Below are 56,593 nucleotides of genomic sequence, written 5' to 3' on the forward strand. Positions count from 1 at the left end.
TCGCCCAAGCGCCTGTGGGTGATGCGCAAGGCGGTGTTCGGCATCGGCCTGGCCCAGGTGCTGCTCACCGCGCTGGTGATCGGCGTGCTGGCGCACCTGGCCTTCGAGCTGCCGCTGAACACCTCGGTGGTGCTCGGCGGCGGCCTGGCGCTGTCGTCCACCGCCTTCGGCCTGCAGATCCTCGCCGAGCGCAAGGAGCTGGCCAGCCCCCACGGCCGCCTGGCCTTCGCCATCCTGCTGTTCCAGGACATCGCCGCCATCCCGCTGATCGCCGCCGTGTCGTTGCTCGGCGCGCGGGCCGACGAGGCCGCGCCGGGCGGCGACTGGCGCCACTTCCTCGAAGTGGTGGGGAGCATCGCCGTGGTGGTGGTCGGCGGGCGCTACCTGCTGCGCCCGGTGTTCCGCACGGTGGCGCGCACCGGCATGGCCGACCTGTCCACCGCCACCGCGCTGCTGGTGGTCGTCGGCACCGCCTGGCTGATGGAGCTGGCCGGGGTGTCCATGGGCCTGGGCGCCTTCCTCGCCGGCCTGCTGCTGGCCGACTCGGAGTACCGCCACGAGCTGGAGTCGCAGATCGAGCCGTTCAAGGGCCTGCTGCTGGGGCTGTTCTTCATCAGCGTGGGGATGAGCGCCGACCTCGGCCTGCTGTTGCATTCGCCGCTGCTGGTGCTGGGCCTGACGCTGCTGCTGATCGGCCTGAAGCTGCCGCTGCTGTACCTGCTCGGGCGCCTCACCGGCGGCCTCGACGGCCACTCGGCGCTGCGCCTGGGCATCGTCCTGGCGGCCGGCGGCGAATTCGCCTTCGTGGTGTTCAAGCTGGCCCGCGCCGAAGGGCTGCTGGACGCCAACCTGCACAGCCTGCTGGTGCTCTGCATCACCCTGTCGATGGCGGTGACGCCGCTGCTGGTGCTGCTGGCCGCGCGCCTGATGAAGCCCGAGCCCGTGCCGGTGCGCGAGGCGCCGGAGGAGTACAAGCGCATCGAGGGCGACGCGCCGCGGGTGGTGATCGCCGGCATGGGCCGCATGGGCCAGGTGGTCGCGCGGATCATGCGCGCCCAGCGCGTGCCCTTCATCGCCCTGGACACCTCGGTGGACACCATCGAGCTGAGCCGCAGCTATGGCAGCATCCCGATCTTCTACGGCGACCCGCTGCGCCCGGAAATCCTCCGCGCGGCCCAGGTGGACAAGGCCGAGTTCTTCGTCGTCGCCACCGACGACCCGCAGACCAACATCGACACCGCGCGCCTGGTGCGCAAGCTCTATCCGCACGTGAAGATCATCGCCCGCGCGCGCAACCGCCAGCACGTCTACCACCTGCTCGACGCCGGGGCCAGCCCGGTGCGCGAGCTGTTCCACTCCAGCCTGGAGATGAGCCGGCGGGTGCTGGTGGAAATGGGCCTTTCCGAGGAGCAGGCGCTGGCGCGCATCCGCCGCTTCCGCCGCCACGACGAGGAAGTGCTGATGGCCCAGTACAAGGTCTACGACGACGCCTCGGCGGTGATCCAGACCGCCCGCGAGGCGCGCCAGGAACTGGAGACGCTGTTCGAGGGCGACCAGTTGGAAGACCGCGGCGTGGGCAAGCCCTGAGCGGGCCGGCCGCGCTTCAGCCGCGGATGCGGCGGCGCGGCGGTTCGTCGATGCGGATGGGCTCGCCGGGCGAGCGCAGGGTGAGCACGCCGATGGCGGCCAGCAGCAGGGTCACGGCCAGGCCGATGGCCGCCAGCGCGACGTAGAGCAGCAGCTCCGCCAGGGAACCGATGATGAGCAGAAAATCCAGCGCGGCCTGCATGGTGCGTTCCTCCTCCTTCAGCCTCGTGGTCAGCGGGGCGTTCCGGGGAGTGCACGCTCAGGCCGCCTCGCGGCCCCGGGGTTCGCGGGGCCATGGGCTATGCTCGCGTCCGCGCGCGGCGAAGGGAATTGAATCCGCCTGCTGGTGACTATCGACGCTATCGATGCCCCGGCGGCAGCGGCGCCAGCAGTTGCATGGGGCGCACCGGCGTACCGTCGCTCCAGTTGCCCATGGACAGCTGCGCGCGGGTGCCGCCCAGGGCCCAGTCGCGGTTGCGGCCGGCGAAGGCGGCGTCGCACAGCGCATCGAACAGCTTCCACGGGCCGTACCAGTCCAGGGCGTCGGTATCCAGGGCGTTGTGGTTCGTCGACGCGCGGTCTTCGGCCTGGCGCCGTTGCTGGCGCTCCTGTACCCGTTGCAGCAGCCAGTTGCCGGAGTCCGAGGGCGGGTAGCGCGGGTCGAAGCGCGGCGCGGTGGGCGCCGCATGGTTGGCCAGCAGCGGCGGGCTGCCGTGGCGGTCGCTGCGCAGTAGCAGGAGGTTCTTGTCGGCGCCGTCGACCTGGGTGCTCTCGCTGTAGATGCGCCGGGCGTCGTCGCAACCCACGCGCTCGTCCTCGTCGCCGCACAGGGCCAGCAGCAGAGTGCCCGGCGGGATGCCGGACAGCGGCTCCAGCGGCACCTGGCGCCAGCGCGGGCCCTGGCTGCGCCCCGGCTCCACGGCGAACAGGGCGCGTGGCCGGGGCAGGCCCAGGCGCTGGTAGCCGGCGGCCAGGCCGCTGGCGATCAGGCCGCCGGCGGAATGCCCGACATAGGCCAGGCGCTGCAGGTCGGCGCGTACCCCGAGCCGCCCGGACTGCAGTTCGGCGATGCCCTGGCGCACCGCCTCGGCGGCATTGGGCAGGAACTCGCCGGCCGGCGTCTTCAGGTTCTGCTGGTAGCGCGGGTAGAGGACGATGGCGCCACGCCGCACGATGTGCTCGATCCAGGCGCGGTAGAGGTCCGGCTGCATCACGCTCCAGCCATGGACGAAGACCACCAGCGGGGCCTGCGCCGGCACTGGCGCGGCGGGGGTGAACAGCCAGTATTCGCTGCCCTGTTCGCCGCCGCGCCATTGGCGCAGGTCGGCGTGGGCCAGGCGCGAGCCGCCGGGGCCGTCCAGCGGCTGCGGCGGCGGGGCCGCGGGGCCGGCCTGGGCACCGCGGGCCAGGAGGCCGCAGAGCAGCAGGGTGGCGAGCCGGCACGGGCGTTCGGCCATGGGTCTGCCTCTTGCCAGGGAGTTTTCCTCAGCCTAGCCGGCGTGGCTCAGCGCGGGTAGAGCGGTGGCAGGCTGTTGCCCTCGGCCGTCGCCGCGCCGCCGCCTTCCGCGGCGGGCAGGGTGCGGATCGCCCGCCAGAGGTCCTCGCCTTCCCAGTTGTGGCCACCCTCGCTGTCGCTGTAGAGCGCGCCGTTGAGGCCGTCCATGGCGTCGGACAGCGGCACGAAGCGCGCCGCCATGTCGGCCAGGGTTTCCGGCTGCTGGCGCGCCCAGGCGTCGAGGGCCTGGCGGGTGGCGTGGGGGTCGTTGGCCTGGCAGCAGCGGCGCAGTTCGTCGAGCAGGGTGCGGGCGCTGGGCGCGTTGGCCGCGGCGCGGACGATGGCCGGCTGGCGCCGGGCGCGCCACCAGAGGCCGAAGCCGAGCAGGCTGGTCAGGGCCAGCAGCAGGGTCGCCAGCTGCCACGGCCAGAGGCGCTGGCCGTCGGGGCTCACGGCGCCTTCCAGCGGCGCCGGGGGCGGGGCCGCCAGCTGCGGGTTGGCGCCGACGTCCAGGCTGCGGCCGGCCAGGGTGGTGTGCTCCAGGCGGTCTTCCTGGGTGTTCCACCAGGTGATCTCGATGTCCGGCAGGCTCAACTGGCCGGCCTGCTCCGGGATCAGGGCCTGGCGTTCCTCGCGGCTGCCGATCACCCCCTGGTCGCCCTGTTCCTCGGCCAGCTGCGGCTGGTCGGGGTAGTGCCGCAGCCCGGCCGGCAGGGCCTGGGGCAGCGGCGGCAGCTGGGCGCTGGAGAGGCCTTCGACGCGCAGCATCAGGTTGCGCGTCAGGGCTTCGCCGGCCTTGGCCTGCTCCGGCTGCGGCGCCCAGCTTTCGCTGAGGGCGACGGCGCGGGCCGGCAGCCAGGGCGCGTCGGCCGGGTAGTCGGCGGGCTTGGGTTTCACTTCCAGGGGAATTTCCGGGGAGCTCACCCGCAGGCGCTTGCCAGGCAGCACGCCGAAGGTGTCGCCGGGGCTGTTGCGCGCCACCCGGGTGGCGCTGAAGTTCAGCGCCGGGATGGTCAGCTCGCCGCTGTGCTGCGGGAAGATCGCGAAGCGCACCTCGATGACGCCGTGGCGCACGCCGTTGATTTCCTTCTCGTAGGTGCGCGGCTGGCCGAGCTGCTCGACCTTGGCGTCGTCGATCTGCAGCGGGCTGAGGCTGCTGTCGTCGTACAGCGACACCGAGTGGTAGATGCGCAGGGTGAGGATGGCCTGGGCCTGCACGTAGACCGTTTCGTGGTCGAGGCTGGCGTCGATGAACACCGGCGAGAGTTTCTGCTGCTCGTCCGCGTCCTCGGCCTTGAGCACCTGCAGGGCGATCGGCTGGGTCTGCCCGTTGCCCATGCGCAGCGCCGGTATCTGCAGGGCGCCGCTGCGGGTGGGGCGCAGGGTGATGATCCAGCGCGTGGTGGCCTGGGCCTGGCCGTCGAGGGTGGTCAGGCGGTTGACCTGGCGGGTGCCGAGGATTTCGAAAGCGTCGCCCAGGGGCGTGAGGTCCGGCTTGCCGAACTGCGTGGGGTCGTCGGACTCCAGCGTCAGGTCCAGGCTCTCGCCCTCGGTCAGGCGCGCGCGGTCGACGCTGGCGGTGAAGCTGGCCTGCGCCTGGAATGCGAGCAGGCTGAGCAGGATCAGGCAGATCATCCGTTTCATGGCAGGTTTTCCTGGCGCTGCTGCTGTTGGTACCAGAACTTGCGGCGCAGCAGTTCGGAGGGTTCGTCGGGAATCTGCCGCAGCCACTGTTCCAGGGCCTGGCGGCTTTCGTCGCTGAGTTTCCCTTCGTCCGCCGTGGGGGCGGGGAGTTCCGTCGAATCGGCGGGCGGCTCGTCGTCCGGGTCGGTGGCCTGCAGGCGCTCGGCGCTGGCCTGCTGGCGGTTCTGCAGGGCCGCGGAGGGGCGCGTCGGCCGTTCTTCCAGGTTCTGCTGCTCCGAGGGCTTGGCCGCTGCCGTCGGCGCCGGCTCGGTTTCGCCGCTTCGGCTGGCCTGGGAGGCATTGGGGCGCTGTTGGGCGGCGTCCTGCTCGCGCTGGCGCAGCAGGTCCTCCAGCAGCGCCTTGTTGCGCAGGGCCTGTTGCAGGCCGGGCTGCAGTTCCAGCGCCCGCTCGTAGGCGTCGATGGCCGCCTCGTACTGCTCGGCGCGGGCCAGGGCGTTGCCGCGGTTGTAGTGGTCGGCGGCGCTGTCGCCCAGGGCGAAGGCGCGGGCCGCGCCGTCGTAGTCGCCGGCCTGGTAGAGGGCCAGGCCGCGCCAGCGGAAGTCGGCGAAGCGCCGGGCGGCGTCGGCCGGGCGCTGCTCGGCGAGCAGACGCTGGCCCTGCTGGTCGGGGCGCAGCCAGAGGTCGGCGAACTCGAAGGCCATGGCCGGTTGCGGCGCGCCCAGCCACAGCGGCAGCAATAGCGGCAGGCTGAACAGCCAGCCGCGGCGCCCGGCGCAGGCGGCCAGCAAGAGCAGCGGCAGGAGCAGCCAGTAACCCTGGTCGGCCCAGCGCTGCAGGCGCAGCACGGCGTCGTTGCCGGCGGCTTCCAGGCCGCGGTTGGCGTCCAGCAGGCCGAGGGCCCTGAGGTCGCGGTCGCTGGCGCCCAGGCGCTGGTAGCCGGCGTCGAGGCTGGCGGCGAACTGGCGCAGCCCGGCCTCGTCGAGGCGCGGCAGGAGGATGCCGCCCTGGTCGTCCTTCAGGTAGGTGCCGTCTTCCTGGGGGATGGGCGCGCCGCCGGCAGTGCCCACGGCGAGGATGGCGAAGTCCCGGCCGTGGCCGTGCAGGGCCTGGCGGATGCCCTGCTGTTCGCTTTCCTCCAGCCCGCCGGTGAGCAGCAGCAGGCGCCCGTTGCCCTGGGCGCCCTGGTCGAGCAGGCGGCGCGCCTGCTGTACGGCAAGGTCGGCGCGCTGCCCCGGCTCGGGCATGATCGACGGTTTGAGCGCATCGAGCAGGTTGCGCGCGGTGAACAGGTCGTTGGACAGCGGCACCAGGGTGTGGGCGCTGCCGGCGTAGACGACGATGGCGGTCTGCGCGTCGGGGCGCGCGCGCAGCAGGTCGAGGAGCTTGCGCCGGGCCTGTTCCAGGCGGCTGGGCGGCAGGTCGCCGGCGAGCATCCGCGGCGTCAGTTCGAGGATCACCACCAGCGGGTCGCTGCGCTGCATGGCCGGCTGCTCGACGCGCTCCCAGCTCGGCCCGAGCAGCGCCAGCACCGCCAGCAGCCAGGCCAGGCCCAGGTACAGCCAGGGGCGGCGGTCGGGGCGGCCGCTGCCGCCCTGCAGCAGCCAGGGGTGGAAGGCCGCCGGCAGCAGCAGTTGCCAGCGCCCGGCGCGGCGCTGGCGGTGCAGCAGCTTCCACAGCAGCCAGGCGAGCAGCGGCAACAGCAGCAGCCAGCCTGGGTAGAGCAGGTGCGGCCAGAGGCTCATGGGCGCCTCCACGGCCAGCGCCAGTGCTGCGCCGGCCAGAGTTCCGCGGCCACCAGCAGCAGGCTCAGCAGCAGCGCGGCGGCCAGCGGCCAATGGTAGAGGGCCAGGGCCGGGCGCGCCTGGGTGGGCTTCTGCGTCACCGGTTCGAGGCTGTCCAGGGTGCTGGAGACGGCCTCCAGCTCGGCGCCGTTGCGGGCGCGGAAGTATTCGCCGCCGGTGAGGCCGGCGATCGCCTTCAGGGTGGCTTCGTCCAGGTCCAGGCCGGGGTTGAGGCCGAGCATGCCGAGCACGCCGCCGGGCTGCGGGTCGGCGCCGATGCCGATGGTGTAGATCTTCACGCTTTCCTCGGCGGCCAGGCGCGCGGCGGTCAGCGGCGGGATCTCGCCGGCGGTGTTGGCGCCGTCGGTGATCAGTACCAGCACGCGGCTTTGCGCCGGGCGCTGGCGCAGGCGCTTGACGGCAAGGCCGATGGCGTCGCCCAGGGCGGTATCCTTGCCGGCGATGCCGATCAGCGCCTCGTCCAGCCAGACGCGCACGGTGTGGCGGTCGAAGGTCAGCGGCGCCTGCAGGTAGGCCTTGCTGCCGAACAGGATGAGGCCGACGCGGTCGCCGCGGCGCGCCTCGATGAAGTCGCCGAAGAGTTTCTGCACCAGGTTCAGGCGGCTGATCTCGCTGCCCTGCCAGGTGAGGTCGGCGGTGTCCATGGAGCCGGAGACGTCCACCGCCAGTAGCAGGTCGCGGCCGCTGGCGGGGATCGGCAGCGGCTCGCCGACCCACTGCGGGCGCGCCGCCGCCAGCAGCAACAGCAGCCAGAGCAGCACGAAGGGCGCCTGCAGGCGCCAGGCCGGCAGTTGCGCGCGGGCGCGGCGGCCGGCCAGGCCTTCGAGTTCGGCGAGGAAGCCGACCTTCAGCGCCGCCTCGCCGCTGTCGGCCGGCGGCAGCAGCACGCGCAGCAGCCAGGGCAGCGGGGCGAGCAGGAAGACCCAGGGCCAGGCGAACTCAAACATGCTTGCGCACCCAGGTTTCCACGGCGGCGGCGAGGCCGTCGATGGCCTTGTCGTCGAGCTTGCATTCGGCGCGGTAGCCGCCTTCCACGAGGATCATCCAGCGCGTCAGGCCGGCGGCCGGGCAGCGGTTGTCGAGGAACGCCAGCCAGGCGCGGCCGCTCAGGGTGTGGCAGCTGTCGTCCGGCCAGCGCGCCCGCGACAGGCGCTTGAGCAGGGCGTTCTGCGCCTGCAGCCAGGGGCCGGCGGGGGCGCCGTCGTAGGGCCGCGGCAGGCGCGCCAGTTCTTCCAGGGCGGCGAGGCGGATAGGGTCCAGCGGCGCTTCCGCCGGAACTGGCGCGCGGCGTCGCGGCAGCAGGCGGTGGCGCCAGCGCCATAGCGCCCAGGCCAGCGGCGGCAGCAGCGCGGCCAGCAGCCACCAGCCCGGCGCCGGCGGCCACCAGGGCACGGCGGCCGGCTGGATCAGCGGTTCCAGGGCGTCGAGGGGATTCACGAGCGCAGCCTCGCGGTGGGCTGTTCGAGGTGGTCGAGCAACTGTTCGACCAGGTCCAGCTGGGTGCTCAGCGGCAGCAGCGGCACGCCCAGGCGCTGGCTGACCCGCGCCCAGCGCTCGCGGCGCGCCTCGCCCAGGGCGCGGTAGGCCAGGCGCTGTTCGTCGACGTGGGTGTCCACTTCGAGCAGGGCCTGGCCTTCGGCGAAGCGCATCAGCCCTGCGGCCGGCAGGGCGTGGTCGAGCGGGTCGGACACCGGCAGCAGGACCAGGTCGGTGTGCCGCGCCAGCAGGCCCAGTTGCTGCTCGGCCAGGTCGCCCTGGGGCGAGTGGGCGAGGGCGCGTTCGTCGCAGACGATCATCACCAGGCTGCCCGGCCGCAGCACCTCGCGGGCGCGGCGCAGGGCCAGGCCGAAACCGTCGCCGGAGGGCGCTGCGGCGCCGTCGGCGAGCAGCGCGTGGTTGGCGCGGACGATCAGGTTGAGCAACTGCAGCTGGCTCTGCTTGCTGCGCCGCGGCTTGATCTCGTGGGTGTCGTGGTCGCTCAGCACCAGGCCGCCGATGCGGTCGTTGTGGGCCAGCGCGGCCCAGCCGAGCAGGGCGGCGGCGCGCGCGGCCAGCACTGACTTCAAACACAGGCCGGAGCCGAAGAAGGTCCGCCGGCTCTGCTCGACGAGGACGAACACCGGGCGTTCGCGCTCCTCGTGGAACAGCTTGGTGTGCGGCTCGCGGGTGCGAGCGGTGACGCGCCAGTCGATGGTGCGCACGTCGTCGCCGGGCTGGTACACGCGCACTTGGTCGAAGTCCACGCCGCGCCCGCGCAGGCGCGAGTGGTGCAGGCCGATCAGCGGGCTGCGCCGGGCCGGGGTGGAGAACAGCTGCACCTCGCGCAGGCGATGGCGCATGTCGATCAGCTCTTGCAGGCTGACCGTCACGCCGTTGCTGGCGGTGTCCGGCATCAGGCCACGGCGACCACGTCGAGGATGCGCTGGACCACGCGGTCCTGGTCGATCCCCGCGGCTTCCGCCTCGAAGGAGAGGATCAGGCGGTGGCGCAGCACGTCGAACAGCACCGCCTGGATATCCTCGGGGCTGACGAAGTCGCGCCCGCCCAGCCAGGCGTGGGCCCGTGCGCAGCGGTCCAGGGCGATGGAGCCGCGCGGGCTGGCGCCGTAGGCGATCCACTCGGCCAGCTCGGGATCGAACTTGGCCGCGGTGCGGGTGGCCATGACCAACTGCACCAGGTATTCCTCCACCGCGTCGGCCATGTACAGGCCGAGGATTTCCTTGCGCGCGGCGAAGATCGCTTCCTGGGTCACCTGGCGTTCCGGCCGCGTCTCGCCGTTGAGCGCCTCGCCACGGGCCTGCTGGAGGATGCGGCGCTCCACCGAGGCTTCCGGGTAGCCGATCTTCACGTGCATCAGGAAGCGGTCGAGCTGGGCCTCGGGCAGCGGGTAGGTGCCTTCCTGCTCGATGGGGTTCTGGGTGGCCATCACCAGGAACAGCGGCGGCAGGTCGTAGGTGCTGCGGCCGATGCTGACCTGGCGCTCGGCCATGGCTTCCAGCAGCGCCGACTGTACCTTGGCCGGGGCGCGGTTGATCTCGTCGGCCAGCACCAGGTGGTGGAAGATCGGCCCCTGCTGGAAGCAGAAGGTGCCGTTTTCCGGGCGGTAGATCTCGGTGCCGGTGATGTCCGCCGGGAGCAGGTCGGGGGTGAACTGGATGCGATGGAACTCGGCCTCCAGGCCTTCGGCGAGGTCCTTGATGGCCTTGGTCTTGGCCAGCCCGGGTGCGCCTTCCACCAGCAGGTGGCCGTCGGCGAGCAGGGCGATGAGCAGGCGCTCGACGAGCTTTTCCTGGCCGAGGATCTGGCTGGAGAGGAAATGTCGCAACGCGAGGAGCGACTCACGGTGTTCCATCGAATGCGGGTTCCTGGAATGGGGAAGGCGGCGTGCCGGGGCCGCCGGGGGCATTACTTTACTGCATCGGCGCAGGCGCGTGCAGGGTGGCGTGGAGCCGCCGCGCGGCTCCACGCTTCCACGGGCCGACGAGGAGGCTTCCCACGGGACAAGGACGCGTTTCCGAAGCGCACTGCCACTAATTTGGGAAGCTCCTCATGGACAACGTGGAGTAGATGGACATGGAACGCAATGCTCTGCATTTCCCGGCCGTCCTGGCCGGTCTGCTGTTCTTCGCTCACCCGCACGCCGCGGCCGCGCCGCTGAGCCTGGACCCCGGTTCCGGCAATGCCGGCCTGGGTTCCGCCGGCAACGGCGTGCCCGTGGTCAACATCGCCAGCCCCAACGCCAATGGCCTGTCGCACAACAAGTTCGGCCAGTTCAACGTCGGCCGCGAAGGCCTGATCCTCAACAACTCGCCGGGCGGGGCGCAGTCGCAGCTGGGCGGTGCCATCGCCGGCAATCCCAACCTGGGCAAGGGCGCGGCGCGCAAGATCCTCGGCGAGGTCACCGGCGGCAGCCCCTCGCAGCTGCGGGGCGCCATCGAGATCGCCGGGCCGGGCGCGCACTTCATCCTCGCCAACCCCCACGGGGTGACCTGCAACGGCTGCGGCTTCATCAACATGCCGCGGGCCACCCTGACCACCGGCAAGCCGATATTCGATGGCAACCGCCTGGCGGGCTACGACGTCGACGGCGGGCACATCGGCATCGAAGGCGCCGGGCTCGACGCCCGCGAGGTGGGGCGCTTCGAGCTGATCACCCGCAGCGCCACGCTCAACGCCGCGCTGCATGCGCGGCAGCTCGACGTGGTGGCCGGGCGCAACCGCGTGGATGGCGAAAGCCTGGCGGCCAGTGCCAAGGCCGACGATGGCCGCCCGCGGCCGCGCCTGGCCATCGACAGCTCGGCGCTGGGCGGGATGTACGCCAACGCCATCCGCCTGGTCGGCACCGAGCAGGGCGTGGGCGTGAAGCTGGCCGGGGAACTGGCCGCCAGCGCCGGCGACATCCGCATCGACGCCAATGGCCGCCTGGAGTTGGCGCGTCTGCAGAGCGCCGGCGGCGTGCACCTGCAGGCCGGGGACATGCAGCTGACGGGGCCGGTCAGCGCCGGGGGCGACACCGAGCTGTGGGCCTCCGGGAGCCTGACCAACCAGGGCCGCCTGGACAGCGCCGGCCGCCTGTTCATGCGCCTGGGCGGTGGCCTGGTCAACCAGGGCGGCGAGCTGCGCGCCCAGAGCATGGACCTCAGCCTGGCCGGGGCGCTGGACAACAGCCGGGGGCTGATCGAAAGCCGCGGCGGCCTGCGCCTGTACGCCGCGTCCCTGAGCAACGGCCAGGGGCGCATCCGCGCCCGTGGCTGGGAGGGCGGCACCGACATCGGCATCAGCGGCGTGCTGGACAACCGCAACGGCAGCCTGGAGACCTACGCCCGCGACCTCGACCTGCGCAGCGGCAGCCTGCTCAACGACAACGGCTGGGTCTGGCACGGCGGCAACGGCCGCTTCGGCATCGACCTGGCGCAGCTGGGCCTGGCCGGTGGCCGCTTCGTCACCCGTTCCGTGCTGCACATCAAGCGCGATCACTGGCTGAACAACAGCAGCCTGCAGGCCCGCGAGCTGATCCTGGAGGTGGGTGAGCTGGAGCAGGGCGCCAGTGGGCGCCTGAACGGCATCCTCGACGTGCGCGGCAGCGGCCACAACTGGCGCAATGCCGGGCTGATCACCAGCGAGTCCGGGCTGTCGCTGGAGCTGAGCGGGCGCTACAGCGGCAGCGGCCGGTTGCTCAGCCAGGATGGCCTGAGGATCAGTGCCGACTCTCTGGAGCTGGAGCGTGGTGGCAGCTTGATAAGTGGGATGTATGCCCAGCTCGATATCCGCAACGCATTCGTCAACCACGGCACTCTTCTGGCCTATGACGAGATCTGGCTGAATGCTGGGCGGTTGGTCAACTATGGTGTGCTGGGCAGTGGTTCCGAGCTTTATCTGGACGTGGGGAGCCTGGAGGATGAGGGGGATATCTTCAGCAACGGCGATGTCGAGTCGCATATTCCCTGGAAGTGGACGCTCTAGGCCGGTGCTGCGAGCCTGATGCTGTTTGCTTGAGAAAGAGTGCCGTTTCTCTCCATGGGAGAAACGGCATTTTTTCATCTGGGATGGGGCTGTGGCTTCGCTTGCGAATCCTGATCCCTCGCTCCGATCCTCACCCTCGTCATTCCCGCGAACGCGGGACGCGGCTCCATCGCGAACAGCGCTTGCGCTGGCCCGAAGGGGAATAACCCAGAGACTTCTTTGGGGTTGTGCTTGGTGTAGCGCGCCGCTCCGAGTGCTCGGATGTCTCTCGTTTCGCCCCCTCGGGCGAGTCCCTTTTGTCAAACGGTGGAAGGCCACCCCTGCAAAAAGGAACCAAAAAGGCTTGCCCCGCATACGGGCCCGACAGAGTCGGGCTACCCTCACGAACTCCCCCGCCACGGAGGCCCACCCCGAGGGTACATCCCTGTAGCCCGCGGGGCTCTCGCGACATCCATGTCGCATGACCTCCTGAGCGCGGGTTTCGCTCGGCCTTCTGAAGGGGCGTTCCGGTGCGCTCGGATATTCTTCTGGAAGTCCCAAGAGCAAACGTGCTTTTGCTTTTGCTTTTCGTAGGAGCGAGCTTGCTCGCGAACCCCGTGAACTGACCGGCAACATCTGCGCACTGGTTCCACTCCGCCCTCTCCCCAACCCTCTCCCTTCAGGGAGAGGGTTGGGGAGAGGGTGCTCTCGAACCCAGCACCTAAAGCTCTCGGGAAATCCGTAGGGCGGATAACGCCTCCGGCGTTATCCGCCGAATCGCGGACAGAGTCCGCTCCTACGGTTCCAGAAAGCACGGGCGTAGGAGCGGACTCCGTCCGCGATTGGATTCACCGGCTACGCCGGACACCCCGGTGGCACGAACGGCCCCCTCTCCCGCTTGCGGGAGAGGGTTGGGGAGAGGGCGCTCTTGAACCCAGCACCCGAAGTTCTCTGGAAATCCGTAGGGCGCATAACGCCTCCGGCGTTATCCGCCGAATCGCGGACAGAGTCCGCTCCTACGGTTCCAGAAAGCACGGGTGTAGGAGCGGACTCCGTCCGCGATTGGATTCACCGGCTACGCCGGACACCCCGGTGGCACGAACAGCCCCCTCTCCCGCTGCGGGAGAGGGTTGGGGTGACGGGCCCCCGGAAAGGGACGCTTAGCCCTTGCCCGAATGAACCGCATCAGGCCCCCCGAACCGGGCCTCCCCCAGTGGCTCGGCGGCCGCGCCGGGGATCGGCGTCAGGCAGCGCAGCGGGCTGTTGCCGTTGCGCACCTGGCGCATCTTCGGCGCGCCGCCGAGCACCACCGCCAGGTAATAGACCCAGGCCAGCGGGCGGGGCATGCCGGCATTGCGCAGCATCCGCAGGAACAGGCGGTCGGCGCTGGCCTTGTCCAGCGGCGAGACGTTGAGGAACTGGTAGAGCGCGTCGTGCACCAGGCTGGCATGGTGCGCCACCGGCCAGAACACCTGCCTGCGGCGGATTTCGCCGTCGCGGATGCAGGCCACGTCTTCCAGGTGCTCCCACCAGTCCGGGGTGCCGAAGATCGCCAGCCAGTAGAAAGGCACCTTCGGCGAGCAACCATCCCAGGCGTAGGTGCGCGGTCGGTCGAAGTGGTAGCGCACCTCGCCGCGGGCCAGGTCGACCTCGCTGTGCCCAGGATTGACGATGATGCGCCCGTCGTGGATCACCAGCCACTCGCTATAGAAGAAACGGCCGCGGGCCTCTTCGCAGAACACCGTCAGCGGGAAGTCGATGTAGTTGACCCAGGGGCCGGGCCTGTCGCGGCTGCAGAAGCCCCAGCGCTCCACCGAGGCTGCCCGCGCGGCACGCACGCGCCGCAGGCGCTCGCGGCGGCCGACCAGTTGCGGCAGCAGCACGCCCAGGTACACCGGCAGCGCGCCGGCCAGCAGGTACTGCAGCAACAGCGGCTGCAGCAGCCAGGCCAGGCCCAGCAGGAGCAGGCCGAGCAGGGTGACCAGCAGGTTGGCGAGGTGGCGCAGCAGCGGGCGCTGCAACGGGGGAACGGCTTGCATGGCATCCTCCGTGATGTCTGGAAGATGCCATTTTGCCACTGTTGCTGGCTGGCTTCAGTCGACCTGTAGCCATTGCGCCAGCAGCTGCCGGTGCGCCGCCAGCGCCGCGGGTTGCACGCTGGGCCGCAGGCGCAGCTCGGCGCCCGGCAGGCATTGCGCCAGGCGCGCCAGGGCCCTGGGGCTGAGGGCGCCCAGGCGCGGGTAGCCGCCGATGGTCTGGCGGTCGTTGAGCAGCACGATCGGCTGGCCGTCCGGCGGCACCTGCACGGCGCCCAGGGGGATGCCCTCGGAGATCATCGGCCGGCCCAGGTACTGCAGCGCCGGGCCGAGCAGGCGCATGCCCATGCGGTCGGCGCGCTGGTCGAGGGTCCAGGTGGCGTCGAAGGCGTCGAACAGGCTCTGCCCGGCGAAGTCGCCGGCCTGGGCGCCGAGCACCAGTTCCAGTTCCGCCGGGCCGTCGTAGCGCGGCTGCTGGTGGGCCTGCATATGGCGCTGCGGGGGCGTTCCGCCGGCGGCGCGCAGCTCGTCGCCGGCCATCAGCGGCTTGCCCTGGCCGTCGAGGCCGCCGAGCCCTTCGCGGACGACGGTGGCGCAGCTGCCCAGCATCGCCTCGCCGAGGAAACCGCCGGGCGCCGCCAGGTAGGCGCGCACGCCGCTGCGTGGCTGGATGAAGGCCAGGCGTTGGCCGCTGCGCAGTTCGAAGGCCTGCCAGGGCGCCAGCGGCTGGCCGTCGATCTCCGCCGCCAGGTCCGCGCCGGCCAGGGCCAGGCGTACGTCGGCACGGGCGCGCAGGGTCACGCCGCCCAGGGGAATCTCCAGCACCGCCGCGTCCAGGCGGTTGCCCAGCAGCCAGTTGGCCCAGGCCTGGGCTTCCCAGTCCAGGGCGCCGCCCTGGGTCACGCCCAGGTGGCGCACGCCGAAGCGGCCGCCGTCCTGCAACTGGGCCAGCGGGGTGCTCTTTTCCACGTGGAGGATTTTCATGCCTGGCCCTCCTCGACGGGCATGGGCGTGTCGTCGCCGCCCAGGCGGATGAATTCGGCGTGGTCGATGGCTTCGAAGCGCACCCGGTCGCCGGGCTGCAGCAGGCTGTAGCCGTCGCGCCCGCGGTCGAACAGGCGCGCCGGGGTACGTCCCAGCAGGTTCCAGCCGCCAGGGGAGGCTAGCGGGTAGGCGGCGGTCTGGCGCTCGGCGATGCCGACGCTGCCGGCGGCGACGCGCTGCCGCGGGGTGGCCAGGCGTGGGGTGGCCAGGGCCGGTTCGACCAGGCCCATGAAGGCGAAGCCCGGGGCGAAGCCGAGGGCGAACACCTGGTAGGCGCGGCCGCTGTGGCGGCGGATCACCTCGGCCTCGCCCAGCCCGCTGTGCCGCGCCAGGCGCGCCAGGTCGGGGCCGACGCTGGGGTCGTACCACACCGGCAGGACCTGCTCGCGGCTGTTCTCGCCGGCCAGCGGCTGCAGGCCGTCGAGGGCGGCGAACAGGCGCTCGCGGATCGCCAACGGCTCCAGCCGCAGCGGGTCGAAGCGCAGCATCAGGGTGGTATAGGAAGGCACCAGCTCCAGCAGCTCGTCGCCGAAGACCGCGCGCAGGCGCTGCGCGGCGGCCAGCAGCCAGGGCATGTTGGCTTCGTCGATGGCGTCGAACAGGCGCAACATGTAGCTGTCCAGGGCGACCACTTCCAAGCGCGCTCTCATGCCGGCACCAGGGCGTCCAGGGCCACGCGCAGCTGGCGCACGGCCTCCACCGAACCGGGGTTGTCGCCGTGCACGCAGATGCTGTCGGCGCGCAGGCGCAGCGCGCTGCCGTCGCTGGCGCCGAGCGCCTCGCCGCGGGCCAGGGTCAGCGCCTGGGCGATCACCTGGCGGCTGTCGTGGTGCACCGCGCCGGGCAACTGGCGCGAGACCAGGTGGCCTTCGGGGGTGTAGGCACGGTCGGCGAAGGTCTCGAACCACAGGCGCAGGCCGAACTCGGCGGCCATGGCCAGGGCACCGTGGTTGTCGCGGGTGGACAGCAGCATCAGCGGCAGCCCGCGGTCGTAGGCCGCGACCGCGCGCATCACCGCGCGCAGTTGCTCGGGCTTGCGCATCATGTCGTTGTACAGCGCGCCATGCGGCTTGACGTAGCTCACCCGCGCGCCCTGGGCGCGGCAGATGCCGTCGAGGGCGCCGATCTGGTAGTGCAGCATGTCCTCGATCTCCTGCGCGCTGCATTCCAGCGAGCGGCGGCCGAAGCCGAGCAGGTCCGGGTAGCCGGGGTGGGCGCCGATGCGCACGTCGTGTGCCAGCGCCAGGGCCACGGTACGGCGCATGCTGCCGGGGTCGCCGGCGTGGTAGCCGCAGGCGACGTTGGCACAGTCGATGTACGGCATGACCTCGGCGTCCAGGCCCATTTTCCAGGCGCCGAAGCTTTCGCCGATGTCGCAGTTGAGCAGGGGGAGGTGCATGGTCGTCCTCGAAGGTCGTTGCGGTTCAGGGTTCCAGCTGCTTGCCGCGGGTTTCCGGCAGGCTCAGGGCGGCGAGGATGACCACGCCGTAGGACACCGCGGCGAAGCCGCCGATGCCCAGGCCCAGCGGCACGTGCTGGCTGATCATGCCGATGAGCATGGGGAAGAGCGCGGCGATGGCGCGCCCGGCGTTGTAGCAGAAGCCCTGGCCCGAGCCGCGGATGCGGGTGGGGAAGAGTTCGGTGAGGAAGGCGCCCATGCCGCTGAAGATGCCCGAGGCGAAGAAGCCCAGGGGGAAGCCCAGCCAGAGCATGGCCGCGTTGGCGATCGGCAGCTGGGTGTAGAGCAGCACCACGATGAACGAGCCGACCGCGAACAGGATGAAGTTCTTCTTGCGCCCCAGCAGGTCGGTGAGGAAGGCGCTGATCACGTAGCCGACGTAGGAGCCGAGGATGACCATGGCCAGGTAGCCGCCGGTGCCGAGCACGCTGAGATGGCGTTCGGTCTTCAGGTAGGTCGGCAGCCAGGAGGTGATGGCGTAGTAGCCGCCCAGGGCGCCGGTGGTGAGCAGAGAGGCGCGCAGGGTGATGCTGAGCATGCCGGGGGCGAAGATTTCGTGGAAGCTGGTCTTTTCGTTGCTTTCCAGGGCCTTGGCGCGCTGGTAGACCTCCGGCTCCTTGACCAGGCGACGGACGAACAGCACGAACAGCGCCGGCAGCAGGCCGAGGAGGAACAGCGCGCGCCAGGCGTACTCGGGCGGCAGCACGCTGAACAGCAGGGCATAGAGCAGGGCGGTGAGGCCCCAGCCCAGCGCCCAGCCGGACTGCACCAGGCCCACCGCCTTGCCGCGGTCGCGGGCGCGGATCACCTCGCCGATCAGCACCGCGCCGGCGGTCCACTCGCCGCCGAAGCCGAAGCCCATCAGGGTGCGCGCGATCAGCAACTGCTCGTAGTTCTGCGCCAGCCCGCAAAGGAAGGTGAAGAAGGCGAACCACAGCACCGTCAACTGCAGGGTGAGGACGCGGCCGATGCGGTCGGAGAGGATGCCGGCAACCCAGCCGCCGGCGGCGGAGGCCAGCAGGGTGAGGGTGTGGATCAGGCCCGCCTCGCCGGTGCTGATGCCCCACAGGGCGATCAGCGTGGGAATGACGAAGCTGAGCATCTGGGTATCCATGCCGTCCAGGCCGTAGCCGATCTTGCAGCTCCAGAAGGTCCGTCGTTCCTGCTTGTCCAGTTCACGGTACCAGCCGAAATAGCTCCCGCTGCCCACGTCGAGGGGGACGGCCGGGCTCGCCTGCTTTTCCATGGGGGATCTCCGCTCTTGCGTTCTTGGAATTGTTCTAGCGGCCGGTACCACATCTCGCCGTCGCCTGGGCCCGGATTCTTCGAGGCGCGGGGGCATGCGTCCAACTAATTTATGCGGTCGCCGGTGACAAGAATTTCCGATACCCGCCCCTGGCGCGGCATTCGCGGCGCCGGCGGGGCGGGGTTATGCTTGCGCGTCCCCGCCCGGTACCGGCCATGAACCTGAAATTCCTCGAGACCTTCGTCTGGGTCGCCCGCCTGAAGAGCTTCCGCCTCACCGCCGAGAAGCTCTTCAGCACCCAGGCCGCCATTTCCAGCCGTATCGCCGTGCTCGAAGGCGATCTGGGCGTGAAGCTGTTCGTTCGCGATTCCCGCGGCGTGACCCTGACCCCCGAGGGCCACCAGGTGCTGGAGTACGCCGAGCGCATGCTCGACACCGCGCAGTCGCTGCGCCAGGCCATAGATGCCGGCCGCGTCGGCCAGGGGCGTATCCGCATCGGCGCCATGGACACGGTCATCCACACCTGGCTCAGCCCCCTGGTGGCGCGTGGCATGGAGCGTTTCCCGGACCTCGAGATCGAGCTGATGGCGGACACCGCGATCAACCTCGCCGAGCAGTTGCGCAAGGGCTACCTGGACCTGATCTTCCAGACCGACGCCATCCGCCACGAATCGGTGCTCAACCTGGAGCTGGGCAGCTATCCGCTGCGCTGGGTGGTGCCCCGGGGCTCGCCCTACGACCGCGACTACACGGGGCTGGAAGACCTGTTCCGCGAGCGCGTGCTGACCTTCTCCAAGCATTCGCGGCCGCACCTGGACCTGCTCACCATGCTCCAGGCCCGCGACGTCAGCCTGCCGCGCCTGAATTGCGTGAACTCGGTGGCGGCGATGACGCGCCTGGTACGCGATGGCTTCGGCATAGGCGCGCTGCCGCCGGCGCTGGTGGTCCAGGAGCTGGAGCGCGGCGAACTGCGGGTGCTGGATGTGGAGCCGTCGCCGCCGGAGCTGCCATTGGTGGCCTCCTGGCGCGGCGGCAGCGGCCTGGAGCTGGTGGCGCAGGTGGTGGAAATGAGCCGGACGGTGCTCGCCGACTATGCGGCCGGCGCCGGCGAGTCGCGCATCGTGCTGCTGCCGGCGGGCCGCTGAATCAATTTTTCCGATGCCCGGGGACGGAAACTATTTGTTGGACGGCGTCGGCGCCGGCCGACTAGAACAGGGGCCTTGTCCACCATCAGGAGACCGCCGATGACCCCGGCCCAGCCCCACGATCTCGCCTCCCTGAGCCCGCTCGAACTGCGCCGGCTGATCCGCCGCGGCGACTACGCCGGGCACACCAGCGGCCTCGGCCAGCGCCACCTGCAGGCCAACATCGTGATCCTGCAGCGTTCCTGGGCCGACGAATTCCTGCGCTTCTGCGTGCTCAACCCGCGCGCCTGCCCGCTGCTGGACGTCACCGAGCCCGGCTCGCCGCGCTTCCACAAGCTCGGCGTCGACATCGACGTGCGCAGCGACGTGCCGCTGTACCGCGTGTACCGCCGCGGCCAGCCCCACCGCGAAACGAGCGACATCGGCGAGCTGTGGGAGGCCGACTTCGTCGCCTTCGCCATCGGCTGCTCCTTCTCCTTCGAGCAGGCGCTGCAGGACGAAGGCATAGCCCTGCGCCACATCGAGCAGGGGCGCAACGTGGCCATGTACCGCACCCATATCGCCAACACCCCCTCCGGGCGCCTGGCCGGCCACATGGTGGTGTCGATGCGCCCGCTGAAGGCCGCCGACGCGGTGCGCGCCAGCCAGATCACCGGGCGTTTCCCGCTGACCCACGGTGCCCCGGTGCACATCGGCGACCCGGCGCTGATCGGCATCGCCGACCTGCAGGCGCCGGACTACGGCGAGCCGGTGGCCCTGGCCGCCGACGAACTGCCGGTGTTCTGGGCCTGCGGCGTCACCCCGCAGGCGGTGCTGGCCGAGGCCGAGCCGGAGCTGTTCATCACCCATGCGCCGGGCTGCATGCTGGTCAGCGACCTGCTCTACGGCCAGCTCTGAGTCCCGCGCCCGGGGCGCCTGTTGCGGGGGAAGCTCGGCTGCCTGGGCGCCCCCGCTACCCTTGCATGCCCGCTACCGCGCAGGCGCTGCGCCAGGCCATCTACGCCTGGCTCAGCCCGCAGGCGGCACGGATAACGGAGCGTTTCCCGGCGTGTTACCGGCCACCTTAGGCCGTGCAGCCTGCTCGTTGCCTGGTTTGTCGCTGTTACCGCCGGGGCGCTGGGTAGCCTTTCGCTAGCACGCTGCTCCATTTGGTAACGCCCGCCCCGTAGTGGGGCATGTGGGGGCCGGCACTTCCCCCCAAAAGAGCGGATTTTTTCCTTCCCAACGCCATTTTCAGTCGGCCTTCTTATTAATTGGCATCAAGTTTGATTGCTCGTAACGGAAATATTGTTGAACAATCACCATGCGAGGGCTTCACCATGAAACAGCGATTTGCAGGCAAGGCGGGCTGGCTGGCGGCACTGGCGTTGCCCGGCGTACTGGCGCTGGCCGCACCGGCCATGGCGGCGGTAACCGGCACCCTGGAGGAGGGCAGCTTGAGCATCGGCTCGGACCTCACCTACCCACCCTACGCCTACCTCGAGCAGAGCCAGCCCGCCGGCTTCGACCCGGAGTTCATGAGGGCGCTGGGCAAGCAGTTGAAGCTGCAGCCGGAGTTCCGCGACACCCGCTTCGCCAACCTGGTGATGGGTGTCAACGCGCGGCGCTTCGACGTGGTCGCCTCGGCGCTCTACGTCACCCCCGAGCGCGCCCGCCAGGTGGACTTCCTGCCGTACCTGAAGAGCGGCGCCTCGCTGATGGTGCGCAGCGACGACGACTTCCGCCCGCAGCGCGCCGAGGACCTGTGCGGCAAGCGCGTGGCCTCGATCAAGGGCGGTTCGTGGATTCCCAAGTTGCTGGAGGTGTCGCGCGACTACTGCGAGGCCCAGGGCAAGCCGGCGATCCAGTCGCGCGAGTTCCCCACCTCGCCCGAGGCCGCCCAGGCGCTGCTGGCCAAGGCGGTGGACGTGCAGTTCGAGAACGCCGCGGTGGCCAAGATCACCGCCGAGAAGCTGCAGGGCCGCCTGCAGATCGCCTCCCGCGAGCTGATCTACCCGGTGGTCATCGGCCTGGCCGTGCGCAAGGGCAACGGCGAACTGCTCGACGGCCTGCGCCAGGGCTTCGAGGCCATGAAGCAGGACGGCGAATACCAGGCCCTGCTGGCGCGCTACAACCTCGCCGAACCGAGCGCGGCGGACGTCGCCCAGGCGCTGGGCAACTGAACCGACGACCGGCCGAGCAATACGGAGCAAGAACATGCATTTCGATTGGCACTATGCCCTGGGCCTGCTGTGGAACGCCGATTTCTGGCGCGCGGTGGGCACCGTGGTGGAGCTGAGCCTGGAAACCTGGCTGCTGGGCATCGTCCTCGGCTTCCTGGTGGCCCTGGCCCGGCAATCGTCGCGGCGCTACCTGCGCGACGCGGCGGCGCTGTATATCTGGTTCTTCCGCAGCCTGCCGCTGCTGGTGCTGCTGATCTTCGTCTACAACCTGCCGCAGGTCTTCCCCGGCACCAGCGCGCTGCTCTCCAACCCCTACGGCGCTGGGCTGATCGCCATGGTCCTGAGCGAGACGGCCTATATCGCGGAAATCCATCGCGGCGGCCTGCTGGCGATCGCCAAGGGCCAGCTGGAGGCCGGCAAGGCGCTGGGCATCGGCTACCGCGGCGTGCAGTGGCTGATCGTGATTCCCCAGGCGCTGCGCGTGGCGTTGCCGACCCTGGCCAACGAGTACATCACCATCGTCAAGCTGACCTCGCTGGTCTCGGTGATTTCCCTCAGCGAAATCCTGTTGGTCGGCCAGCAGCTCTACACGCAGAACTTCCTGGTGATGGAGACCATGCTGGCGGTGGCCTTCTACTATGTGTTCATCGTCACCGTGTTCAGCTACCTGCTGCGGCGCCTGGAGAACCATCTCGACGTCACCCGCCGGCAGCCGCGCCCGGTGCCGGTCGGCGAGCTGCCGGCGGTGGTTTCGCGGCGCAGCGAGGCCAGCGCCGGGCAGGGCGCCTTCGCCCTGCAGGTGCGTGGGGCGCGCAAGCACTACGGCCAGTTGGAGGTGCTCAAGGGCATCGACCTCGACGTGCGCTGGGGCGAGGTGGTGTCGATCATCGGCCCCTCGGGTTCGGGCAAGACCACCCTGATCCGCACCCTCAACGGCCTGGAAGCGCTCGACCAGGGCGAGGTGACTCTCTGCGGCAAGCCGTTCCTGCGCGGCGCGCGCGAGCCGGGCGGGCCGCTGGGCAACAAGGTGCACATGCAGGGCATCGTCCAGGTCGGCATGGTGTTCCAGGGCTTCAACCTGTTCCCGCACAAGACGGTGTTGGAGAACGTCATGCTCGCCCCGCACCACCATGGTCACGCCGACGCCGCCGAGCTGCGCCAGCTGAGTCTGGCGCTGCTGAACAAGGTGGGCATGCTCGAACACGCCGGCAAGTACCCGCACCAGCTCTCCGGCGGCCAGCAGCAGCGCGTGGCCATCGCCCGCGCGCTGGCCATGCGCCCGGCGGTGATGCTGTTCGACGAGCCGACCTCGGCGCTGGACCCGGAGCTGGTCGGCGACGTGCTGGCGGTGATCGAGGAGCTGGCCAAGGAGGGCATGACCATGGTCATCGTCACCCACGAAATGAACTTCGCCTTCCGTCTGTCCGACCGCGTGGTGTTCATGGAGGCCGGGCGCATCGTCCAGGCCGGGCCGCCGCGCGAGCTGCTGGAGCAGCGCAGCGAGCGCATGGGGCGGTTCCTCAAGGACGTCCAACTGGCCTGAGGAGGGCCGCAGATGAAAAACAAAGATGCCGGCGGCCTGTCGCTGTCGGCCCAGGTCGCCAACGAACTGCGCGAGGACATCATCGGCGGGCGCCTGCTGCCGGGCATGGCGCTGGTCGAGAGCGAGCTGGTGAAGGGCTACAACGCCTCGCGCAACACCATCCGCGAGGCCCTGCACCAGCTCGGCCGCGAGGGCCTGGCCACCTACGTGCGCAACAAGGGCGTGATGGTGCGCCGCCTGGGCCTGGCCGAGGTGCGCGACATCTTCCTGGTGCGGCGCACCCTGGAGCTGCAGGCGATCCTCGCCAGCAAGCCGCTGCGCGAGTACCAGTCCGACCGCATGCTGGAGGCCATAGAGGCCGCCGAGCTGGCCCAGGATCGCGAGGACTGGCAGGGCTTCGGCACCCACAGCCTGCACTTCCACCAGCACATCGTCGGGCTGATGCGCAGCCCGCTGTTCGACGAGTTCTTCGCCAACGTCGCGGCGCAGATGCGCCTGGTGTTCTCCCTCGCGCCCAACGAGGAGAACTTCCAGCGCCCCTGGATCGACCGCGACCGGCACATCCACGACCTGCTCGGCGCCGGTCGCAAGCACGAGGCGGCGGAGGCCATGGCCAGCTACCTCGAGGATTCCGAAAACGCGCTGCTGGACCTGCTCAGCACGCCCCACTCCCTCTGAACCAGGAGACACCGAACATGTACAAGGACTATCCCGCCGCCTACCAGGCCAACAAGGGTTCCGCCCTGCAGGTGGACAAGGCGTTCTACGACCGCCTGCGCGAGGACAAGGGCGCGCGCAGCCTGATCGAGCAGTTCGAGGTGCCGATCCGCACCGGCCGCGCCTGGAAGGTGCCGGCCGGGCACCTGTTCCGCGTCACCACCCCGGTGGGCCCGCAGGTCGGCGACTTCAACGTGTGGAACGCCAACGACCCGCGCGAGCGCATGTGGGCCGCACGCACCCGCCAGCTGCAGGGCGCCCACGTCAGCACCTACGACCGCCTGTGGTCGAACCTGCCGTTCCTCCGCCCGCTGCTGACCATCACCGACGACAGCCTGGCCGCCTACGGCATCGACGAGCACGGCGGGCGTGTGCACGACCTGCTCGGCACGCGCTGCGACCCCTACGTCAACAAGATGCTCACCGGCGAGGACTTCCACCACCATTGCCACTCGAACCTGACCCGCGCGGTGCTGCCCCACGGCCTCACCGAGTTCGACGTGCACGACGTGCTGAACATCTTCCAGTGCACCGGCCTGAACCACGACGACATGTACTTCATGAAGGCCTGCCCGGCGAAGCAGGGCGACTACCTGGAGTTCTTCGCCGAGATCGACGTGCTCTGCGCGCTGTCCACCTGCCCGGGCGGCGACCTGTCGCTGCCCATGTGGGGCCCCGAGGCGCAGGACCCGTTGAGCGTCTGCCGCCCGCTGGGCGTGGAGATCTACCGCGTCGAGCCGGCCCTGCTCGAAGGCTGGCAGCCGCCGCAGCGCGCGGCCTACGACGGCCTCCACGGCCTGCGCCTGCAGAAGCCCGACTGGGAGCGCTGAGCCCGCCGCGACGGGCGTGCCGGCCGGCGGCCGGCACACCCCGTTACCCCTGCATGAACGAATATGTCGCGGCTTGGTAATCCCATTGCCGCGCCGTCTCGTTAAGCTCCGCAAGTGAATCGTGACCGGGCGGTCCGGCCGCCATCCTGGATGCCTCCCCTGCCTGGATTAATGCCCAGCATCTGCTGAACTTCATCGGAAGACGGTGGCTCGGCGCCACTCCCGGGGCGATTCGCAGCTCGAGAAAGCCCTTGCTTCACCCAATGACAAGCCAAGCGGAGCATTGACCATGGCGTTCTTCACCGCGGCCAGCAAAGCCGATTTCCAGCAGCAACTGCAATCGGCCCTGGCGCAGCACGTCGGCGAAAAGGTGCTGCCACAAGTAGCCCTGTTCGCCGAACAGTTCTTCAGCCTCATCTCCCTCGACGAATTGACCCAGCGCCGCCTGTCCGACCTGGTCGGCTGCACCCTGTCCTCCTGGCGCCTGCTGGAGCGCTTCGACCCGGCCGAGCCGGAAGTGCGCGTGTACAACCCCGACTACGAGAAGCACGGCTGGCAGTCCACGCACACCGCCGTGCAGGTGCTGCACCCGGACCAGCCGTTCCTGGTCGACTCGGTGCGCATGGAGCTGAACCGCCGCGGCTACAGCATCCACACCCTGCAGACCACCGTGGTCAGCGTGCGCCGCAACGCCAAGGGCGAGCTGCTGGAAGTGCTGCCGAAGAACAGCCAGGGCAAGGACGTGCGCCATGAGTCGCTGATGTACCTGGAGATCGACCGCGCCTCCCACGTCGGCGAGCTGCGCACCCTGGAGAAGACCCTGCTGGAAGTGCTGGGCGAGGTGCGCCTGGCGGTGGCCGACTTCCCGGCCATGCGCGGCAAGGCCGAGGAACTGCTGGCCTGGCTCGGCAAGTCGAAGGCCAAGGCCCGCGCCGAGGAGACCGCCGAGGTCCGCGCCTTCCTCGAATGGCTGCTGGACAACCACTTCACCTTCCTCGGCTACGAGGAATTCACCGTGGTCGACGAGGGCGACGGCGGCCGGGTGAACTACGACGAGAAGTCCTTCCTCGGCGTGACCAAGCTGCTGCGCACCGGCCTGAGCAAGGAAGACCTGCACATCGAGGACTACGCGGTGGCCTACCTGCGCGAGCCGCTGCTGCTGTCCTTCGCCAAGGCCTCGCACCCCAGCCGCGTGCACCGCCCGGCCTACCCGGACTACGTGTCCATCCGCGAGATCGACGCCAAGGGCAAGGTGCTGCGCGAATTCCGCTTCATGGGCCTGTTCACCTCCTCGGTGTACAACGAGAGCGTCAGCCACATCCCGTCGATCCGCGGCAAGGTCGCCGAGGTCGAGCGCCGCTCCGGCTTCGACGCCAACGGCCACCTGGGCAAGGAGCTGGCCCAGGTGCTGGAAGTGCTGCCGCGCGACGACCTGTTCCAGACGCCGGTGGACGAGTTGTACAGCACCGCCATGGCCATCGTGCAGATCCAGGAACGCAACAAGATCCGCCTGTTCCTGCGCAAGGACCCGTACGGCCGCTTCGCCTACTGCCTGGCCTACGTGCCGCGCGACATCTATTCCACCGAGACGCGGATCAAGATCGAGCAGGTCCTGCGCGAGCGCCTGAAGGCCAGCGACTGCGAGTTCTGGACCTTCTTCTCCGAATCGACCCTGGCCCGCGTGCAGTTCATCCTGCGGGTGGACCCGAAGACGCGCATCGACATCGACACCAAGCTGCTCGAGGAAGAGGCCATCCAGGCCTGCCGTTCCTGGCAGGACGACTACGCCGCGCTGGTGGTGGAGAACTTCGGCGAAGGGCAGGGCACCAACATCCTCGAGGACTTCCCCAAGGGCTTCCCGGCCGGCTACCGCGAGCGCTTCGCCCCGCACTTCGCGGTGGTCGACCTGCAGCACCTGCTCAGCCTGTCCGACGCCCGCCCGCTGGTGATGAGCTTCTACCAGCCGCTGGCGCAGAGCGAACAGCAGCTGCACTGCAAGCTGTACCACGCCGACGCGCCGCTGGCGCTGTCCGACGTGCTGCCGATCCTGGAGAACCTCGGCCTGCGCGTGCTCGGCGAGTTCCCCTACCGCCTGCGCCACGCCAACGGCCGCGAGTACTGGATCCACGACTTCGCCTTCACCTACGCCGAAGGCCTGGACGTGGACATCCAGCAGCTCAACGAAATCCTCCAGGACGCCTTCATCCACATCGTCAACGGCGACGCCGAGAACGACGCCTTCAACCGCCTGGTGCTGACCGCCAGCCTGCCGTGGCGCGACGTCGCCCTGCTGCGCGCCTACGCCCGCTACCTCAAGCAGATCCGCCTGGGCTTCGACCTGGGCTACATCGCCAGCGCGCTGAACGCCCACGTGGACATCGCCCGCGAACTGGTGCGGCTGTTCAAGACGCGCTTCTACCTGGCCCGCAAGCTCACCGCCGAGGACCTGGAAGACAAGCAGCAGAAGCTCGAACAGGCGATCCTCAGCGCCCTGGACGACGTCCAGGTGCTCAACGAGGACCGCATCCTGCGGCGCTACCTGGACCTGATCAAGGCCACCCTGCGCACCAACTTCTACCAGCCCGACGCCGCCGGCCAGAACAAGAGCTACTTCAGCTTCAAGTTCAACCCCAAGGCGATCCCCGAGCTGCCCAAGCCGGTGCCCAAGTACGAAATCTTCGTCTACTGCCCGCGGGTGGAAGGCGTGCACCTGCGCGGTGGCAAGGTCGCCCGCGGCGGCCTGCGCTGGTCCGACCGCGAGGAGGACTACCGCACCGAAGTGCTCGGCCTGGTCAAGGCCCAGCAGGTGAAGAACGCGGTGATCGTCCCGGTCGGCGCCAAGGGCGGCTTCATCCCGCGGCGCCTGCCGGTGGGCGGCAGCCGTGACGAGATCCAGGCCGAGGCCATCGCCTGCTACCGCATCTTCATCTCCGGCCTGCTGGACATCACCGACAACCTCAAGGAAGGCGAGGTGGTGCCGCCGGCCAACGTGGTGCGCCATGACGAGGACGACCCCTACCTGGTGGTGGCCGCCGACAAGGGCACCGCGACCTTCTCCGACATCGCCAACGGCATCGCCGCCGAGTACGGCTTCTGGCTGGGCGACGCCTTCGCCTCCGGCGGCTCGGCCGGCTACGACCACAAGGGCATGGGCATCACCGCCCGCGGCGCCTGGGTCTCGGTGCAGCGGCACTTCCGCGAGCGCGGCATCGACGTGCAGAAGGACAGCGTCACCGTCATCGGCATCGGCGACATGGCCGGCGACGTGTTCGGCAACGGCCTGCTGATGTCCGACAAGCTGCAGCTGGTGGCCGCCTTCAACCACCTGCACATCTTCCTCGACCCCAACCCGGACCCGGCGGTGAGCTTCGCCGAGCGCCAGCGCCTGTTCAACCTGCCGCGTTCGGCCTGGTCGGACTACGACGCCTCGTTGATCTCCGCCGGCGGCGGCGTGTTCCCGCGCAGCGCCAAGAGCATCACCCTGAGCCCCGAGGTGCGCGCGCGCTTCGACATCCAGGCCGAACGCCTGACCCCCACCGAGCTGATCAACGCCCTGCTCAAGGCGCCGGTCGACCTGCTGTGGAACGGCGGCATCGGCACCTACGTCAAGTCCAGCAAGGAAAGCCACGCCGACGTCGGCGACAAGGCCAACGACGCCCTGCGCGTGGACGGCCGCGAGCTGCGCGTGAAGGTGGTGGGCGAGGGCGGCAACCTGGGCGTGACCCAGCTCGGCCGCGTCGAGTTCGGCCTCAATGGCGGCGCCTGCAACACCGACTTCATCGACAACGCCGGTGGCGTGGACTGCTCCGACCACGAGGTCAACATCAAGATCCTGCTCAACGAGGTGGTGGCCGCCGGCGACATGACCGGCAAGCAGCGCAACGTGCTGCTCGCCGAGATGACCGAGCAGGTCGGCGACCTGGTGCTGGGCAACAACTACAAGCAGACCCAGGCGCTGAGCCTGGCCGAACGCCGCGCCCGCGAGCGCATCGCCGAGTACAAGCGGCTGATGAGCGACCTGGAGGCTCGCGGCAAGCTCGACCGCGCCCTGGAGTTCCTGCCCAACGACGAGGCCCTGGCCGAACGCATCGCCGCGGGCCAGGGGCTGACCCGCGCCGAGCTGTCGGTGCTGATCTCCTACAGCAAGATCGACCTCAAGGAATCGCTGCTCAAGTCGCTGGTGCCGGACGACGACTACCTCACCCGCGACATGGAAACGGCCTTCCCGCAGACCCTGGTGGCCAAGTTCGGCACGGCCATGCGCCGGCACCGGCTGAAGCGCGAGATCGTCAGCACGCAGATCGCCAACGACCTGGTCAACCACATGGGCATCACCTTCGTGCAGCGCCTGAAGGAATCCACCGGCATGACCCCGGCGAACGTCGCCGGCGCCTACGTGATCGTCCGCGACGTGTTCCACCTGCCGCACTGGTTCCGCCAGATCGAGCAGCTCGACTACCAGGTGCCGGCGGAAGTCCAGCTGACCCTGATGGACGAACTGATGCGCCTGGGCCGCCGCGCCACCCGCTGGTTCCTGCGCAGCCGCCGCAACGAGCAGGACGCCGCTCGCGACGTGGCCCACTTCGGCCCGCGCATCGCGGCCCTGGGCCTGAAGCTCAACGAACTGCTCGAAGGCCCGACCCGCGAGCTGTGGCAGGCGCGCTACCAGGCCTACGTCGACGCCGGCGTGCCGGAACTGCTGGCGCGCATGGTCGCCGGCACCAGCCACCTCTACACCCTGTTGCCGATCATCGAGGCGGCGGACGTCACCGGCCGCGACCCGGCCGACGTGGCGCGCGCCTACTTCGCCATCGGCAGCGAGCTGGAGCTGACCTGGTACCTGCAGCAGATCAGCAACCTGCCGGTGGAGAACAACTGGCAGGCGCTGGCCCGCGAAGCCTTCCGCGACGACCTCGACTGGCAGCAGCGGGCGATCACCGTCTCGGTGCTGCAGATGCAGGACGGCCCGCAGGACATGGGCGAGCGCGTGGCGCTGTGGATAGAACAGCACCGCGAAATGGCCGAGCGCTGGCGCGCCATGCTGGTGGAACTGCGTGCCTCCACCAGCACCGACTACGCCATGTACGCGGTGGCCAACCGAGAGCTGCTGGACCTGGCGCAGAGCAGCCAGCACGGCGCGAGCGTCGCTGCCTGACGCCCGCCGGCTGAGCCCGTCGCTGTTCCCGAGCCCCGCCTTGTGCGGGGCTTTTTTTGCCCGGACGCAGGGCGGACTGCCTTGCCGGCTCTGCGTAGGATGGGTTGAGCCTTGGCGAAACCCATGCGGCCATGGCGATGGGTATCGCTTCGCTCAACGCCATCCTACGACGGCCCCATCCACACCATTTCCATGTAGGAGCGCGCCCTGCGCGCGAATCGCGGACAGAGTCCGCTCCTACCATACCGGCGGGCACGGCTTCTCGTAGGAGCGAGCTTGCTCGCGAACAGATTCCGCTGCGGGGCTCATTCGCGAGCAAGCTCGCTCCTACGAAGAGCCCCGCGGCGCGGCCTATGGAGAAGGAGAACCACCGTCGTAGCAGCGGACCTTGTCCGCGATAGCCAGACATATCGGCGCGGTTCGCGGATAGGATCTCCTACCCCACACCCACCTCCGATCCCACCTGTAGGAGCGCGCCCTGCGCGCGAATCACGGGCAGGACCTGGGCACGGCTTCTCGTAGGAGCGAGCTTGCTCGCGAACAGACTCCGCTGCGGGGGGGGCTCATTCGCGAGCAAGCTCGCTCCTACGAGGAAATGTCGCCCGAAGGATCCGTTTGAGATCCTTTCGCGTTTCACTCTATTTCGAAATGTTTGGTTACATTTCTGGCCGCTCTTTCGGAAGGAACGGCTATGGTCAATGGCTATTAGCCATCTTTCGACAGTTTTCCGGAAGACAGGAATCAATGTCGATATTTATCGATATTCAAGGTCCCGAATGACATGTATGGCTAAGCCGTAGCTTGCCTCCGTCAAAAAATCGCTTTGCCAGGTTTTGCCCTTGTTCGTCAATTTACTGGCTTTTATCCGGATAGGCTGGGTGGATCGCTGTAGGACGTCAGCGTTTTTTCACGAACGGCAGTTGACTAAATTCTGACGGAAAGCTTTTCTTCTCGCCTGAATGTCAATAAACCGGCATGCGGCGGCTGCGTCAGTTATCGACAGAGTGTCGGCTTTCGCGCGGCTTCCATGCAGTTAGGGATGATTGCTTCGTGGTGCCCAAAACTTCCTTGTCCTTCCTTGCTTCACGGCCGCTCCCGCGAGGGCTGTCCCTTGGCGGGTGCCTGGCCGTGCTGCTGCTCGGCAGCGCCTGGGCCCAGGCCGCCGAGGATTACGACCAACTCGTGCGCGAGGCCCGCGCCGGCAATTACCAGCCGGCCTTGCAGCGCCTGCGGCAGAGCCCCGACGACCCCGCGCGCCTGGACGATCACCTGATCATCGCCGGCTGGGCGGGACTGGACGAGGAGGTGCTGCAGACCTACCAGCGCCATCCTCAGGCGCGGTTGTCCAGCGGCGCCTGGGCCTCGGTGGCGCGGGCCTATCGCAACCTCAAGCGCTGGCCCCAGGCATTGGAGGCCTACCGTCGCGGCCTGGCCGCCTACCCCGGCGACCAGGTCCTGCTGCAAGGCCAGGCGATGACGCTGGTGGATGCCGGGCGTGGCGCCGAGGCGCTGCAGAAGGCCGCGGCCCTGGTCGCCGCCGCGCCGCGCGATGCCGAGCGGCGCCTGGCCCTGGCCTATGTCCACCAGCAGATGGGCGAGCCCTATGCGGCGCTGTTCCAGGTAGACCAGGCTCGCCAACTGGCCCCGCAGCAAAGCCGCGTGCTCAGCGAGTACGTCGATGCCCTGCAGGCGGCCGGCCTGCCGCGCCAGGCGCTGGCCTTCGGCGAGCGCCACCCTGGCGTGCTGTCGGCGGCGCAGCAGCGCAGCCTGCAGGCCGACCGCGTCGCCGAGCTGGTGCGCCTGGCGGAAGTGTCGCCCCTGCGCGACAGCGAGCGCTTCGTGGTCGCTGACCGGGCCATCGCCCTGGCCGACCAGTCCCTCGCGCAATGGGCCAGAGACCCGGCCGCGGCACAGGAGGTGCGCCGGGTGCGCATCGATCGCCTGGGCGGCCTCTATGCCCGGGCGCGCATGGCCGAGGTGGTCGAGGAATACGAGCGGCTGCATGCCGAGGGCGTGCAACTGCCGCCCTACGCCCTGCGCTGGGTCGCCGGCGCCAGCCTGTACCAGCGCCAGCCGGAGCGGGCCGCGGAACTCTACCGCCAGGTGATCGCCAGCGAGAACGACAAGGACAGCGACTGGATGGACGACCACCAGGGGCTGTTCTACGCCCTGGTGGAAAGCGAACGACTCGACGAGGTGCCCTCCCTGAGCGATGGCCTGGTGGCGCAGCAACCGACGCGGCTGCATCCGCCGGGCATGGGTGTGGCCCTGCCCAACGACGACTGGCTGGAGGCCCGCCTGCTGCAGGCCAACGGCCGGCTGTACCGCAACGACCTGCCGGCGGCGCAGCAGGACTACGAAAGCCTGGTGGACGGCGCGCCGGACAACTCCCGGCTGCGCACCGGCCTGGCCAGCACCTACCTGTCCCGCGGCTGGCCGCGGCGCGCCGAAGACCAGCTGAAGATCGCCGAAAGCACCGACCCGCGCGGCGTGGCCCTGGAAACCGAGCAGGGCATGGTGGCGCGCGAGCTGCAGGAATGGCGGCAGCTGGACCTGCTGGCCGACGACGTCATCCAGCGCTTCCCCGAACAGTTGCAAGCCCAGCGCCTGGACTACCTGCGCCAGGTGCATCACATGGCCGAGCTGCGCATCAGCGCCTACGGCGGCCATGCCAATGGCGGCGAGGTCAACGGCAGCCGCGACCTGGGCTTCGACAGCGTGCTCTACAGCCCGCCCATCGCCGACCACTGGCGGCTGTTCGGCGGCGCCGGCTACGCCACCGGCGATTTCGAGGAAGGCACCGGGCACTATCGCTGGCAGCGCGTCGGCACCGAATGGACCGGGCGCAACACCACGCTGGAGGCGGAGGTGTCGCACAACAATTACGGCGACGGCGACAAGCTGGGCCTGCGGCTGTCCGGCGTCCACGACATCGATGACCAATGGCAGTACGGCTGGAGCGCCGCGCGCCTGTCCCGCGAGACACCGCTGCGGGCGCTCAACAGCGGCATCCGCTCCGACCGCCTGGACGGCTACCTGCGCTGGCGCCAGAACGAGCAGCGCGAATGGCGCCTGGCCTATTCACCCTCGCACTTCAGCGACGGCAACATGCGCCACGAACTCGCCCTCACCGGCAGCCAGCGTGTCTACAGCTCGCCCTACCTGGTGGCGGACCTGGGCCTGGAGGTTTCCGGCAGCCGCAACAGCAAGTCGGAGGACGTCCCCTATTTCAACCCGAAGTCGGACTTGCTGCTGCTACCCAGCCTGAACCTGGAGCACACCCTCTACCGCCGCTACCAGACGCGCTGGACCCAGCAGGGCCAGCTCGGCGCCGGCAGCTACAGCCAGCAGCACCACGGCACCGGCGCCGTCGGCCTGCTCGGCTACGGCCAGCGCCTGAGCCTGGACGACCGCTTCGACGCAGGCTTCAACCTGTCCGCTGTCAGCCGCCCCTACGACGGCGACCGCGAACTGGACTACCGCCTGGTCTTCGACCTCAGCTACCGCTTCTAGGACCCGAACATGAGAGCCACCTACCGTTTCCTGCTGTTGGGGCTGGCGCTGCTGATCGGGGCTTGCGCCAGCGAGGCGCCCCCCTTCGTCGAGCCGGCGCAACGCACCCTCGCCGCCAACGAGAAGCCCTGGCCGTCTGGGCGCATCCTGACCCTGGCCTACCACGAGATCGCCGACAGCGACGCCAACCAGGCCTTCATGACCGTGCGCACCGCCAACCTGGTGGACCAACTGGCCTGGCTGCACGAGCAGGGCTTCCAGGCGATTTCCGTGGACCAGCTGCTGGCCGCCCGCGCCGGCCGCGGCAGCCTGCCGGAGAAACCGCTGCTGCTGAGCTTCGACGACGGCTACAGCAGCTTCTACCAGCGCGTGCTGCCGATCCTGAAGGCCTACGACTGGCCGGCGATCATGGCGCCGGTGGGCGTCTGGCTGGATACCCCAGACCAGCAGCGCGTGGACTTCGGCGGCCTGGCGGTGGAGCGCCGGCGCTTCCTCACCCGCCAGCAGCTCGCGGAAATCGCCCGGTCCGGCCTGGTGGAAATAGGCGCGCACACCGAGGCCCTGCACTTCGGCGGCCCCGGCAACCCGCAGGGCAGTCAGCTGCCGGCAGCGGCCAACCGCCTGTACCTGGCCAATGCCGGGCGCTACGAAACCGAGGCCGAATACCGCAACCGCGTGGGCATCGACGTCAAGCGCATCAGCCGCACCCTGCAGGGCATCACCGGCAAGGCGCCGCGGGTGTGGGTGTGGCCCTACGGCGCGGCCAGCGGCACCGCCTTGCAGGTGGTCGGCGACGACGGCTACGCCCTGGCCCTGACCCTCGAGGACGGCCTGGGCAGCATCGACCACCTGGACAACCTGCCGCGCTTCCTGCTCAACGGCGACCCCAACCTGCATCACTTCACCTCGGCCATCAGCCGCGTCCAGGCGCAGGATAACCTGCGCGTCGCCCACGTCGACCTGGACTACGTCTACGATCCCGACCCGCAGCAGATGGAGGCCAACCTCGGGCAACTGGTGCAGCGCATCGCCGACCTGCGCATCAACACCGTGTTCCTCCAGGCCTATGCCGACCCGGTGGGCGATGGCACGGTGAAAGCGCTGTACTTCCCCAACCGGCACCTGCCGATGCGCGCCGACCTGTTCAACCGCGCCGCCTGGCAGCTGCGCACCCGCGCCGGCGTGGAAGTGTTCGCCTGGATGCCGGTGCTGGCCTTCGACCTGTCGCCGCAGCTGCCGCGGGTGCAGCGCTGGGACCCGCACAGCGGGCGCCTGGAGATCGACCCGCAGCAGTACCGGCGGCTGTCGCCGTTCGACCCCGAAGTACGCCGGCAGATCAGCGAGATCTACGAGGACCTGGCCGGGCACGCCGCCTTCGCCGGCCTGCTGTTCCACGACGACGCGCTGTTCTCCGACTTCGAGGATGCCGGGCCCCAGGCGCTGGCGGCCTACCGCGCAGCCGGCCTGCCGGGCGACATCGCCAGCCTGCGCGGCGATGCGCAGACGCTGCAGCGCTGGACGCGCTTCAAGAGCCGCTACCTCATCGACTTCACCCGCCAGCTTGCCGAGCGCGTGCGCGCCATCCGCGGCCCGCAGGTGCAGACGGCGCGCAACATCTATGCGCTGCCGATCCTCGAACCGCAGAGCGAAGCCTGGTTCGCGCAGAACCTGGACGACTTCCTGGCCGCCTACGACTGGACCGCGCCCATGGCCATGCCGCTGATGGAGGGCGTGCCCCTGGAGCAGTCCGAGGCCTGGCTGCAGCGCCTGGTGCGCGAAGTGGCCAAGCGCCCCGGCGCGCTGCAGCGCAGCGTCTTCGAACTGCAGGCGCGCGACTGGCGCGAGGGGCGCGAGGCGCCCATCGACGCCGCGCAGTTGCGGCGCTGGATGCACCGCCTGCAGTGGGAGGGCGTGCGCAGCTTCGGTTACTACCCGGACGATTTCGTCAACGACCAGCCCGAACTCAAGGCGCTGCGTCCGGCCATCTCCAACGCCTGGTACCCCGAGCCATGATCGATCGCATCGTTGCCTTGCTGGTCCTGCTGCTGTTGCTCGGCGGCCCGATCGGCGTAGCCATCGTCCTCACCGGCGAGATACTGCTGAACTTCGTGTTCTTCTATCCACTGTTCATGTCGGCCCTGTGGATGGCCGGCGGCATCTACTTCTGGGCGCACTGGGAACGCCACTGGGCCTGGCCGGAGGACGTCCCGCAACTGGAGGGCGAGCCGCTGGTGTCGATCCTGATCCCCTGCTTCAACGAGGGCGACAACGCCGCCGACACCATAGGCGCGGCCCTCGCGCAGCACTATCCGAACATCGAAGTCATCGCCATCAATGACGGTTCCTCCGACAACACCGCGCAGGTGCTCGATGCCCTGGCCGAAGGCGAGCCGCGGCTGCGCGTGCTGCACCTGGCGCAGAACCAGGGCAAGGCCGTGGCCCTGCGCATGGGCGCGCTGGCCGCGCGCAGCGAGTATTTGGTGTGCATCGACGGCGACGCGCTGCTCGACCCCAACGCCGCGGCCTACCTGGTGGCCCCGCTGATCGACAACCCGCGGGTCGGCGCGGTGACCGGCAACCCGCGCATCCGCACGCGCTCGACGCTGATCGGCCGCGTCCAGGTCGGCGAGTTCTCCTCGATCATCGGCCTGATCAAGCGCACCCAGCGCGTCTACGGGCGGGTCTTCACCGTCTCCGGCGTGGTCGCCGCGTTCCGCCGCACGGCCCTGGCGCGGGTCGACTACTGGAGCACGGACATGATCACCGAGGACATCGACATCAGCTGGAAGCTGCAGCTGGATCACTGGTCGATCTTCTACGAGCCGCGCGCGCTGTGCTGGATCCTCATGCCCGAGACCCTCCGCGGCCTGTGGAAGCAGCGCCTGCGCTGGGCGCAGGGCGGGGCCGAGGTGCTGCTGAAGAACATCCGCAGCATCTGGACCTGGCGCTACCGCTACATGTGGCCGCTGCTCATCGAGTTCAGCCTGTCGGCGGCCTGGGCCTTCACCTTCCTGCTGTCGATCCTGCTCTGGGCGCTCGGCCTGGTGGTCGAGATGCCGCCCAGCCTGCGCGTCGCCGACATAGTGCCGCCGGCCTTCACCGGGCTGCTGCTGGCCTGCGTGTGCCTGCTGCAGTTCGCCCTGAGCCTGCTGATCGAGCGGCGCTACGAGCGTCACCTGGCGAGTTCGCTGTTCTGGGTGATCTGGTACCCCTTCGCCTTCTGGCTGGTCACCTTGCTGACCACCCTGGTGAGTTTCCCCAAGGTGATGCTCAAGGCGCGCCAGACCCGGGCGCGCTGGACCAGCCCCGACCGTGGCATCAAGAGGAGTTCGTGATGAACCTGATCAAGACACCGCAGCACTGGCTGCCCCGGAGCCTGGATGTTCTGCTGACCCTGTGCGCCTGGGCGGTCTTCGTCTGGCTGATGGAGCGCGGCATCGCCAGCCTGCTCGCCAGCGGCTGGCGAGGGCCGCGCCTGGACTGGGGCGGGCAGTTCCTGCAGACGCTCGATACGCTGATGGTCTATGTGCTGTGCAGCGCCTTGATCGCCGCGCTGCTGGTGTCCTGGGCCCGCTACAACCAGATTCGCGCGGCGCGCTACGAGCGCCGCTCACGCATGCCCGACCTGTCCCGGCAGGCGCTGTCGCGCAGCTTCAACATCAGTGGCGATACCCTGGCCCGCCTGCACGGGGCCCAGGTGGTGACCCTGCACAACGACGAGCATGGCAACCTGGTGTGGGTGGAGAACCCGGCGGAGATGGAAGTCGAGGCGCCCTGAGCGGCCTCAGCTGCCGGTGTCGTCGTTGCGCTCGTGGTGCGGTTCGGTCAGGGCGCGGCGGTAGCGCGCGTAGAGGTCGCTGTCCATGTTGCTGGCGCTGAGGATCTTCAGGGCGAAGGCCTTGACCTCGGCGTCGCTGTACGCCCGCTGGGGCTCGGTGGCGGCCGGTTGCGCGGCGCAGCCCACCAGCACGGGGACGGCCAGCACCAGGCTGGAAAGGGATCGGAACATGGCGGGTTCACCCGGGGCATGGAAAGTGGGAATGGACTAAGGCTAGCGATGGCCCGCCGGCCTGGGAAATCATCCCGGTCGATAGTCGCTATCGTCCGAGCCGACTTCCGACACCCGGGAGCGCCAATAGGTTCCGGCGGCCCAGCAAGCCGGGCCGAATCCGGCTATCCTTCGCGGCCTTCGCCACTTCCCGGGACCGCGCCATGAAAGAACAGCTCGTCGAACTCCTCACCCTGATCAGCTCCGGCTGCATGGGCGCGGAGGAAATCCGCCAGATCGCCGAGGATGCCGCCGCGGCCTACGCCGACCCCGAGGCCTTCCTCGCCGCCAACCCGGACATCAACTACGACGACAGCTTCCCCATCCCGCTGGGCGAGTGGGTGGTGGTCGGCAGCCTGCCGGACATCGTGCTGTTCCAGGGCGATGACTACAAGGAACTGTTCGAAGGCATCCGCGCCTCGTTCGACGCCAGCGTGAACTTCGTCCTGCAGGCCAAGCAGCTGCACAAGGCCGAGCCGCTCGCCGCGCTGAAGCGCATCCAGGTGCAGTTGAGCGCGCTCTATCCGAAAAAGGGCGGCTACGTGCTGCTGGACTTCAGCGAACCGCTGGACGACGAGCTGCAGGCGGTGCTGGTGTACCGCTGCGACCTGGAAAAGGTCATGGCCCTGTGCCTGGAAATCGGCATTCCGGCGGCGCCGGCCTACGAGAGCCTGGTCGAGGCCAGCCGGGAAGAGTGATGCCCCCTCGGCCGCCGTCCTTCCGGCGGCCCCTGCCAGGGAAAAACGCCCTGGCTATTCTCCAGGCACGGCGGATGACCGCGCACCTGCTCCCGGTGGGCTGCTTATAAGTGTGGGAGTTCCGGCGTGTTCAGGGCTTTGGTTTCCCGTCTGAGCGTAGGAATGCTCTGAGGTCAACCAGGCGATGTCCTGCAATTACCCGCGTCGGCAGCTTGCCGTTGGCGATCCATTCCTCCAGAACCTCCGGCTGATCGGACATCCCGAGCAATTCGGCGAAACGCTCGAGGCTCAAGTAATAGGTTTCGTCCTCGGGAGCGGGGGAGAAGGGTTCTTCCACTTTCATGTGGTGTCCTGCACCATGGCCTGCGCTATTAGGGGAGGGAGACTAAATGACTCTCTCGAGACAATACACTAAATATTAGTGTTTTTGTATGGTGCTTCGAATGTCCGGAAATGGATTACAGATCGTGAAGAAACGTTTCCTTTTTACCGCTGGGGAAAGACTGCGTGGCCTGCGTGAGCTGACCGGGCTCAAACGCCCGGAATTCGCCAAGATCGTCGGCATGAAGGCCAAGACGGTGGAGAACATCGAGTTCGGTCGCCAGCGCATGCGCGACGAGGATTTCGAGAAGGTCTGCAGCGTCTATCCGGATTTCGCCCGCTGGATCACCTACGAAGGGCCCATCGACTCGGCGTCGGTGGCCTGGGAGATCGCCGATTCGGCGCAGTCCGCCGCCGTCTACCTGGTGGAGCAGAACCCCGCATTGCTGGAGAGCAGCAGCCTCAGCCTGGAGGAGTGGCGCAACCGCCACCACGACGTGCTCGAGCGCCTGCGCCAGGAGCCGGGGCGCGAGCTCGTCGCAGAGACCGACGACGATGACGACGAGTCCGAAGAAGAGACGCGGGACTAGGCGACGCAGCCGCGCAGGTAGCCCAGCAGGTCCGGGGCGCCGATGCTGCGCAGGCCGGCGCCGAATTCGTCGGCTTGCGGGTGGTCCTTGGGCAGCAGCAGGGATTCCGGCGTTTCGCTGTTGAACAGGCCGAAGCGCGCATAGGGCAGGCCGGTGTCCAGCAGCAGGCCCATGAACCCGGCATCGCTCCAGGCCTGGGTCGGCATCGCCAGCATGTGGTAGCGCCGCTCCAGGTCGTCCAGGGCGCTGCCCTGCAGGCTGAACTGGCGCACCCTGCCGGGTAGGCACAGTTCCAGGCCGCGGCGGCGCGCATAGGCCACCGCGCAGGCGAACGCCTCGGTGTGGTTGTCCAGCTCCAGGAACAGCCGCTGGCCATGCCAGTCGGCCCGGCGCAACTGCAGCTCGATGCCGCGCTCGAAGCCGGGCAGGGCCTGCCCAAGCGCCTTGCCGAAGTCCCGGTAGCTGATGATCCGCACCTTGCGTCCGGCGTCACCGGCCGCCACGGCTTCGAAGTCGGGTAGCGCCGAATTCGCCAGGGGGCCGCGGGTGCACAGGCCGTCCACCTCGCGCAGGTCGACATCGTGCAGCTCCAGCAGACGGGAGCCGACCAGTTTCTTCAGTGCGGCATGGGCGCGCGCCTTGTCTTCCTGCACCGGCCCGGACAAGGCGCCGCGCGGCAGGTCGATCAGGCGGTACAGCGGCGCGCCGGACTGCCAGCCGATGCCGCTGGGCGGGCTCGCCGGGGCGCTGAAGCTCAGGGCCAGGGACCGGGTGCGCTGCGAGACCTTGTGCAGGTCGGCGTTGCCGAGCCCCAGGCGCTGGGCGATGGCCGCGAGACGCTGGGCCATGTTGCGGGGTGGATTCATGATCGAAGGCAAACTCCCGATGCCCGGCCGACAGCCTTAAGCATAGGTAAGCCAGTCGCGGTTGTGCTTCCGGGCAGTGACAAATGTTGCTTCCTTCCTTTCAAGGGCGAGCGCCATGCCGGGCCCGCCGCGGCCGCGCCTCGCCTAGGGGCAGGCCGGCCGGCTATACTAGCGCCCCATTTTGCCGACCGATGCCCGACCATGTATAGCCTGGCCCGCGAGCTGCTGTTCAAACTCTCCCCGGAAACCTCCCACGAGCTGTCCATCGATCTGATCGGCGCCGGCGGCCGCCTGGGGCTCAACGGCCTGTTCTGCCCGAAGCCGGCCAGCCTGCCGGTGCAGGTCATGGGCATCGACTTCCCCAACCCGGTGGGCCTGGCCGCCGGCCTGGACAAGAACGGCGACGCCATCGACGGCTTCGCCCAACTGGGCTTCGGCTTCGTCGAGATCGGCACCGTCACTCCGCGCCCGCAGCCGGGCAACCCCAAGCCGCGGCTGTTCCGCCTGCCCCAGGCCACCGCGATCATCAACCGCATGGGCTTCAACAACCTGGGCGTCGACCACCTGGTGGAGCGGGTCAAGGCCGCGAAGTACCGCGGCGTGCTGGGCATCAACATCGGCAAGAATTTCGACACCCCGGTCGAGCGCGCGGTGGACGACTACCTGATCTGCCTGGACAAGGTCTACGCCCACGCCAGCTACGTCACGGTCAACGTCAGTTCGCCGAACACCCCGGGCCTGCGCAGCCTGCAGTTCGGCGACTCGCTCAAGCAACTGCTGGAGGCCCTGCGCCAGCGCCAGGAAGACCTGGCCGAACAGCATGGCCGCCGCGTGCCGCTGGCGATCAAGATCGCCCCGGACATGACCGACGAGGAAACCGCCCTGGTCGCCGCGGCGCTGGTGGAGGCGGGGATGGATGCGGTGATCGCCACCAACACCACCCTGGGCCGCGAAGGCGTCGAGGGGCTGCCGTTCGGTGACGAGGCCGGTGGCCTGTCGGGCGCGCCGGTGCGCGAGAAGAGCACCCACACGGTCAAGGTGCTGGCTGGCGAGTTGGGTGGCCGCCTGCCGATCATCGCCGCGGGCGGCATCACCGAGGGCGCCCATGCGGCGGAGAAGATCGCCGCCGGCGCGAACCTGGTGCAGATCTACTCGGGCTTCATCTACAAGGGGCCGGCGCTGATCCGCGAGGCGGTGGACGCCATCGCCCAGGCGCAGCGCGCGGGCAAATAAAAAGGGCTCCTTTCGGAGCCCTTGGGCTTACGCCCTGCCGCCCGGATGGGGCGTGCCTTGGGGAAATCGGTGTGATCCTTTGGTCAACTGGTGGCGTGTTGCATCTGATTCAGACGTTGAAGACCGGCGGTGCCGGTGAGGCCATCCCAGTTGTCGCCGCGACCCTCGCGCCAGCCGTTGAGCCAGGACTGCCGGGTGGTGGGATGGGTGAAAGGACAGAGATCGCGAGACTTGCCACTGATGCCGTACTGGTAACCGCGCATAAAGGCTCTTTCCAACGGATCACGCTTGAGTCTTCTCATAGGGTGTTGCCCTCACTTGTTGACTGTTATGTCCCGTTGGCCCCCTTGGGAGGCCTGGCGGACAGTTCCGCCAAAAAGGGGCCTGTTGCCGGCGTGACAGACCCCGCCCGACACCTTTGCGGCGACGGGTTAAGCTGAGTTCTAAACCATGGGCTTCGAGCCTGTGAACAACCAATTTGTCATAAAGACTTAACTCTTATGGGTTCAAGCCATAAGTTTTTCCCCCGGGCGGGTCGGGCAAATTGCCCGAAACCGCATGTTCAGGGGCTTGTGCGACGGAGTCTGGCGAACTGCCAGGAAACTGAGAGGTTCTCTCATCCCGACGGGCGGGCAAGTACCTGCGACCTCCGGTCGCGGTTTTGTGAAACCTTTTGAAATGAACCATGGCCGGGTGCCAGCGTTTGCGCGCGGCATCCGCTCAACAGGGGCCGAGGCCCCTCTGGAAAGGGCTTGGGCCCGGGAATCGCGATGTCGGAACACTACGAACTCTTCCTCACCTGTCCCAAGGGCCTCGACGGCCTGCTGCTGGACGAGGCGCAGGCGCTGGGCCTGATCGATGCCCGCGCGCAGGTGTCCGCGGTGCGCGGCCGCGGCGACCTGGAGACAGCCTACCGGCTGTGCCTCTGGTCGCGCCTGGCCAACCGCGTGCTGCTGGTGCTGGCGCGCTTCCCGGTGGCCAACGCCGAGGAACTGTACCTGGGCGTGAACGCGGTCAACTGGAGCGATCACCTCGACCCCGGCGGCAGCCTGGCGGTGGAGTTCAGCGGCAAGGGCTCGGGCATCGACAACACCCACTTCGGCGCGCTCAAGGTCAAGGACGCCATCGTCGACAACCTGCGCGCCGAGTTCGGCCGGCGGCCGACGGTGGACAAGGTCAACCCGGACATCCGCGTGCACCTGCACCTTGACCGCGGCCAGGCGGTGCTCTCGCTGGACCTCTCCGGGCACAGCCTGCACCAGCGCGGCTACCGCCTGCAGCAGGGCGCCGCGCCGCTGAAGGAGAACCTCGCCGCGGCCATCCTCATCCGCGCCGGCTGGCCGCAGCTGGCTGCCGAGGGCGGGGCGCTGTCCGACCCCATGTGCGGCGTCGGCACCTTCCTGGTGGAGGCCGGCCTGATGGCCGCCGACATCGCGCCCAACCTCAAGCGTGAGCACTGGGGCTTCGACAGGTGGCTGGGCCACGTCCCGGTGCTGTGGCGCAAGCTGCTGGCCGAGGCCGAGCAGCGCGCCGCCGTCGGCCTTGCGCGGCCGCCGCTGTGGGTCCGCGGCTACGAGGCCGACCCGCGGCTGATCCAGCCGGCGCGCAACAACATCGAGCGGGCCGGGCTGGGCGAGTGGGTGAAGGTCTACCAGGGCGAGCTGGCCACCTTCGAGCCGCGCCCGGACAAGGGCCAGCGCGGCCTGGTGATCTGCAACCCGCCCTACGGCGAGCGCCTGGGCGACGAGGCCAGCCTGCTGTACCTCTACCAGCACCTGGGCGAGCGCCTGCGCCAGGCCTGCCTGGGCTGGCGCGCGGCGGTCTTCACCGGCGCGCCCGAGCTGGGCAAGCGCATGGGCATCCGCAGCCACAAGCAGTACGCCTTCTGGAACGGCGCGCTGCCGTGCAAGCTGCTGATGTTCGAGGTGGAGCCGCGCCAGTTCGTCACCGGCGAGCGCGGCGCCGAGGCGCGCCAGGAAGCCTCCGGCGTCGAGGCCCCGGCCGAGCCGGCGCGCCTGAGCGAAGGCGGGCAGATGTTCGCCAACCGCCTGCAGAAGAATCTCAAGCAACTGGGCAAATGGGCCAGGCGCGAGAAAATCGAATGCTACCGCGTGTATGACGCGGACATGCCCGAGTATGCCCTGGCCGTGGACCTGTACCGCGACTGGGTGCACGTGCAGGAATACGCCGCGCCCAAGTCCATCGACCCGGCCAAGGCCCAGGCGCGTCTGCTCGACGCCCTGGCGGCGTTGCCGCAGGCCCTCGGCATTCCCACCGAGCGCATCGTCATCAAGCGCCGCGAGCGCCAGGCCGGGAAGAAGCAGTACGAACGGCAGAACAGCGAAGGCCGCTTCATGGAAGTGGAGGAGGGCGGCGTGCGCCTGCTGGTCAACCTCACCGACTACCTGGACACCGGGCTGTTCCTCGACCACCGGCCGATGCGCCTGCGCCTGCAGCGCGAGGCTGCCGGCAAGCGCTTCCTCAACCTGTTCTGCTACACCGCCACCGCCACCGTGCATGCGGCCAAGGGCGGCGCGCGCAGCACCACCAGCGTCGACCTGTCGAAGACCTACCTGGACTGGGCGCGGCGCAACCTGTCGCTCAACGGTTTCTCCGACAAGCAGAAGCTGGTGCAGAGCGATGTCATGGAATGGCTGCGGGCGGACCGCGGCGAGTACGACCTGATCTTCATCGACCCGCCGACCTTCTCCAACTCCAAGCGCATGGAAGGGGTGTTCGACGTGCAGCGCGATCAGGTCGAGCTGATCGACCTGGCCATGACCCGTCTGGCCAAGGGCGGCGTGCTGTATTTCTCCAACAACTTCCGCAAGTTCGAGCTGGAGCCGAGCCTGGCGGCGCGCTACCAGGTCGAGGACATCAGCGCCCAGACCCTCGACCAGGACTTCGCCCGCAACCCGAAGATCCACCGGGCCTGGCGCATCAGCGCTCGCTGATTCGCCAGGGCCCCGCGGCTGGTTTCACTGGCCGCGGGTGGAGGCGTAGAGGTCCAGCAGCACCTGGTCGAGGATGGACGAAGCGCCCCACGGCCGGTTGCTGTTGAGGATGGCCACCACCACCCAGTTGTTGCCGCGGGCGTCGCGGCTGAACCCGGCCAGGGCGCGGACGGTGTTGAGGGTGCCGGTCTTGACGTGGGCCTCGCCGGTCATGGGCGTGTGGCGCAGGCGCTTGCGCATGGTGCCGTCGATGCCGACGATCGGCAGCGAGGAGATGTACTCCGAGGCGTAGGGGCTGTGCCAGGCAGCTTGCAGCATGGCGGCCATCTCGCGGGCGCTGACGCGCTCGTCGCGGGACAGCCCGGAGCCGTTCTCCATCACCAGGTGCGAAGCGGTGATGCCCTTGCGCGCCAGCCACTGGCGGATCACCCGCTGCGCCGCCAGGCCGTCGTTGGCGTCCGCGCTGGTGCGGTTCTGCGCGCCGATGCTGAGGAACACCTGGCGGGCCATGGTGTTGTTACTGTACTTGTTGATGTCGCGGATGATGTCCACGGTGTCCGGCGACAGCGCGCGGGCCAGCAGGGTGGCGTTCTTCGGCACCGTGCCCTGGCGGTCGGCGCCGCTGATGCTGCCGCCCAGTTCCTGCCAGATGCCGCGGATGGCGCCGGCGGTGTAGCCCGGATGGTCGAGCAGCGACATGTAGGTCTGCGCGCTGCAGCCGCGCGGAATCTCGCCGGCGGCCACCAGCACGGTGCCCTCGGCGCGGGTTTCCGGGACGAAACGCAGCTTCGGCCAGGCCGGGCAGTTGGCCGGGCCGCTGACCTTGATCTGGTTCTCCAGGCGCACGTTGGCCAGCGGCGGGTCCATCATCACCGAGGCCTGGTTGCCTTCGCTGCGCACCACCAGGCGCACGCTCTTGAGGTTGACCATGGCAGCGTCGGGGCCGACGAGGAACGGTTTGTTGTCGTCGCCACCATCATCGTTGAACACCGGCAGCTGCGGTTGGTTGAAGTAGCTGCGGTCCAGCACCAGGTCGCCGTTGACCTTGAGCACGCCGTTGGCGCGCAGGTCGCGCATCATCAGCCAGAGCTTTTCCAGGTTCAGCTTGGGGTCGCCGCCGCCCTTGAGGTAGAGGTTGCCGTTGAGCACGCCGTCCTGCAGCTTGCCGTCGGTGTAGAACTCGGTCTTCCACTGGTAGGTGGGGCCCAGCAACTCCAGGGCGGCATAGGTGGTGAACAGCTTCATGGTCGAGGCCGGGTTCACCGAGACGTCGGCGTTGAAGTAGGTGGGCGTACCCGGGCCGTCCAGGGGGATCATCACCAGCGACAGGGCATCGTTGGTCAGCTTGCTGGCCTTGAGCGCCTTCTCCACCCGTTCGGGCAGGGCGGACTTGATCGGGGCGGCCAGGGTGGGCAGGGCGAAGGGCAGCAGGGTAGCGAAGGCGAGAACACGCAGCGACTTGAACATATTTGAAGTGAAATCCCGATTCAGGGCATCGACATGACGAAGGTGACGAAAGAAGACACTGACGATAGACGATTGCGCCAGTGACGCGGCAACGCGCCGGCGCATTATGCCGCAAGCCGTTGCGGGATGCGCTGGGGTTTGTAAGCCGATGCGCGTGGGAGCGCTGCGCCCGAACTGCTAGAGTCTGTGCGGGGCGGCTTTCGCCCGTGTCCCGCATGCCGTCATCAATCGAGGAGATTCGCCACATGGCCAGCAACCGTTCCCGTCGTCTGCGCAAGAAGCTCTGCGTCGATGAATTCCAGGAACTGGGGTTCGAGTTGTCGCTCGACTATCGCGAAGGGCTCCCCGAGCAGGTGCTGCAGGCCTTCCTGAAGCGCTTCGTGGAGCAGGCCATCACCGCCAACGGCCTGGCCTATACCGGTTGCGACGATTTCGGCTTCGTGTGCCTGGCGCGCCGCGGCTCGGTCACCGAGGAGCAGCGCAAGGCCGTGGAGGACTGGCTGAAGCAGCAGGATGAGCTGAGCGGCAGTTCGGTCAGCCCCCTGCAGGATGCCTGGTATCCGGAGCAGCCCATTCACCAACAAGACTGAAACGGGCGTCTACTCCGGGCTCAGCCCGGTGGCGTGCGCACGCCCTCCAGTTCCAGCGCGGAGCCGGCTTCCGGCTCCGGCGGTTGCAGGTCGACGCCGGTCCAGTGGCGATAGGCGTCCTCCGACATCGGCCGGGCGAACAGGAAGCCCTGGCCGAACCGGCAGCCCAGTTCGCGCATGCGCTGCAGTTGCTGGTAGGTCTCGATGCCCTCGGCTATCACCCGCAACTGCAGGTGGCGCGCCAGCACCAGGGTGCTGGCGACCGACTCGTGGGTGCGCGGGTTGTGCTGCATGTCGCGGATGAAGGAGGCGTCCAGCTTGATTTCGTTGCAGGGCAGGTCGCAAAGACGCTGCAGCGAGGAGTAGCCGGTGCCGAAGTCGTCGATGGCGACGTTGCAGCCGAGCAGGCGCAGGCGGGTGAGGTTCTCCAGGCTGGCCAGGGGCGTGGTCGCCAGCCCCCCTTCGATGATCTCGATGGTCAGGCTGGCGGGGTCGACGCCGGTCTGCCGCAGTTTTTCCTTCAGGTGGCCGGCCAGGTCGCGCTGCTGCAGCACCTCGAGGTCGATGTTGATCGACAGCGCTCGCTGGGTGCCGTGGCGCAGCTCGCGCCGGGCGAAATCCAGGGCCTGGTCCAGAACCAGGTCGAAGAGGTCGGGCAGCAGTTTCATCCGGCGGATCGCGGCGAGGAAGTAGGCCGGGCGCAACAGCCCGTAGACCGGGTGGTCCCAGCGCACCAGCACCTCGGCGCCGATCTCCTGCAGAGTGTCGAGGTCGACCTTGGGCTGGTAGTAGGCCCTGAGCTCCCGGTTGCGCATGGCCTGCCAGACCTCCAGTGCCGATGGCGTCGGCCGCGGTAGCGGCGGGGCGGCGGCGGGTGCAGGGCTGTAGTGGCGCAGGCGTGCCTGCAGGCTGGACATCTGCAGCGGCTTGGTCAGCTCGCCGAGCACCGACAGGCCGTACAGCGTGGCGATGTGGGCAATGGCCCGGCGCAGGTCGGCGGGTACCTCGCTGACCACGATGATCGCCCGCAGCAGCTTCTCCTGGGCCGCCAGGCGCAGGAACCCGAGCAGGTCCATGCCCGGCGGCAGCACGTCGCAGATGCAGATGTCGACTCCGCCCTTCTGCCTCAGCAGTTCGATGGCGCTGTCCCCGTCGCCGGCGGCCAGGACCTGCTCGTAGCCGAGGACCCGCAAGCCGTGCACGGTGGCCTCGCGCAGAAATGCATGGTCCTCCAGCACCAGCAGGCTGGATGGGATCGATATGTTCATGGTCGCGCGTACCGAATTGGATAACGGCCGCAGTGTGCCGGCTGGCGGGTGCCATTTATTTAAAAAACTTCCATTTCCGTTGTGGGAATTTGCATTAGGAGATGTTGAAAAAGTCCGGCTTGAAAGTTAACGGAAGTTGGTCGATCAAGTTTGTGTAGGAATTTATACTTTGATGTATGGGAATTTACTTAAGATGTTAAAAGTGGCACCAGTTAATCTCGACACTGATTTCCTAGACGATATCTTACGGCGCACTCTTGGGAAGTCTGTCGGAGATTGAAAATTGAGCAAGGTTCTTATCGTCGATGATCATCCGGTGATACGGATGGCAATGCGCGTTCTGCTGGAAAAGGAAGGTCATACCATCATCGGGGAAACCGACAACGGCGTGGACGCCCTGTCCCTGGTGAAGGATCTGCTGCCGGAGCTGGTGGTGCTGGACATCGGCATCCCCAAGCTGGACGGGCTCGAAGTCATCAGCCGTCTGACCGCGTTCAACCTGCCCCTGAAGATCCTCGTGCTGACCGGTCAGAGCGCCTCGCTCTACGCCATGCGCTGCATGCAGGCCGGGGCCTCCGGGTTCGTCTGCAAGCAGGGCGGGCTGGCCGAGTTGATCAGCGCGGTCAATGCGGTGATCGCCGGGTACAACTATTTCCCCAGCACGGCCGTGCGCCCGGCGCGCAAGAACAACGGCAGCATGGATGACCATGAACTCATCCAGCGCCTCTCCGACCGGGAAATGTCGGTATTGCAATACCTGGCCAATGGTTATTCGAACAAGGACATCTCCGAGCAGATGTTCATCAGCAACAAGACCGTCAGTACCTACAAGACGCGCCTGCTGCTGAAGCTCAATGCCCATTCGCTGGTCGACCTGATCGAGTTCGCCAAGCGCAACGCACTGGTCTGAGACAGTCGCCATGGGCTCGAAGTGCAGGGCGCTGCTGGGTGCCGTTCTCGGTGCGATGCTGGCGATGGGGGCCTGGGCCGCAGAGGTCCAGGCCCCCGCGCCCTGGACGCAACTCGCCTTGCTGGCCCGTACGGCGGCGCTTCCCGAGAGGCCGCGGGTCGAGCTGCCGGAGTCGGACTGGCAGTGGCTGCGCGAGAAGCGCACGCTGGTGGTGGGGGTGGCCGCGCCGGACTATGCGCCACTGATCGTCACCGTCAGCGGCAGCGAGCTGGAGGGGGTCACCGCCGACTACCTCGGGCTGGTCAGCGAAGCGCTCAACGTCCGCATCGAGATGCGTCGCTACCCGTCCCGGCGCCAGACCATCCAGGCGCTGCAGGATGGCGAGATCGACCTGATCGGCCGCGCCACCGGCTTCGAGGCCGAAATCCCGGACCTGCTGCTGTCGCGCCCGTATTCCCTGAACCAGCCGGTGATCGTCGGGCAGCAGGACATGCGCCTGGAAGGCGACCTGCAACTGGCCGGCCGGCGGCTCGCCGTGGTGGGCGACTACTTCTCGCCGAAGGAGCTGGCCGACCATTTCCCCGATGCCGAGGTGGTGCATTTCGACTCGCTGCGCCGCGCCCTGGAATCCGTCGCCCTCGGGCAGGTGGACGCCTACGTCGGCGACGCCCTGAGCGCGCAGTACCTGATCAGCCAGGGTTACCTGGTCAACCTCAAGCTGCTGAACTTCGCCAACTTCAACGGCGTCGGCTTTTCCTTCGCCGCGCGCAAGGACGGCAGCCCGCTGCTCTACAGCGTCAACGAGGTGCTGCAGAACATCAGCGCCCAGCAACACCTGTCCATCCAGCGGCGCTGGAGCGTGGGCGGCGTGTTCTCCATCTCCAACCACCGGCTGAACCTCACGCCCCAGGAGCTTCGCTGGCTGGAGCGCAACCGGCGGCCGCGCCTGGGCATCGACCAGTCGCTGGCCCCGCTGACCTTCTTCGACTCCCAGGGCAATTTCCGCGGCATAGTCGCGGACCTGCTGGACCTGATCCGCACCCGTACCGGCCTGCAGTTCGAGGTGGTGCCGACCTCGTCGATCTCCGGCATGTTCACCCAGGTGCGCCGGGGCCAGGTCGATGCCCTGGCCACCATGTCGCCCACCGTCGAGCGCGAGGCGCACGTAGACTTCACCCGGCCTTACCTGAGTACCTCCTTCGTGCTGCTCACGCACAAGGACAACACCCGGCTGAACAACCTCGCCGACCTCAACGGCAAGCGCGTGGCGGTGGCCCATGGCAGTTCGCTGGTGTCCTACGTGCGCGAGCAGTTCCCGCGGGTGAAGCTGGTTGAGGTGGACAACTACAGCGATGCCTTGCCGTTGCTGCAGGAGGGGAAGGCGGATGCCGCGCTGCAGCCGATGCTCACCGCCACCTTCCTGGTCAATCGCTACTACCGCGACCTGCGCATCGCCGCGACCCTGGACCTGGAGCCGGCGCAGATCTCCCTGGGCGTCTCGCGGGCCGACCCGGAGCTGCTGAGCATCCTCAACAAGGCCCTGCTGGCGATCTCGCCGGAAGACATGGCCAGTATCATCAGCCGCTGGTCCACCAGCGGCGCGTCGCCGGACAGCGTCTGGGAAGGCTACCGCTCGCAGTTCTTCTGGTTGCTGTGGGGCGGACTGGCGCTGCTCGGGCTGATCCTGCTGTGGAACTGGTACCTGCTGCTGCGGATGCGCGCGCGCCGCCGCGCCGAGCTGGAGCTGCAGGACCGCCTGGCGTTCAAGCGCGCACTGATCGACGGCATTCCCCAGCCGGTCTCGGTGCGCGACGCCGATGGGCGCCTGATCACCTGCAACAGGGCGTTCCGCGAGGCCACCGGGCTGCCGGAAGACCTGGCGGTGGGCTCGCAGCTGGCGGACTGCACCTGGCTTTCGGCGGAACAGGCCGAGGGCCTGCACCGGGAATACCTCCAGGTAATGGCCAGCGGGGAGTCGGTCGCCGTCGACCGCATGCTGGAGATCAACGGCGAGACGCGCCAGGTGCACCATTGGCTCACGCCCTACCACAGCGCGTCCGGCAAGCTCCGCGGCGTGGTTTCCGGCTGGGTCGACGTCACCGAGCGCGAGCGCCTGCTTCAGCAACTGGAGATCGCCAAGGAGCAGGCCGAGGAAGCCAGCCGGGCGAAGAGCACCTTCCTGGCGACCATGAGCCACGAAATCCGCACGCCGATGAATGCGGTGATCGGCATGCTCGAACTGGCGTTGACGCGCAATCGCTGCGGCGGTTGCGGCGAACAGGGGCCGATCGAGGTGGCCTACGAGTCGGCCAAGTCGCTGCTGCTGTTGATCGGCGACATCCTTGACGTCGCCAAGATCGAGTCCGGCCGCCTGACACTGCTGCCCGAACGGGCTCGCCTGCGCGAGCTGATCGAATCGGTGGCCCGTGTCTTCGACGGCCTGGCCCGGCAGAAGGGCCTGCTGCTGAAGCTGGAGATCGAAACCGAGGCAGCCTGCGACGTACTCATCGACCCGCTGCGCTTCAAGCAGATTCTCTCCAACCTGGTGAGCAACGCCATCAAGTTCACCGACGCGGGCAGCGTCTGGGTGCGGGTGTCGGGCGAGCCGCTGCCGAACGAGCGGCTGGCGCTGGAGGTGTGTGTCGAGGACAGCGGCATCGGCATCGCCGAGGAAGACCAGAAGCAGCTCTTCGAACCCTTCAGCCAGGTACAGCGCGAGGGGAGCACCAACCATGGCGGCACGGGGCTGGGGCTGACCATCTGCCGCAAGCTGGCGGAAATGATGGGGGGCTCGGTGCGCCTGGAGAGCGTGGCCGGCGTGGGCACCAAGGTGCACGTCAGGTTGGTGCTGCAGGTGCTGGAGCCCCTGGCACCGGAAGACGATTCGATCATCCTGCGCAGTGCGGTGGTGCAGAGGACGCTGCGCGTACTGGTGGTCGACGATCACCCGGTCAACCGCCTGCTGCTGGCGCAGCAGCTGGAACACCTCGGGCACACCGTGGCCATGGCTACGGACGGCGGTGAGGCGCTGCAGATGTGGCGGCCCGGCGAATTCGACCTGGTCATCACCGACTGCAACATGCCGGTGCTCAGCGGCTACAGCCTGGCCCGGCGGATTCGCGAGATCGAGCGGGAGAGCGGCGCGGCGCGTTCCCCCATCCTCGGTTTCACGGCCAATGCCCAGCCCGACGAAACCATCCGCTGCAAGGAGGCCGGCATGGACGACTGCCTGTTCAAGCCGATCAGCATCGAGCAACTGCGTGAGCAGCTGGAGCAACTTCAGCGCGGCGAGATCATGCCGCCGGAACCGGTTCCTGAAAAACACCCGCAGGAGGAGGGCGACTTGGACATAGGCGCCCTGCTGGAGATGACCGGCGGCAACGCCCAGCTGACGCGCAACCTGATGGCCGAGCTGGTGTCGAGCAACGAGGCGGACGCCGAACAGCTCGAACCCTTGCTGCACGCCCAGGACCGGCGGCACCTGGCCGAGCTGGCCCACCGCATCAAGGGTGCGGCGCGGCTGGTGGGCGCCATGGCCTTGCATGATCGTTGCGCGGAGCTGGAGAAGGTCTGCACCGAGCGCGCCGAGTTCTCGACCTTGCGCAGTGCCGTGGAGCAACTGCGCAGGGCGCTGGATGCGCTGCAGGCCAGCCTGCATGGCCACCTGAAGCGACTGGACGAGGAGGGCCAGATCCGCCCGCTGCAGTCGGCCACCGAGGACGATCCGGTCTAGCGCCGTAAGGATGCCGTTTCTCCGTCTGGGAGAAACGGCATTTTTCATTTGGGCTCATGGCGTGGTCCGGGGGCCCAATCGCGGACGGAGTCCGCTCCTACCCCCGGTAAACACCACACCCCGTGCCACCGCCGCATGGGTTTCGCAGGCTCAACCCATCCTACGGGGCTGCCTTGCCGGCCACGCCGTGGGGCTCTTCGTAGGAGCGGACCCTGTCCGCGATAGCCGGACATATCGGCGCGATTCGCGGATGAGAGCCGCTCCTACGCCGCCCACCCGCACCATTCCCATGTAGGAGCGCGCCCTGCGCGCGAAATCGCGGGCAGGGCCCGCTCCTACAGTTCCAGGAAGGCACGGACGTAGGACTCCGTCCGCGATTGGGCTCACCGGCCACGCCGGAAATCCCGGTGGCACGGATGGCGGTGGAGGTCATGCGCCCTACGCTCCTGCCTTCGCCAACTCAAAGCATCGCTTAAATGAACGGCATTAGGCCTAGCGCCGGGGTTTCGTCGCGGCCGCGACGAAACCGGGCCTCACACCGGGCTGGAGCGCCCGGTCATCTCCCGCGCCATTTCGGTGGCGTAGCTGTCGGTCATCCCGGCGATGAAGTCGATGACGCGCAGGAAGGCCTTGTGCAGCGGCCAGTCGGGGTCCGGTGCGTTGTGCCCGAGCAGGTCGAGGATTCGCTGGTTCTTGAACGACGGGCTGCGCCCGCCATGCTGTTCCAGGGCCGCGCCGCAGAAGGAGTTGAGGAGGATTTCCAGGGTGGTGTAGGCGCCGATCTCGTGCAGCGTCTTGCGCTTGTCCTGGAAGATTTTCTGCCGCGCCAGGGCTTTGGCCTGCTGCACGCAGCGCTTGGCCGGGCCGCTCATGTGCTCGACCAGGTCGCCGACCAGGCGTCCGTCCAGCAGGGCCTGCTTCTGCTCGACGAAGGCTCGTGCGGCGGCATTGCTCAGGTGCTCGATGGCCTTGCCGCGGAGGATAGCCAGGCGCCGCCGGCGGGAATCGCTGGGGCCGAGCTGGCGGTAGGTCTCGGGGATGTCGTCGCCGACCAGGTCGAGCAGCAGGGCTTCCACCTCGGGGTAGTCGAGAAGTTCCATTTCCAGGCCGTCTTCCAGGTCGATCAGGCCGTAGCAGATGTCGTCCGCCGCCTCCATCAGGTAGACCAGCGGGTGGCGCGCCCAGCGCTCGTCGTCGAGCTTGGGCATGCCCAGCTTCTCGGTGATCTGCTCCAGCAGCGGCAGCTCGCTCTGGTAGCAACCGAACTTGTGCTTCTTGTAGCCAAGGGAGTCGGCGTGGCGCGCGGTCCAGGGGTACTTCAGGTAGCTGCCCAGGGTGGCGAAGGTCAGGCGCATGCCGCCGTCGAACTGGTGGTACTCCAGCTGGGTGAGCACCCGGAAGCCCTGGGCGTTGCCCTCGAAATTGAGGAAGTCGGCGCGCTCGTCGGCGTCCATGGCATCGAGCCAGCCGCGCGCGGCGGCCTGCTGGAACCAGTGGCGGATGGCGTCCTCGCCGGAATGGCCGAAGGGCGGGTTGCCGATGTCGTGAGCCAGGCAGGCCGACTGGACGATCACCCCAAGGTCGCTTGGGTCGCACCATTCCGGCAGTTCGCCGCGCAGCATCTCGCCGACGCGCATGCCCAGCGAACGGCCGACGCAGCCGACCTCCAGGGAGTGGGTCAGGCGCGTGTGGATGTGGTCGTTGCTCGACACCGGGTGGACCTGGGTCTTGCGCCCCAGGCGGCGGAAGGCGCCGGAGAAGATGATGCGGTCGTGGTCCTTGTGGAAAGCGCTGCGGCCGAGTTCCGCGCTGCTGTGCACGGGTTTGCCGAGGCGCTCGCGGGGGAGCAGGGTATGCCAGTCCATTCGCTCGTCCGATTGCTCGTGGTGCAGCCAACGCTACCCCTTGCCCGCGGCAATCTCAATCGCGGCCTACAGGCCTTCGGCGTCGATGTCGATCAGCAGCAGGCGGCGGCCCTGGTCGATGAACTGCCCGGCGGTCATGCAGTACTGGTTGGAGGTGGCGTCGCGGTAGGTGTTGGACAGCGTCAGCCGGCGCTCTTCCCAGCCCTCGGCGAGCAGTTGGTAGAAGTAGGGGCGCCAAGACCAGTTGTGCCCGACGTAGCGCCGGTCTTCCTTCCAGAACAGGCCGTTCCATTCCAGGTTGGGCGAGATCTGCGTGCCGTGGCGGTCGCACTGGTAGACGCGCAACAGGCGCGGGAAGCCGTCGGGCGTGGGCAGGCTGGCCAGGCGCGCGCCGCCCTCGGCCCAGGGGCGCAGGTTGGCGACCAGCTCGGCCAGTTGCTGGCGCAGCTGCACCAGCCGGGCGCGCTCGCTCAGCTTGCGCTGCACGTAGCGGTCGCGCCACTGGCCGAAGGCGTCGAGGTAGGCGTCGCTGGCGGGGAAGTCCAGGGCCGGGCGGGCGAACAGGTAGCCCTGGACGAAGCGCGCGCCGCATTCCAGGGCGAAGTCCAGTTCCGCCTCGGTCTCCACGCCTTCGGCGATGATCCAGCAGCCGGTCTTCTCGGCCATCTGCGCCAGGGCCTTGACCACCTCGCCGCTGGGGCCGCCGCGGGCGGCCTGCTGGAACAGGCGCATGTCCAGCTTGAGGATGTCCGGCTGCAGCGCCAGCACGCGGTCGAGCTGGGAGTAGCCGGCGCCGAAATCGTCGATGGCGATGCGCGCGCCGGCTTCGCGGTAGCGCGCCACCACCTCGGGCAGGCGCTGGTTGCCGCCGCCCAGCTCGGTGATCTCGAAGACCACCCGGTGCGGGTCGACGCCGTGCTGTTGCAGTTGCTTGAGGCTGGGCAGCGGCTGGTTGGGGCGCAGCCGGCTGATCCAGCGCGGCGAGATGTTCAGGCTGAGGAACCAGTCCGCCGGCGCTTCCGGCAGGCGCGCCAGGGCGTCGTCGCGGATCTGCCGGTCGAGGCGGCGCAAGGTGGCCGGGGGAATCTTCGGATCGACGAACAGCGGGCCCACCGAGAGCAACTGGCCGTCGGCCTGGCGCATGCGGCCGAGGGCCTCGACCCCGGCGATGAGGCCGGTGGCGGTATCGATGAAGGGCTGGAAGCAGGCGATCGGTTGCCCGTCGATCAAGGGACACATCCTTAGTGGGAGGAAAAGGAAGGCGTTGCCGCCGGCCCGGGATTGCCTCCTAGCAAGAATGCAGCCAGGGCGCTCAGCCGCCCTGGTCCGCAGTCGGTTTCGTCGGTTTGTCCGCCGTCTTCCGCAGCTTGAGCAGCAGGGGCGCCAGCACCACGGCCAGGCGCAGCAGACGCACCAGGCCGCGTTTGCGACGCAGCATCAGGGCGGCCGCGGCTGCGGCGCCACCGGCGGCCCACAGGGAGGCGCCGCCGCTAAACTGCTGGCGCACGCCCTGGCCCAGGTCGCGGGCCTGGCGCAGCGGCTGCAGGAGCTTCTCGCTTTCCTGGCGCAGTTGCTGGCGCTGGACTTCCAGGCGCAGGCGCAGCACCGCCTTGCGCAGTTCCCGCCGCGAGGGGCGGGGGGATAGTTGCGGCAGTTCACTCATGGCAGCAGTTGCTCCCGGTCGCGGGCCAGTTCTTCCAGGGTGGCGCTGAACGGCGAGCTGTCGTCGTCCACCAGTTGGTACAGGCGCCAGGCGCACAGCCCGCCGCCCAGCGCATAGAAGGCGCACAGGCCGAGCACCGCGGCCAGCCGGTCGCTGTCCCAGAACAGCACCAGCACCAGCAGCGACAGGCCCAGTATCAGCAGCAGGGCGAACAGCAACGCCAGCCCGGCGAACAGCAACAGCGCCAGGGTACGGCTCTTCTGTTCCTGCAGTTCCAGGCCGAAGAGTTCGACATGGCCATGCAGCAGGCCCAGCAGTGCGGCGCCGAAGCGCCGCACGGAAGGGCCATGGTGTTGCGGGGCGTCCGTGGCGTCGCTCATCGGTCAGCGCCGTCCGACCAGCAGGCCGAGCAGGAAGCCGACGCCGGCAGCCACGCCCACGGCCTGCCAGGGATGTTCGCCGACGTAGTCTTCGGTGGCGTCTACCGCCGCGCGGCCCTGGTCGCGCACGGCGCTCTGCGCCGCATCGATGCGTTCGCGGGCCCGGCCAAGGCCGGAGCGCAGTTGCTCGCGCAGGGCGTCGGCTTCCTCGCCGGCCAGTTCCGCGGAGGTCTGCAGGAGTTTCTCGGTATCGGCCACCAGGGCCTGGAATTCGGCCAGCAGTTCGTCCTTGGTGGTATTCGCGGTGCTCTTGCGGGGCATTGTGAGGCTCCTTGTGTTTGCGAGGGGTTCACTGGTTTCTGAGCCCCGTGGCGTTGGGAAGTTTCCCATAAATCGCCGGCGAAGCGGCGACGCAGAGCAGGGCACAGGCCCGTTCATTGAAGACCAGTCCGCGCCGCTTCGCCCGTTTCACGCATGGTATGCCGCTTGCAACGCCATGGTGCGTCATCCGGTGCGAGTGCCCCAGAGGGGGGCGTTCAGGGACGTCCGAAGACCGCCGGAAAATCCATTAACCAACTGAAAGACAAAAGAAAAATCAAAAAAACAGAGGTACCCCTGCGCATCCTCGTGTGCTGTGTGGAGCAGTGGGGTGGACCTTATCGGTGCGTCTGCGCTTCATGCTGGTGCGGTGCGCCGGGGCGATGAGCTGTTTTGGTGCTTTTTCGGTCTGATCCGGGGCTGCCTGATTCATGGAAAACCTCAACAGTGCCGTGGAAACCCTGATCCACGGTTCCAACACCCTGTTCATCCTGCTGGGCGCCGTGATGGTGCTGGCCATGCATGCCGGCTTCGCCTTCCTCGAGGTCGGCACGGTGCGCCTGAAGAACCAGGTCAATGCGCTGTCGAAGATCCTCTCGGACTTCGCCGTCTCCAGCCTGGCGTATTTCTTCATCGGCTACTGGGTCGCCTACGGCGTGGATTTCCTCAAGCCGGCCAGCGAGCTGAGCGCGGAGAACGGCTACGCGCTGGTCAAGTTCTTCTTCCTGCTGACCTTTGCCGCCGCCATCCCCGCGATCATTTCCGGAGGCATCGCCGAGCGCGCCAGATTCGCCCCGCAGCTGTGCGCCACGGCGCTGATCGTGGCCTTCGTCTACCCCTTCTTCGAGGGCATGGCGTGGAACGGCAAC

45 protein-coding genes (2 of these 45 cut by a window edge) are annotated in these 56,593 nt (G+C 68.6%); 21 read left to right on the forward strand and 24 right to left on the reverse strand.

What is annotated here, in order from left to right; genetic code table 11:
• A protein-coding gene (locus ACTWJ5_RS08925; RefSeq protein WP_074984706.1) for a monovalent cation:proton antiporter-2 (CPA2) family protein crosses the window boundary here: on the forward strand, positions 1-1,587 show its 3' portion. 228 nt of this gene lie to the left of the window's left edge; the window shows 1,587 of its 1,815 coding nt (coding positions 229-1,815); its start codon lies beyond the left edge, outside the window; it ends in the stop codon at positions 1,585-1,587.
• A 16-nt stretch (positions 1,588-1,603) separates the two neighbouring features.
• Here the strand turns inward: ACTWJ5_RS08925 and ACTWJ5_RS08930 are convergent, their stop codons facing one another.
• The 8 genes from ACTWJ5_RS08930 to ACTWJ5_RS08965 form a co-directional block, all read right to left on the reverse strand.
• Positions 1,604-1,789: a hypothetical protein gene (locus ACTWJ5_RS08930; protein WP_116425737.1), complete on the reverse strand. Its 186-nt coding sequence runs from the start codon at positions 1,787-1,789 to the stop codon at positions 1,604-1,606.
• Positions 1,790-1,946: 157 nt separating this feature from the next.
• Entirely contained in the window at positions 1,947-3,044 is a 1,098-nt protein-coding gene (locus ACTWJ5_RS08935) for an alpha/beta hydrolase fold domain-containing protein (RefSeq protein WP_444438206.1), read from the reverse strand.
• Positions 3,045-3,091: 47 nt separating this feature from the next.
• Positions 3,092-4,726 carry a BatD family protein gene (locus ACTWJ5_RS08940; RefSeq protein ID WP_116425739.1) on the reverse strand — a complete coding sequence of 545 codons (1,635 nt, stop codon included), beginning with the start codon at positions 4,724-4,726 and terminating at the stop codon, positions 3,092-3,094.
• Entirely contained in the window at positions 4,723-6,468 is a 1,746-nt protein-coding gene (locus tag ACTWJ5_RS08945) for a VWA domain-containing protein (protein ID WP_116425740.1), read from the reverse strand. The genes ACTWJ5_RS08940 and ACTWJ5_RS08945 overlap by 4 nt, the downstream gene beginning before the upstream one ends.
• Entirely contained in the window at positions 6,465-7,475 is a 1,011-nt protein-coding gene (locus ACTWJ5_RS08950; protein WP_074984698.1) for a vWA domain-containing protein, read from the reverse strand. Before ACTWJ5_RS08950 ends, ACTWJ5_RS08945 begins: the two co-directional genes overlap by 4 nt.
• On the reverse strand, positions 7,468-7,965 hold the full coding sequence (locus ACTWJ5_RS08955) for a DUF4381 domain-containing protein (protein ID WP_116425742.1): 498 nt from the start codon (positions 7,963-7,965) through the stop codon (positions 7,468-7,470). Before ACTWJ5_RS08955 ends, ACTWJ5_RS08950 begins: the two co-directional genes overlap by 8 nt.
• A complete protein-coding gene (locus ACTWJ5_RS08960) occupies positions 7,962-8,921 on the reverse strand; it encodes a DUF58 domain-containing protein (RefSeq protein WP_249919217.1) in 960 nt (319 codons plus the stop codon). Before ACTWJ5_RS08960 ends, ACTWJ5_RS08955 begins: the two co-directional genes overlap by 4 nt.
• Positions 8,921-9,880, reverse strand: coding sequence for an AAA family ATPase (locus ACTWJ5_RS08965; protein WP_249919218.1), 960 nt, complete (start codon positions 9,878-9,880; stop codon positions 8,921-8,923). The genes ACTWJ5_RS08960 and ACTWJ5_RS08965 overlap by 1 nt, the downstream gene beginning before the upstream one ends.
• A gap of 215 nt (positions 9,881-10,095) precedes the next feature.
• Between ACTWJ5_RS08965 and ACTWJ5_RS08970 the strand changes: the two genes are divergently transcribed.
• On the forward strand, positions 10,096-11,991 hold the full coding sequence (locus ACTWJ5_RS08970) for a filamentous hemagglutinin N-terminal domain-containing protein (protein ID WP_444438211.1): 1,896 nt from the start codon (positions 10,096-10,098) through the stop codon (positions 11,989-11,991).
• Positions 11,992-13,130: 1,139 nt separating this feature from the next.
• Here the strand turns inward: ACTWJ5_RS08970 and ACTWJ5_RS08975 are convergent.
• Genes ACTWJ5_RS08975 through ACTWJ5_RS08995 form a run of 5 tightly spaced genes read right to left on the reverse strand, consistent with a single transcriptional unit; the run spans position 13,131 to position 17,755 of the window.
• The gene (locus tag ACTWJ5_RS08975) at positions 13,131-14,009 is read right to left on the reverse strand and encodes a DUF1353 domain-containing protein (RefSeq protein WP_444438213.1); all 879 of its coding nucleotides are present in this window, start codon (positions 14,007-14,009) and stop codon (positions 13,131-13,133) included.
• 54 nt (positions 14,010-14,063) lie between these two features.
• Complete coding sequence (locus tag ACTWJ5_RS08980; protein WP_444438214.1) at positions 14,064-14,990, reverse strand: biotin-dependent carboxyltransferase family protein; 927 nt, start codon at positions 14,988-14,990, stop codon at positions 14,064-14,066.
• On the reverse strand, positions 14,987-15,700 hold the full coding sequence (pxpB, locus tag ACTWJ5_RS08985; RefSeq protein WP_444438216.1) for a 5-oxoprolinase subunit PxpB: 714 nt from the start codon (positions 15,698-15,700) through the stop codon (positions 14,987-14,989). Before pxpB ends, ACTWJ5_RS08980 begins: the two co-directional genes overlap by 4 nt.
• Positions 15,697-16,449 carry a 5-oxoprolinase subunit PxpA gene (locus ACTWJ5_RS08990; RefSeq protein WP_301500357.1) on the reverse strand — a complete coding sequence of 251 codons (753 nt, stop codon included), beginning with the start codon at positions 16,447-16,449 and terminating at the stop codon, positions 15,697-15,699. Before ACTWJ5_RS08990 ends, pxpB begins: the two co-directional genes overlap by 4 nt.
• Positions 16,450-16,474: 25 nt before the next feature.
• Entirely contained in the window at positions 16,475-17,755 is a 1,281-nt protein-coding gene (locus ACTWJ5_RS08995) for an MFS transporter (protein WP_256514714.1), read from the reverse strand.
• A gap of 215 nt (positions 17,756-17,970) precedes the next feature.
• On the opposite strand from ACTWJ5_RS08995, the gene ACTWJ5_RS09000 reads away from it, so the two are divergent.
• The 11 genes from ACTWJ5_RS09000 (at position 17,971) to pgaD (ending at position 36,598) form a co-directional block, all read left to right on the forward strand.
• Positions 17,971-18,900, forward strand: a complete 930-nt coding sequence (locus ACTWJ5_RS09000; RefSeq protein ID WP_064582475.1) for a LysR family transcriptional regulator — start codon at positions 17,971-17,973, stop codon at positions 18,898-18,900.
• A gap of 99 nt (positions 18,901-18,999) precedes the next feature.
• Positions 19,000-19,797, forward strand: a complete 798-nt coding sequence (locus ACTWJ5_RS09005) for a putative hydro-lyase (protein WP_249919226.1) — start codon at positions 19,000-19,002, stop codon at positions 19,795-19,797.
• Between the two features lie 422 nt (positions 19,798-20,219).
• Complete coding sequence (locus tag ACTWJ5_RS09010; RefSeq protein ID WP_444438220.1) at positions 20,220-21,062, forward strand: ABC transporter substrate-binding protein; 843 nt, start codon at positions 20,220-20,222, stop codon at positions 21,060-21,062.
• Positions 21,063-21,096: 34 nt separating this feature from the next.
• Positions 21,097-22,605, forward strand: coding sequence for an amino acid ABC transporter permease/ATP-binding protein (locus ACTWJ5_RS09015; protein ID WP_009621253.1), 1,509 nt, complete (start codon positions 21,097-21,099; stop codon positions 22,603-22,605).
• A gap of 12 nt (positions 22,606-22,617) precedes the next feature.
• Positions 22,618-23,283 carry a GntR family transcriptional regulator gene (locus tag ACTWJ5_RS09020; protein ID WP_444438222.1) on the forward strand — a complete coding sequence of 222 codons (666 nt, stop codon included), beginning with the start codon at positions 22,618-22,620 and terminating at the stop codon, positions 23,281-23,283.
• A 17-nt stretch (positions 23,284-23,300) separates the two neighbouring features.
• On the forward strand, positions 23,301-24,152 hold the full coding sequence (locus tag ACTWJ5_RS09025; RefSeq protein ID WP_043267378.1) for an urea carboxylase-associated family protein: 852 nt from the start codon (positions 23,301-23,303) through the stop codon (positions 24,150-24,152).
• 289 nt (positions 24,153-24,441) lie between these two features.
• The gene (locus ACTWJ5_RS09030) at positions 24,442-29,307 is read left to right on the forward strand and encodes an NAD-glutamate dehydrogenase (RefSeq protein WP_301500359.1); all 4,866 of its coding nucleotides are present in this window, start codon (positions 24,442-24,444) and stop codon (positions 29,305-29,307) included.
• Positions 29,308-30,435: 1,128 nt separating this feature from the next.
• Positions 30,436-32,820 carry a poly-beta-1,6 N-acetyl-D-glucosamine export porin PgaA gene (pgaA, locus tag ACTWJ5_RS09035; RefSeq protein WP_444438224.1) on the forward strand — a complete coding sequence of 795 codons (2,385 nt, stop codon included), beginning with the start codon at positions 30,436-30,438 and terminating at the stop codon, positions 32,818-32,820.
• A gap of 9 nt (positions 32,821-32,829) precedes the next feature.
• On the forward strand, positions 32,830-34,833 hold the full coding sequence (gene pgaB / locus ACTWJ5_RS09040) for a poly-beta-1,6-N-acetyl-D-glucosamine N-deacetylase PgaB (RefSeq protein ID WP_074980024.1): 2,004 nt from the start codon (positions 32,830-32,832) through the stop codon (positions 34,831-34,833).
• Entirely contained in the window at positions 34,830-36,155 is a 1,326-nt protein-coding gene (gene pgaC / locus ACTWJ5_RS09045) for a poly-beta-1,6-N-acetyl-D-glucosamine synthase (RefSeq protein ID WP_074980021.1), read from the forward strand. The genes pgaB and pgaC overlap by 4 nt, the downstream gene beginning before the upstream one ends.
• Positions 36,155-36,598: a poly-beta-1,6-N-acetyl-D-glucosamine biosynthesis protein PgaD gene (pgaD, locus tag ACTWJ5_RS09050; protein WP_074980018.1), complete on the forward strand. Its 444-nt coding sequence runs from the start codon at positions 36,155-36,157 to the stop codon at positions 36,596-36,598. Before pgaC ends, pgaD begins: the two co-directional genes overlap by 1 nt.
• 6 nt (positions 36,599-36,604) lie before the next feature.
• Here the strand turns inward: pgaD and ACTWJ5_RS09055 are convergent, their stop codons facing one another.
• Entirely contained in the window at positions 36,605-36,829 is a 225-nt protein-coding gene (locus ACTWJ5_RS09055) for a hypothetical protein (protein ID WP_074980016.1), read from the reverse strand.
• Between the two features lie 203 nt (positions 36,830-37,032).
• Here ACTWJ5_RS09055 and ACTWJ5_RS09060 point away from each other — a divergent pair, with 203 nt between their 5' ends.
• Entirely contained in the window at positions 37,033-37,566 is a 534-nt protein-coding gene (locus tag ACTWJ5_RS09060) for a hypothetical protein (RefSeq protein WP_444438227.1), read from the forward strand.
• Positions 37,567-37,696: 130 nt separating this feature from the next.
• On the opposite strand, the gene ACTWJ5_RS09065 is transcribed toward ACTWJ5_RS09060, so the two are convergent.
• Positions 37,697-37,909 carry a helix-turn-helix domain-containing protein gene (locus tag ACTWJ5_RS09065; RefSeq protein WP_058490704.1) on the reverse strand — a complete coding sequence of 71 codons (213 nt, stop codon included), beginning with the start codon at positions 37,907-37,909 and terminating at the stop codon, positions 37,697-37,699.
• Positions 37,910-38,033: 124 nt separating this feature from the next.
• Between ACTWJ5_RS09065 and ACTWJ5_RS09070 the strand changes: the two genes are divergently transcribed.
• The gene (locus tag ACTWJ5_RS09070; protein ID WP_371263854.1) at positions 38,034-38,477 is read left to right on the forward strand and encodes a helix-turn-helix domain-containing protein; all 444 of its coding nucleotides are present in this window, start codon (positions 38,034-38,036) and stop codon (positions 38,475-38,477) included.
• Here the strand turns inward: ACTWJ5_RS09070 and ACTWJ5_RS09075 are convergent.
• Positions 38,474-39,343: a DUF6685 family protein gene (locus ACTWJ5_RS09075; protein ID WP_245322924.1), complete on the reverse strand. Its 870-nt coding sequence runs from the start codon at positions 39,341-39,343 to the stop codon at positions 38,474-38,476. The two genes, ACTWJ5_RS09070 and ACTWJ5_RS09075, sit on opposite strands and share 4 nt — an antisense overlap.
• A gap of 201 nt (positions 39,344-39,544) precedes the next feature.
• Here ACTWJ5_RS09075 and ACTWJ5_RS09080 point away from each other — a divergent pair, with 201 nt between their 5' ends.
• Entirely contained in the window at positions 39,545-40,576 is a 1,032-nt protein-coding gene (locus ACTWJ5_RS09080) for a quinone-dependent dihydroorotate dehydrogenase (RefSeq protein ID WP_074980006.1), read from the forward strand.
• Between the two features lie 83 nt (positions 40,577-40,659).
• Here the strand turns inward: ACTWJ5_RS09080 and rmf are convergent, their stop codons facing one another.
• Positions 40,660-40,878, reverse strand: a complete 219-nt coding sequence (rmf, locus tag ACTWJ5_RS09085; protein ID WP_009621292.1) for a ribosome modulation factor — start codon at positions 40,876-40,878, stop codon at positions 40,660-40,662.
• Between the two features lie 468 nt (positions 40,879-41,346).
• On the opposite strand from rmf, the gene rlmKL reads away from it, so the two are divergent.
• Positions 41,347-43,530, forward strand: coding sequence for a bifunctional 23S rRNA (guanine(2069)-N(7))-methyltransferase RlmK/23S rRNA (guanine(2445)-N(2))-methyltransferase RlmL (gene rlmKL, locus ACTWJ5_RS09090; RefSeq protein ID WP_444438230.1), 2,184 nt, complete (start codon positions 41,347-41,349; stop codon positions 43,528-43,530).
• A 24-nt stretch (positions 43,531-43,554) separates the two neighbouring features.
• On the opposite strand, the gene dacB is transcribed toward rlmKL, so the two are convergent.
• Positions 43,555-44,997: a D-alanyl-D-alanine carboxypeptidase/D-alanyl-D-alanine endopeptidase gene (gene dacB / locus ACTWJ5_RS09095; RefSeq protein WP_116426147.1), complete on the reverse strand. Its 1,443-nt coding sequence runs from the start codon at positions 44,995-44,997 to the stop codon at positions 43,555-43,557.
• A gap of 245 nt (positions 44,998-45,242) precedes the next feature.
• On the opposite strand from dacB, the gene ACTWJ5_RS09100 reads away from it, so the two are divergent.
• Entirely contained in the window at positions 45,243-45,587 is a 345-nt protein-coding gene (locus ACTWJ5_RS09100) for a YggL family protein (RefSeq protein ID WP_074979998.1), read from the forward strand.
• 20 nt (positions 45,588-45,607) lie between these two features.
• Here the strand turns inward: ACTWJ5_RS09100 and ACTWJ5_RS09105 are convergent, their stop codons facing one another.
• The gene (locus ACTWJ5_RS09105) at positions 45,608-46,855 is read right to left on the reverse strand and encodes an EAL domain-containing response regulator (RefSeq protein ID WP_074979994.1); all 1,248 of its coding nucleotides are present in this window, start codon (positions 46,853-46,855) and stop codon (positions 45,608-45,610) included.
• 283 nt (positions 46,856-47,138) lie between these two features.
• Here ACTWJ5_RS09105 and ACTWJ5_RS09110 point away from each other — a divergent pair, with 283 nt between their 5' ends.
• Positions 47,139-47,765 (forward strand): response regulator transcription factor, encoded by a 627-nt coding sequence (locus ACTWJ5_RS09110; protein WP_024128782.1) that lies wholly within the window; start codon positions 47,139-47,141, stop codon positions 47,763-47,765.
• Between the two features lie 10 nt (positions 47,766-47,775).
• Positions 47,776-51,498, forward strand: coding sequence for a transporter substrate-binding domain-containing protein (locus tag ACTWJ5_RS09115; RefSeq protein WP_253392134.1), 3,723 nt, complete (start codon positions 47,776-47,778; stop codon positions 51,496-51,498).
• Between the two features lie 533 nt (positions 51,499-52,031).
• Here ACTWJ5_RS09115 and ACTWJ5_RS09120 read toward each other — a convergent pair.
• From ACTWJ5_RS09120 to ACTWJ5_RS09140, 5 genes are all read right to left on the reverse strand, one after another.
• Positions 52,032-53,363 carry a deoxyguanosinetriphosphate triphosphohydrolase gene (locus tag ACTWJ5_RS09120; protein ID WP_074979989.1) on the reverse strand — a complete coding sequence of 444 codons (1,332 nt, stop codon included), beginning with the start codon at positions 53,361-53,363 and terminating at the stop codon, positions 52,032-52,034.
• A 66-nt stretch (positions 53,364-53,429) separates the two neighbouring features.
• Complete coding sequence (locus ACTWJ5_RS09125) at positions 53,430-54,593, reverse strand: EAL domain-containing protein (protein ID WP_058490698.1); 1,164 nt, start codon at positions 54,591-54,593, stop codon at positions 53,430-53,432.
• Positions 54,594-54,675: 82 nt separating this feature from the next.
• Entirely contained in the window at positions 54,676-55,026 is a 351-nt protein-coding gene (locus ACTWJ5_RS09130) for a hypothetical protein (RefSeq protein WP_074979986.1), read from the reverse strand.
• Positions 55,023-55,406, reverse strand: coding sequence for a phage holin family protein (locus ACTWJ5_RS09135; protein ID WP_009621313.1), 384 nt, complete (start codon positions 55,404-55,406; stop codon positions 55,023-55,025). Before ACTWJ5_RS09135 ends, ACTWJ5_RS09130 begins: the two co-directional genes overlap by 4 nt.
• 3 nt (positions 55,407-55,409) lie before the next feature.
• Positions 55,410-55,727: a DUF883 family protein gene (locus ACTWJ5_RS09140; protein WP_009621315.1), complete on the reverse strand. Its 318-nt coding sequence runs from the start codon at positions 55,725-55,727 to the stop codon at positions 55,410-55,412.
• 428 nt (positions 55,728-56,155) lie between these two features.
• Between ACTWJ5_RS09140 and ACTWJ5_RS09145 the strand changes: the two genes are divergently transcribed.
• A protein-coding gene (locus tag ACTWJ5_RS09145) for an ammonium transporter (protein ID WP_253392135.1) crosses the window boundary here: on the forward strand, positions 56,156-56,593 show its 5' end (the start). The gene runs 771 nt beyond the window's last position; 438 of the gene's 1,209 nt are visible here — the first part of the coding sequence; its start codon is at positions 56,156-56,158; the stop codon falls past the right edge of the window.

Origin of the sequence: Pseudomonas sp. A6, from assembly GCF_052367875.1 — a bacterium.
Lineage (GTDB): Bacteria > Pseudomonadota > Gammaproteobacteria > Pseudomonadales > Pseudomonadaceae > Pseudomonas > Pseudomonas citronellolis.

Excerpts from the sequence above, each read along its gene's own strand:
- ACTWJ5_RS08930 (WP_116425737.1), bottom strand. The coding sequence starts at position 1,789 with ATGCAGGCCGCGCTGGATTTTCTGCTCATCATCGGTTCCCTGGCGGAG.
- ACTWJ5_RS08935 (WP_444438206.1), bottom strand. The coding sequence starts at position 3,044 with ATGGCCGAACGCCCGTGCCGGCTCGCCACCCTGCTGCTCTGCGGCCTC.
- ACTWJ5_RS08940 (WP_116425739.1), bottom strand. The coding sequence starts at position 4,726 with ATGAAACGGATGATCTGCCTGATCCTGCTCAGCCTGCTCGCATTCCAG.
- ACTWJ5_RS08945 (WP_116425740.1), bottom strand. The coding sequence starts at position 6,468 with ATGAGCCTCTGGCCGCACCTGCTCTACCCAGGCTGGCTGCTGCTGTTG.
- ACTWJ5_RS08950 (WP_074984698.1), bottom strand. The coding sequence starts at position 7,475 with ATGTTTGAGTTCGCCTGGCCCTGGGTCTTCCTGCTCGCCCCGCTGCCC.
- ACTWJ5_RS08960 (WP_249919217.1), bottom strand. The coding sequence starts at position 8,921 with ATGCCGGACACCGCCAGCAACGGCGTGACGGTCAGCCTGCAAGAGCTG.
- ACTWJ5_RS08965 (WP_249919218.1), bottom strand. The coding sequence starts at position 9,880 with ATGGAACACCGTGAGTCGCTCCTCGCGTTGCGACATTTCCTCTCCAGC.
- ACTWJ5_RS08970 (WP_444438211.1), top strand. The coding sequence starts at position 10,096 with ATGGACATGGAACGCAATGCTCTGCATTTCCCGGCCGTCCTGGCCGGT.
- ACTWJ5_RS08975 (WP_444438213.1), bottom strand. The coding sequence starts at position 14,009 with ATGCAAGCCGTTCCCCCGTTGCAGCGCCCGCTGCTGCGCCACCTCGCC.
- ACTWJ5_RS08980 (WP_444438214.1), bottom strand. The coding sequence starts at position 14,990 with ATGAAAATCCTCCACGTGGAAAAGAGCACCCCGCTGGCCCAGTTGCAG.
- pxpB (WP_444438216.1), bottom strand. The coding sequence starts at position 15,700 with ATGAGAGCGCGCTTGGAAGTGGTCGCCCTGGACAGCTACATGTTGCGC.
- ACTWJ5_RS08990 (WP_301500357.1), bottom strand. The coding sequence starts at position 16,449 with ATGCACCTCCCCCTGCTCAACTGCGACATCGGCGAAAGCTTCGGCGCC.
- ACTWJ5_RS08995 (WP_256514714.1), bottom strand. The coding sequence starts at position 17,755 with ATGGAAAAGCAGGCGAGCCCGGCCGTCCCCCTCGACGTGGGCAGCGGG.
- ACTWJ5_RS09000 (WP_064582475.1), top strand. The coding sequence starts at position 17,971 with ATGAACCTGAAATTCCTCGAGACCTTCGTCTGGGTCGCCCGCCTGAAG.
- ACTWJ5_RS09005 (WP_249919226.1), top strand. The coding sequence starts at position 19,000 with ATGACCCCGGCCCAGCCCCACGATCTCGCCTCCCTGAGCCCGCTCGAA.
- ACTWJ5_RS09010 (WP_444438220.1), top strand. The coding sequence starts at position 20,220 with ATGAAACAGCGATTTGCAGGCAAGGCGGGCTGGCTGGCGGCACTGGCG.
- ACTWJ5_RS09015 (WP_009621253.1), top strand. The coding sequence starts at position 21,097 with ATGCATTTCGATTGGCACTATGCCCTGGGCCTGCTGTGGAACGCCGAT.
- ACTWJ5_RS09020 (WP_444438222.1), top strand. The coding sequence starts at position 22,618 with ATGAAAAACAAAGATGCCGGCGGCCTGTCGCTGTCGGCCCAGGTCGCC.
- ACTWJ5_RS09025 (WP_043267378.1), top strand. The coding sequence starts at position 23,301 with ATGTACAAGGACTATCCCGCCGCCTACCAGGCCAACAAGGGTTCCGCC.
- ACTWJ5_RS09030 (WP_301500359.1), top strand. The coding sequence starts at position 24,442 with ATGGCGTTCTTCACCGCGGCCAGCAAAGCCGATTTCCAGCAGCAACTG.
- pgaB (WP_074980024.1), top strand. The coding sequence starts at position 32,830 with ATGAGAGCCACCTACCGTTTCCTGCTGTTGGGGCTGGCGCTGCTGATC.
- pgaC (WP_074980021.1), top strand. The coding sequence starts at position 34,830 with ATGATCGATCGCATCGTTGCCTTGCTGGTCCTGCTGCTGTTGCTCGGC.
- pgaD (WP_074980018.1), top strand. The coding sequence starts at position 36,155 with ATGAACCTGATCAAGACACCGCAGCACTGGCTGCCCCGGAGCCTGGAT.
- ACTWJ5_RS09055 (WP_074980016.1), bottom strand. The coding sequence starts at position 36,829 with ATGTTCCGATCCCTTTCCAGCCTGGTGCTGGCCGTCCCCGTGCTGGTG.
- ACTWJ5_RS09060 (WP_444438227.1), top strand. The coding sequence starts at position 37,033 with ATGAAAGAACAGCTCGTCGAACTCCTCACCCTGATCAGCTCCGGCTGC.
- ACTWJ5_RS09065 (WP_058490704.1), bottom strand. The coding sequence starts at position 37,909 with ATGAAAGTGGAAGAACCCTTCTCCCCCGCTCCCGAGGACGAAACCTAT.
- ACTWJ5_RS09075 (WP_245322924.1), bottom strand. The coding sequence starts at position 39,343 with ATGAATCCACCCCGCAACATGGCCCAGCGTCTCGCGGCCATCGCCCAG.
- ACTWJ5_RS09080 (WP_074980006.1), top strand. The coding sequence starts at position 39,545 with ATGTATAGCCTGGCCCGCGAGCTGCTGTTCAAACTCTCCCCGGAAACC.
- rmf (WP_009621292.1), bottom strand. The coding sequence starts at position 40,878 with ATGAGAAGACTCAAGCGTGATCCGTTGGAAAGAGCCTTTATGCGCGGT.
- rlmKL (WP_444438230.1), top strand. The coding sequence starts at position 41,347 with ATGTCGGAACACTACGAACTCTTCCTCACCTGTCCCAAGGGCCTCGAC.
- dacB (WP_116426147.1), bottom strand. The coding sequence starts at position 44,997 with ATGTTCAAGTCGCTGCGTGTTCTCGCCTTCGCTACCCTGCTGCCCTTC.
- ACTWJ5_RS09100 (WP_074979998.1), top strand. The coding sequence starts at position 45,243 with ATGGCCAGCAACCGTTCCCGTCGTCTGCGCAAGAAGCTCTGCGTCGAT.
- ACTWJ5_RS09105 (WP_074979994.1), bottom strand. The coding sequence starts at position 46,855 with ATGAACATATCGATCCCATCCAGCCTGCTGGTGCTGGAGGACCATGCA.
- ACTWJ5_RS09115 (WP_253392134.1), top strand. The coding sequence starts at position 47,776 with ATGGGCTCGAAGTGCAGGGCGCTGCTGGGTGCCGTTCTCGGTGCGATG.
- ACTWJ5_RS09120 (WP_074979989.1), bottom strand. The coding sequence starts at position 53,363 with ATGGACTGGCATACCCTGCTCCCCCGCGAGCGCCTCGGCAAACCCGTG.
- ACTWJ5_RS09130 (WP_074979986.1), bottom strand. The coding sequence starts at position 55,026 with ATGAGTGAACTGCCGCAACTATCCCCCCGCCCCTCGCGGCGGGAACTG.
- ACTWJ5_RS09135 (WP_009621313.1), bottom strand. The coding sequence starts at position 55,406 with ATGAGCGACGCCACGGACGCCCCGCAACACCATGGCCCTTCCGTGCGG.
- ACTWJ5_RS09140 (WP_009621315.1), bottom strand. The coding sequence starts at position 55,727 with ATGCCCCGCAAGAGCACCGCGAATACCACCAAGGACGAACTGCTGGCC.